This is a genomic window from Pseudoxanthomonas mexicana, assembly GCF_046736355.1.
Classification (GTDB): domain Bacteria; phylum Pseudomonadota; class Gammaproteobacteria; order Xanthomonadales; family Xanthomonadaceae; genus Pseudoxanthomonas_A; species Pseudoxanthomonas_A mexicana_B.
This window is the reverse complement of the sequence record NZ_CP157201.1, coordinates 343709-399739: the sequence shown is the minus strand read 5'-3', so window position 1 is coordinate 399739 and position 56031 is coordinate 343709. Positions and strand designations below refer to the sequence as shown.

Below are 56031 nucleotides of genomic sequence, written 5' to 3'. Positions count from 1 at the left end.
TCAAGCGCACCTGCGAGAAGGCCGGCGTGCTGGCCGAAACCCGCAAGCGCGAGTTCTACGAGAAGCCGACCCAGGAACGCAAGCGCAAGGCCGCCGCCGCGGTGAAGCGCCAGCTGCGTCGCTCCTCGCGCGACGTCACCAAGCGCCAGCGCCTGTACTGAGCACGACGCGGGTCGCCTCCCGCCGCCGGTCCGTCCGGTGGTGGCGAGACCCCACGAAGCCGGCCCGCATCCGCGTCGCCGGCTTTTTGTGTTTTTGACCCCCGCCGACCCGGCCCGCGCCGGTTCGGCCCGCCCGAGGAACCGGACATGTCCCTGAAAGAACAGCTCACCGCCGACATGAAGGCCGCGATGAAGGCCGGCGACAAGGACACGCTGGGCGTGGTCCGCCTGATCAACGCCGCGATCAAGCAGCGCGAAGTGGACGAGCGCGTCGAGCTGGACGACGCCGCCGTGCTGGCGGTGCTGGAAAAGATGGTCAAGCAGCGCAAGGACTCGGTGAGCCAGTACGAGGGCGCCGGCCGCGAGGATCTGGCCGCCGTCGAGCGCGCCGAGATCACCGTCATCGAGCGCTACCTGCCGGAGAAGCTCGGCGAGGCCGAGATCCAGGCCGCCATCGATGCCGCCGTCGCCCAGACCGGCGCCACCGGCCCGGCCGACCTCGGCAAGCTGATGGGCGTGCTGAAGCCGCAACTGGCCGGCAAGGCCGACATGGGCCAGGTCTCGGCGCTGCTGAAGAAGAAGCTGGCTGGCTGATACGGCGTTCTCTTCTCCCGTCGCTGTAGAGCGGAGCTTACTCCGCTGCCCTCGACACAGGTTCCAAAGCAGCCGAGCAAGCTCGGCTCTACATGAGGCGCGCGCCTGCGTCGCATCGGGCGACTCGCCCGTCTCCCGCCGGCCGGGCACCGCAGCGCTGACCCGCCCGTCACGCCGCCGCTGCTGCAATGGTCCTTCCCTTCTGCGCGGATGCGACCGACATGGCGACGATCTCCTCTTCCGGGACACGCAAGCTCGCGGCCTTCCCCGCGATCGCGGCACTGGCGCTGGCGCTGGCCGGCTGCATGAGCAGCGGCGATCCGCCGGTGGACGACGACACCCAGGTCGCGCAGGCCGGGGCCGATGACAGCGCCGCCGCACCGGCCGGGGAATACCCGATCGGCACCGGCCCCAACCCGGTGCTGCCCGAGCCGGATTCGTCGACGGTACCGGTGGTCGAGATCGCCCCGGCGGTGGGCTGGCCGGAGAACGGCCAGCCGACGCCGGCCGCCGGCTTCACGGTCACCGCCTTCGTGCGCGGCCTGGACCATCCGCGCCAGGTGCTGGTGCTGCCCAACGGCGACGTGCTGGTCGCCGAGGCCAACAAGCCGGAGACCGAAACCACGCCCGGCCCCAAGCGGATGGCGATGAACGCGGTGCAGAAGCGCGCCGGCGCCGGCGTGCCCAGCGCCGATCGCATCAGCCTGCTGCGCGACGCCGACGGCGACGGCGTGGCGGAAGTGCGCGAGACCTTCCTGGACGGGCTGACCTCGCCGTACGGCATGGCGCTGGTCGGCGACACCCTGTACATCGCCAACGCCGACGCGCTGGTCAAGGTGCCCTACGTCGCCGGCGCGACGACCAGCGCCGCCAGGCCGCAGAAGGTCGCCGACCTGCCGGCCGGACGCAACCACCACTGGACCAAGGCGCTGGTCGCCAGCGCGGACGGCAGCCGGCTGTACGTCGGGGTCGGCTCCAACAGCAACATCGCCGAGAACGGCATGGAGGAGGAGGTCAACCGCGCCGCCGTGCTGGAGATCGATCCGGCCACCGGCGCTGTGCGCAACTACGCCTCCGGCCTGCGCAACCCGACCGCGCTAGCGATCAACCCGCACGATCGCAGCCTGTGGGCGGTGGTCAACGAGCGCGACGAGATCGGCAACGACCTGGTGCCTGACTACCTGACCTCGGTGCGCGAGGGCGCGTTCTACGGCTGGCCGTACAGCTATTTCGGCCAGCACGTCGACACCCGGGTCGAACCGCAGGATCCGGACCTGGTCGCGAAGGCCGTCGCGCCCGACTACAGCCTGGGCTCGCATGTCGCCCCGCTGGGCCTGGCCTTCTACCGTGGCGACGCGCTGCCGGCGCGCTATGCCGGCGGCGCCTTCATCGGCCTGCACGGTTCGTGGAACCGCAAACCGAAGGTCGGCTACTCGGTGGTGTTCGTGCCGTTCTCCGGCGGCCGCCCTTCCGGTCCGATCGAGACGGTGCTCGGCGGTTTCGTCAACGACGACGGCGATGCGCAGGGCCGTCCGGTCGGCGTGGCGATCGACGCGCGCGGCGGCGTGCTGGTGGCCGACGACGTCGGCAACGTGATCTGGCGCATCGGCGCGCCGGGCAACGCGGCGGCCGCGCCGGCCACGGGCCGCTAGCCGGTGTCCGCGACGGCTGGCGGCACGCCTGCCGCGCCCGCATCCGACGGCCGCGCGGTGGCGCCAGCGGCGCCCTCGCGCACGCAGGCAGCCGCGGCCGGCCGCATCGAATCCATCGACCTGGCGCGCGGCATCGCCGTGTGCCTGATGATCCTCAGCCACGGCACCAACGGGCTGATGCCGTTCGACGACTTCCCCGACTGGGGACAGGTGCCGGTCCACGCGATCACCAAGTTCTCCTCGTCGCTGTTCTTCATCGTGTTCGGCATCGCGCTGGCGGTGGCGTTCGTGCCGAAGACGGCCTCGCCGGACTGGCCGCGGCGGCGCAACCGGCTGCTGTGGCGCGGCGTGGTGGTGCTGTTCTGGTACAAGGTGCTGACCGTGGTCGAGCTGTGGGACCGCGGCCGCGGCGAGATCGTCGATCACCTGCTGTACCGGGATTTCCCCTCGTTCGTCGAGATCCTGGGCTTCTACGCCATCGCCCTGCTGTGGATCCCGTGGCTGCTGCCGCTGTGGGCGAAGGCGCCGGCGTGGCTGCGCTGGCTCAGCCCGCTGCCGGTGATCTACGCGTCGTGGTGGCTGCTGGAGAACTTCGGCTTCTGGGGCGTGCCGCAGCTGCAGGCGCTGCTGGTCGAGCACCCCGACTACTACACCTGGGGCCAGCTGGCGCGGCTGCCTTTGGTGATGATCGGCCTGCTGGTCGGCGGCCTGCTGCTGCGCTGGAACGGCCGCATCGGCACGCGCTGGCTGCTGGCCGGCGGCATCGCGCTGGCGGGCATGGTGCTGCTGGCGTGGTTCGCGCTGAGCGCCGACGAGATGCGGCCGCTGCTGGTCGCCATCGCGCGCAACGTCGGCAAGCATCCGCCGGACATGATGTTCACGCTGTACAGCGTCGGCGGCGCGTTGCTGCTGCTGGCGCTGTCGATCGCCGGCGGCGCGCTGCTGGCCAGGGCGATCAAGCCCGTCACGATCGTCGGCAGCGACGCGCTGATGGCGTTCATCGTCCACATCAGCGTGATCTTCATCCTGTTCCGGAACGTGCTCGGCTACTACCAGGCGGTGTCGTACGAGCGCGCACTGGTATTGACCGCGATCCTGATCGTCGCGACCGCGGCGTGGATCTGGCTGTGGCAGCGGCTGACCGCCACGCTGGCGCGGCGCGGGCGCGAAGCGACGCCGCAACGGGATTGAGGTGTTCAGCCGCGATGCGGCGCCTTCACGCCACAATCCGGCGGCGATGAACAGGGTGCTCTCCACCGCCATCGCCACCGCCGCGCTGCTGGTCGCGCCGAGCCGTCTTTCCGCCGCACCGCCCGTGCCGCCGACGCAGGCGGTGCCGGTGCCGGCCTGGACGCTGTCGCTGCACAAGCGCCTGGAGGCGGCCGATGCGCGCTTCGCCGGCGACATCGGCGTCTACGTGCATCACCTGGACCGCGACGAGTCGTTCTCCTACCGCGCCGAGGAACCCTGGTATCTCGCCTCGGGGGTGAAGGTGCCGGTGGCGATCGCGGTGATGCGCGCGATCGAGCGCGGCGAGCTGTCGCTGGCGACCCGGCTGACGCTGCGCGAGACCGACTTCGTCGATGGCGCCGGCGGCACCAACGCGCACCCGCCCGGCACGCGGCTGACGGTGTCCTACCTGCTCGAGCAGATGATCGTGCACAGCGACAACACCGCCAGCGACATGCTGATCCGCGCCGTCGGCATCGCCCGCGTCAACGCGGTGGCGGCCGAGCTGATCGCCGCGCGCGGCGTGGAGATCACCTCGCTGGCCGACGTGCGCCGGCGCGCCTACGGCATGCTGCACCCGGCCGCGGCCGGCTTGCGTTCGAGCGATCTGCTGGCGCTGCAACGCAGCGGCGCCGGCCAGGCGCGGGTGCGCAAGCTGGCGCAATTGCTGGCGGTGGAACCGGCCGATTTCCTGCTGCCGGACCTGGACAGCGCGTTCGAAGCCTACTACGCCACCCACGCCAACAGCGCCACGCTGGTCGACTACGGCCGCATGCTGGCGTCGCTGGCCGACGGCCTGGCGCTGGGGCCGGACGCCACCCGCTACCTGCTGGACCTGATGGCGCGCGTGCAGACCGGCGATCGCCGCATCCGCGCCGGGCTGCCGGCGCGGGTGCGGTTCGCGCACAAGACCGGCACGCAGTACCGGCGCACCTGCGATCTCGGCATCGCGACGGTGCCGCCGCCTGCGCCACGCACGCGCGGCGCCTTGCCGGCGCTGCCCGCCCGGGTGGTGATTGCCGCCTGCGCGCGTGGCGCCGGCACCGCGGCGGCCGAGCGCGCGCTGCGCGACGTTGGCGCCGCCGTCACCGCTTCGGGCGTATTCGTGGAAGCTCCCGCGGTCCCGACCGTGTCGCCGCCGATCGTCCCGCCATGAACGCCTCGCGCCGTCGTCCTTCCTTCCTGCATGTCGCTGTCGTGTTGGCCGCAGTGGCCGGGCTGGCCGCTTGCCGCGGCGAACCCGAGTCGCCGGTCGAGCAGCAGGCCGCGGCCGCCGCTCCGCCTTGGGTCGCGCCGCTGGCCGAGGCCGTCGATGCGATCGACGCGGCGATGCCCGGCGACTTCGGCGCCTACGTCGCGCGCTTCGGCGAGGCGGCCGGCACGCTGGATCGCGGCGACGGCCGGCGCTGGTACCTGTCCTCGACCATCAAGGTGCCGGTGGCGATCGCGGTGCTGGAGGAGGTCGACGCCGGCCGGCTGTCCCTGGACGAGGAACTGGTGCTGGCGCGGACCGATTTCGTCGACGGCGCCGGCGACCTGCTGCAGCACGATCCGGGCGCGCGCTTCAGCATCGCCCAACTGCTGCGGAAGTCGCTGCGCGACAGCGACAGCACCGCCACCGACATGCTGATCCGGAAGGTCGGCGAGGATCACCTCAATGCGCGCATCACCGACTGGGTCGGCGACGGCTTCGGCCCGATCACCACGATCCTGCAGGTGCGCTACGACGCCTACGGCGCGCTGCATCCCGGCGTGGCCAAGCTGGACAACATGCAGCTGGTCGCGCTGCGCAACGCCGAGGCCGGCGAACCGCGGCTGCGCGCGCTGGCCGACGCGCTCGGCGTGCCGCGCGAGGATCTGCGCGCCGACTCGTTGCAGGCGGTGTTCGACGACTACTACCGCAGCGGCAGGAACGCCGCCACGCTGCCGGCGTTCGCGCGCCTGCTCGAACGCGTGGCCGCCGGCGAACTGCTCTCGCCCGCCGGCACCGGGCTGCTGCTCGATCACATGCGCGGCATCAGCACCGGCGATCGCCGCATCGCCGCCGGCCTGCCGGACGGGACCGACTTCGCGCAGAAGACCGGCACCCAGCAGGGCCGCGCCTGCAACGTCGGCATCATCGACGCGGCGCGCGGGCAGGAAGGCGCCACCGTGGTGGTCGCCTGCGCCGAAGGTTTCGAGGATCTGGCGCAGGCCGAGCAGGCGTTCCGGTCGCTCGGGCGCGCGCTGGGCGCGATGCCGGGAAGCGGCGGCGCATCCTGAAAGCCCGATGCGCGTTCGCATCGCCGCATCGGTATCGGCATGGCCCCGGGTGCGGGCACAATGCCGGCGGCTTTCCGTGATTCCTCCGCCATGTCCACCACTGACGCCTCCACCCGCATCTACCTGCGCGCGGCCACCGCCGCCGATGCGCCGCTGATCCTGGCGCTGATCGGCGAGCTGGCCGATTACGAACGGCTGCGCCACGAAGCGGTGGCGACAGAAGCCGATTTGCTCGGACACCTGTTCGGCCCGCGGCCGGCTGCGGAAGTGGTGATCGCCGAATACGACGGCGAAGCGTCCGGCTTCGCGCTGTTCTTCCGCAGTTTCTCCACCTTCCTCGGCAAGCCCGGCCTATACCTGGAGGATCTGTTCGTGCGTCCGGCGCTGCGCGGCCACGGCATCGGCAAGGCGCTGATGGTCCACCTGGCGCGGCTGGCGGTGGCGCGCGGCTGCGGTCGCTTCGAGTGGTCGGTGCTGGACTGGAACGCACCGGCGATAGGCTTCTACCGCCGCCTCGGCGCGATCGGCATGGACGGCTGGACGGTGCAGCGGCTCGATGGCCAGGCGCTGCGGGCGCTGGCCGAATCAACCTGAGCGGTTGGCCGGCTTGTCCGCGCCGGCTGCGTATACGCACCGCCGACACGGTCCGCGCGATGCTGGTGCCGTCCCCCGACGAGACGCCTCCCGCCGATGTCCCGCCTGTCGCCCGCCAAGCTGCGTCGTCACCTGCAACGCCTGCAGCAGAGCCTGCCGGCGGCGATGGTGAACCGCTTCATCGAGATCGACCTGATGACCCAGGCCGCCTCGCTGGCGTTCTACGCGCTGCTGTCGCTGGCGCCGCTGCTGGTGCTGCTGCTGTGGCTGACCGCCTCGCTGTACCCGCCGGCGCAGCAGTCGCTGATCGACCAGATCGGCGCGCTGGCCGGGCCCAGCGCGGCCACCGTCGCCGATACCGTCATCGCCAACGCGACCGACCAGCCCAGCGTCGGCTCGCTGGCCGGGCTGTGGAGCACGCTGCTGCTGTTCGTCGGCTCGACCATCGTGTTCGCGCAGTTGCAGGGCGCGCTGAACCTGATCTTCCGCACCGACGCGCAGCGCCTGAACGGCGCGCTGGCCTGGCTGAAGAAGCGGGTGTTCTCGATGGGAGTGGTGCTGGCGCTGGGCTTTTTGCTGATCGTGTCGATGATCGCCACCACCGCCTTGCAGGTGGTGTTCGCGCGGATGCCGTCGGTGCTGCCGGCCATCGGCTACGCCACCACGCTGGTGCTGTACGCGCTGGCGTTCGCCTTCCTCTACCACTACCTGCCGGACCGGCGGGTGGAATGGCGGCAGGCGTTCCTGGGCGGGGCGATCACCGCGGTGCTGTTCGCGCTCGGCCGCTACCTCATCGGCCTGTACCTGGCGCAGGCGGCGCCGGGCAGCGCCTACGGCTCGATGGGCGCGCTGGCGCTGCTGCTGATCTGGCTGTACTACGCGGCGGTGGTGTTCTTCGCCGGCGCGCTGCTGACCGCGGTCATCGACGAGCGGCTGCGCTCGCGGCACAGGCTGGAGGACGCCGGGATGAAGGCGCCTCCGTCCCGCTGAACGCGTGATCCCGCCGCCCGCCGGCCGGCTCGCCCGGCCACGGCGGGATTGACAGGCGTCGCCGCGACCGCCCGACCGGCCACGACGCCGCGGCGTGGCATCCTATGCGGGCATGGCCCGCATCCCCGACGCCTTCATCGACGAACTACTCGCCCGGACGGACATCGTCGAGGTGGTCGGCGCGCGCGTGCCGCTGAAGCGGCAGGGCAAGGAATACTCGGCCTGCTGCCCGTTCCACGACGAGCGCTCGCCGTCATTCACGGTCTCGCCGGTCAAGCAGTTCTACCACTGCTTCGGCTGCGGCGCGCACGGCACCGCGCTGTCGTTCCTGATGAACTACGACCGGCTGGAGTTCCTCGACGCGGTCGAGGAACTGGCGCGGCGCAACGGCATGGAAGTGCCGAAGGAAACCCAGCGGCGCAACCAGGACGACGACAGCCGCGAGCTCTACACCGCGCTGGAGGCGGCCTCGCGCTTCTTCCAGAAGCAGCTGGCCGGCAGCGACAAGGCGCGCACCTACCTGGACGGGCGCGGCGTGGACGAGGCCGTCCGCGCGCAGTTCTCCATCGGCTACGCGCCGGACGGCTTCTCGGCGCTGCGCGATGCGCTGGGCACCGACGAGCGCAGGATGAAGCTGCTGGATCGCGCCGGGCTGTTCTCGAAGAACGATCGCGGCCACGTCTACGACAAGTTCCGCGACCGGGTGATGTTCCCGATCTTCGATCGGCGCGGCCGGGTGATCGCCTTCGGCGGGCGCGTGCTGAACAAGGACGATGGCCCCAAATACCTCAACTCGCCCGAGACCGCGCTGTTCCACAAGGGCCGCGAGCTGTACGGGCTGTGGCAGGTGCGCCAGGCGCACCAGAAGATCGCCCGGCTGATCGTGGTCGAAGGCTACATGGACGTGGTCTCGCTGTTCCAGTACGGCGTCACCGAGGCGGTGGCCACGCTCGGCACCGCGACCACGCCGGACCACGCCGAGCTGCTGTTCCGCAACGCGCCGGACGTGTACTTCTGCTTCGACGGCGACGCCGCCGGGCAGCGCGCGGCCTGGCGCGCGCTGGAATCGGTGCTGCCGCGGATGAAGGACGGGCGCCAGGCGATGTTCCTGTTCCTGCCGCAGGGCGAGGATCCGGACAGCATCGTGCGCAAGGAGGGCGCGGCCGGCTTCGATGCGCGCCTGCAGCAGGCCACGCCGCTGTCGCAGTTCTTCTTCGACGAACTGGGCAAGGACATCCGCCTGTCCACGCTGGACGGCAAGGCGCGGCTGGCCGAACGGGCCAGGCCGCTGCTGGCGCAGATCCCCGACGGCGCCTTCGCCGACCTGATGCGCCAGCGATTGACCGAACTCACCGGCGTGGGCGCGGCGAACGCGAACGCGCCCACCGCGGTCGCCATGCCCGCGCGCGCGCGCCGCCCCGCGCAGGGATCGCCGGCGCACAAGCCCAGCCTGGTGCGCAGCGCGATCGTGCGCCTGCTGCACAAGCCGGCGCTGGCGCTGGCGCTGCCGGCGCCCTACGGCTTCGCCGGCCTGCGCCAGCCCGGCGTGGACCTGCTGATCGAACTGCTGGACACCGTGCACGCGCGCCCGGACATCAGCACCGGCGCGCTGCTGGAGCACTACGCCGAGCGCGAGGAAGGCGCGGCGCTGCAGAAGCTGGCGATGCAGGACATCCCCGGCGACGAGGAAAGCTGGCGGGTCGAGCTGCTCGATGCCGCCCACCAGCTCGAAAAGCAGCTGCTGCAGCAGCGCATCGACGAACTGCAGGCCAAGCAGCGCGAGAGCGGCCTGGACGAGGCCGACAAGTACGAACTGCGCGCCCTGCTGCAGGCGCGCGTGGCGCGTCACTGAATCCCGCCTCCATTCCCGCCCTTTGCATGAAGGCTGTAGAGCCGAGCTTGCCCGGCTCTACAGCGTGGTGGATGCCGCGCCACGCGCGGGGGTATTCCCCGGCCCGCGCCGGGCCTAGACTGGCGTCGTCCTTCACTTCCCGGAGCCGTCATGCGCCTGGCGAAACTGCCCGTCCTCCTGCTCGCCCTGTCCTGCACCCTGCCCGCGCTGGCGCAGACCGCGCCGGTCGAACGCCTCCATGTCGGCAACCGCGTCAGCGAGAACGTGCCGGAGATCCCGACCGAACTGCTCGAGCGCCTGAACCGCTACCAGAACACCCGCGGCGCCGGCGTCAGCGGCTGGACCCCGGACGGCTGCCTGCTGATCGGCACGCGCTTCGCCGAGACCAGCCAGGTGCACCGCGTCTGCCAGCCGCTGGGCATGCGCGAGCAGCTGACCTTCCACCCCGAGCCGGTCGCCGGCGTGGTGCCGTCGCCGCCGGGCGCGTGGCGGGAAGGCTTCGTGTTCGCCAAGGACAAGGGCGGCGACGAGTTCTCGCAGCTGTACTGGTTCGACGTGCAGACCCGCAGCACCACGCTGCTGACCGACGGCAAGCGCAGCCAGAACGGCGGCACCGTGCTCAACCGCGACGGCTCGCTGATGGCCTATTCCAGCACCGCGCGCAACGGCACCGACCGCGACGTCTGGCTGCGCGACACCCGCGCCGGCACCTCGCGGCTGCTGCTGTCGGCGGGCGGATCGTGGACGCCGCTGGATTTCTCGCCAGACGGCAAGTCGCTGCTGGTGTCGCGCTACGTCTCGGCGGCCGAGTCGCATCCGGGCGTGGTCGACGTGGCCACCGGCAAGCTGCGGCTGTTCCCGGTCGAGGGCGGCAAGGCCGCGTTCGGCCGCTTCGCCTACGCGCCCGACGGCAAGGGCGTGTACTTCGTCTCCGACGAGCCGGTGGACGGCAGGCCGGCCGAGTTCCGCAGCCTGCGCTTCCACGACCTGGCCAGTGGCAGGCTGGAAGTGCTGAGCCTGGCACATCCCGTGGGACGTCGAGGATTTCACCCTCGCCCACGACGGCCGCCACCTGGCCTACCTGAGCAACGAGGACGGCATCGGCAAGGTGCACGTGCTGACCCTGCCCGATCACGCGCCGGTCGCGCTGCCGGAACTGCCGATCGGCGTGATCGGCGGCGGCCATTTCTCGCCCGACGGCAAGCGCCTGGCGATCGCGCTGAACACCGCCACCTCGCCCAGCGACGCCTACGTGATCGACCTGGCCGGCGGCACGTTGGAACGCTGGACGCGCAGCGAGGTCGGCGGCCTGGACACGGCCAGGTTCGTCGCGCCGACCCTGATCCGCTATCCCACCTTCGACGAAGCGGACGGGCAGCCGCGCACCATCCCCGCGTTCTACTACCGGCCCGCCAAGGCGGCGGCCGGCGGCAAGCATCCGGTCGTCATCAGCATCCACGGCGGCCCGGAGGGCCAGTCGCTGCCGTCGTTCAACGCCAGCACGCAGTTCCTGCTCAACGAACTGGGCGTGGCGGTGCTGCTGCCCAACGTGCGCGGCTCGTCCGGCTACGGCAGGACCTGGCTGTCGCTGGACAACGCGGAGAAGCGCGAGGACTCGGTCAAGGACATCGGCGCGCTGCTGGACTGGATCGCGCGGCAGCCGGAACTGGACGCCAGCCGCGTCGGCGTGGTCGGCGGCAGCTACGGCGGCTACATGGTGCTGGCCTCGCTGATGCACTACAGCGATCGCATCCGCGCCGGCATCGACGTGGTCGGCATCTCCGACTTCAGCACCTTCCTCACCAACACCGAGAGCTATCGCCGCGACCTGCGCCGCGCCGAGTACGGCGACGAGCGCGACCCGGCGATGAAGGCGGTGTTCGACCGCATCTCGCCGCTGAGGAACGCCTCGCGCATTCGCGCGCCGTTGTTCGTCGCGCAGGGGCGCAACGATCCGCGCGTGCCGTACACCGAGGCCGAGCAGATCGCCGCGGCGGTGCGCGGCAACGGCCAGCCAGTGTGGTTCCTGATGTTCGACGACGAGGGCCACGGCTTCCGCAAGAAGGCCAACAGCGACTACTTCGGCGCGGCCAGCGTGCTGTTCTGGCAGCGGCACCTGCTGGATTGACGATCCGCAAGACAGATCCATGCGAGGTTCACCATGAAGACCGTTTCCGTCCTTTGCCTGGCCCTGCTGCTCGCCGCCTCCGGCGCGCATGCCGGCGAGTTCGCCCAGCCGCGCCCGGGACTGCACACCGGCGGCCAGCCGACCGCGCAGGATCTGGCCGATCTGCGCGCGCAGGGCGTGGCCACGATCATCGACCTGCGCGGCGCGGACGAGGATCGCGGCTACGCCGCCGCCGCCGAAGCGCAGCGCCTGGGCCTGCGCTATGTGGCCTTGCCGATCGCCGGCAAGGACGACATCACCCCCGCCAACGCCGCGCGCCTACAGGCGCTGCTGGACGCCAGCGGTGACGGCGTGCTGCTGCACTGCGCCTCCGGCAACCGGGTCGGCGCGCTACTCGCGCTGGCCGCGCAGCAGCAGGGCAAACCGGTGGAGGAAGCGCTGCAAATCGGCCGCGACGCCGGACTGAAGTCGCTGGAACCGGTGGTGGCGGAAAGGCTGCAGGCGCAACACGCCTGCACGGCCCGCGACGGGCAGCAGGTCGCGCAGGCCGGCAACCTCCCACAGGACTGCGCGCCCTGACGGGCGCGCCGCTTCGGCCAGGGCTGCCGAGTAAGCTCGGCTCTACAAGGCCGGCCGTTCAAGCGGCCGGTACGAATTCCATCAGCGCCGGCGCGGCCGGTTGCAGCCACGGCATCAGCCAGTGGTCCACCAGCAGGAACGCGAACAGCGCCATCAGGTAGACGATGGAGTAGTTGAACACGCGCATCGCGAAGAATTCGTCCGGCGGGTTGAGCAGCTTCCACGCGTACCACAGGAACACCGAGCCCAGCACCAGCGCGCCGCCCAGGTAGAACAGCCCGCTCATGCCGAACACCACCGGCAGCACCGTCACCTCGACCAGCAGCACCGTGTAGAACAGGATCTGCCAGCGCGTGTAGGTCACCCCGTGGGTCACCGGCAGCATCGGCACCAGCGCGCGCGCGTAATCCTCGCGGCGGAAGATCGCCAGCGCCCAGAAGTGCGGCGGCGTCCACACGAAGATGATCAGCACCAGCAGCAGCGCATGCGGCCAGTCCCACTCGCCCTGCATGCCGGTCATCGTCGCCCAGCCCAGCAGCGGCGGCGCCGCGCCGGCGATGCCGCCGATGACGATGTTCTGCGGCGTGGCGCGCTTGAGGAACACCGTGTAGACCACCGCGTAGCCGATCAGCGAGGCGAAGGTCAGCAGCGCGGTGATCGCGTTGACCCAGATCACCAAGATGGCCATCGACAGCGCCGCCAGCGCCAGCGCGAACACCAGCGCCTGCCACGGCTTGACCTGGCCCTGCACCAGCGGCCGCCACGAGGTGCGCGCCATCTTCGCGTCGATGCGCGAATCCAGCAGCTGGTTGATCGCCGCCGCGCTGGACGCGGCCAGCCAGATGCCGGCGAAGCCCAGCGCGCCGCGCAGCAGCTGCGCGCCGTCGGGCGCGCCGTCCACCGCCAGCAACATGCCGACCAGCGCGGTGAACACGATCAGCGCGACCACGCGCGGCTTGGTCAGGTCCCAGTATTGGCGGATCGATGCGGACATGTCAGTGCGGCCTGCGCACGCGCGCGATCAGCGACACCAGCGCGAACAGCAGCAGCGCGGCGCCGCCGTTGTGCGCCACCGCCACCGGCAGCGGCAGGTTGAGCTTGACGTTGACGACGCCCAGCGTCACCTGCGCCACCGTCAGCAGCGCCAGCGCCGCCGCCCAGCCGCGCATGCCCGGCGTGCGCAGCAGCCGCCACGCCAGCGCCAGCAGGTACAGCGCCGCCACCACCGCCATCAGCCGGTGCGCCATCTGGATGGCGATGCGCGAGGCGCCGTCGAGCACGCCGCCCTCGTAGTCCACGCCGATGCCGCGCCACAGCACGAAGCCCTCGCGGAAGTCCGCCGGCGGCCACCAGCGACCCGCGCAGGTGGGGAAGTCCAGTCCGCAGGCCAGCGCCGCGTAGTTGGCGCTGACCCAGCCGCCCAGCGCGATCTGCACGCCCAGCAGGGCCAGCCCGGCCAGCAGCCAGCGCCGCAGCGCCGGCGCGTCGGCCAGCCGGATCGGCAGGTCGGTGGCGCGCCAGGCCATCCAGATCAGCAGCGAGAAGGTGGTCAGCCCGCCCAGCAGGTGCCCCATCACCACGATGGGTTTCAGCAGCCAGGTCACCGTCCACATGCCCAGCAAGGCCTGGAAGATGATCACCGCCAGGGTCAGCGCGCCGGCGCGCGCCAGATCGACGTTGCTCCAGCGCAGCGCGGCCAGCAGCAGGATCGCCTCGCCGGCGATCGCCAGCGCCGAGGCGGCGACGTGATCGCCGCGCATGTACAACGGGATGGCGATGGCGACCAGCGCCGAGGCCGCCAGCACCTGCGCGATGCCGTGGCGGCGGCGGCGCGCGGCCAGCAGCGCCAGCGCCAGCACGAGCACGCCGAGGGTGGCGGCGAGGTGGCGGTGGACCTGCTCGCGCCAGGCCTTGCTGTCCTCGAACGGGCGGATCGCGCTGGCGGCGTGGTCGCTGACCTCGTGGGCGGCCTGCGGCCAGGCCGCGCGGCCGTAGCAGGTCGGCCAGTCCGGGCAGCTCAGGCCGGCGTCGGACAGGCGCACGAACGCGCCGAACACCACCACGCACAGGGTCAGCGCCACCGCCAGCCAGGCGATGCGGTGGAAATGGCGGTACAGCACCGGACGCGGCGCCGCGGTAGGGGTCGGATTCATCGGCCGTGGCTCACATCAGCTTCAGCAGCTTGGACACGTCGGTGCGCAATCCGGCCGGATCGAAGCCCGGCGCGTAGCGCAGCACCACGAAGCCGTGCGGATCGATCACGTACACCGGCACGCCGGCCGGGTCGTCCAGGCCCGGCAGCAATGCCTCCAGCCCGCTGCCCGGCCGCAGCACGCGCAGCGAGGCCGGGCGCGGCGCGCCGGCCGGCGGCTCGCCGATCCACAGGATCTCGACGTCGTCGGCGTTGTGCCCGAACAGCTGCCACACCTTGTCCAGGTCCTCGCCCAGCTTCACGCAAGGCTGCGCGCACGCCGCCGGCGGCGCCAGCGCGATGCGCCAGGTGCGCTCGCCCGGATTCCATTCGTACGCCGCGCCGTCGGCCAGCCGCGGCACGATCGCGCGCGCGTCGACCGGCGGCTGCAGCATCTGCCCGTGGTTGCGGTGGGTGGCCGGCTGCCAGCCGCTGAAACGCAGCGCACCTGCGCCGAGCACGGTGCCGAAGAACAGCGCGAACAGGCCGACCAGCATCCAGCGCCCGCGGCGGGTCTGGGCGGGATCGTAGGCGGGAACATTCATGCCGCGCATTTTCTCACGGGTGGCGGATCATTGCCGCCTGCACCGCCGCAGGCCGAGCACGGCGGCGGTCGCCAGCACCGCCAGCGCCAGCCCGAACCACTGCACCGCATAGCCGACGTGGCGCTCGGGCGGCAGCGTGTTGGGCAGGATGTCGAGATCGCGCGGATAGCCCAGCGGCAGTTGCGGATCCAGCTTCAGCACGCGCGGAGCCAGCGACGGCACGCCCAGCGCGTCGGCCAGACGATGGGTGTCCAGTGCCGCGACCAGCAGTTCGCCGCCGGGCTGGCGCGCCGGTTCGGCGCTGACGAAGCCGGCCGCAGGCGGTGGCGCCAGCAGCCCGCGCAGGCCCACGCTGCCGCCAGGCAGCGCGATCGCCGGCATGCGCCGGTCGGCGGCCACCGGCAGCCAGCCCAGTTCGACCAGCAGCGGCGCGCCGCCGGCCGCCGGCGCGTAGGCGCGATAGACCCGCACGCCCGGCAGGCCCTGCCGGCCCTGGTTGTCGAGTAGCACCGCCGGCGCCTCGATGAACCGTCCTTCGCCCGCCGCCCAGCCGTAGTCGCCGCGCAGGCGCTCGTCGCCGGCGGCCGACAGCGGCGCGGCATCATCGCGCCGGTCCACCGCCTGCCGGACCTCGGCCAGCATCGCGCGCTTGTGATCCGCGCGTCCCCATTGCCATGTGCCGAGGCTGGCGAACAACCCCGCCAGGATCAGCGCCAGCAGCCAGCCCAGCGCCGGCGGCATGCGCCGGCTCACCCGCTGTTTCCCCGGCGCTGCGATAATGCGCGCTCGCCGCGGGATTCCCCGCCCATCGAGGCCGGCATGAACGATTCGCTGAAAACGCTGCTGATCATCGCGTTCCTGATCATGATCCTGTGGAACCTCGGCGCCGGGCTGTACTACCTGCTGGTCGACAAGGGCCAGAGCAAGCGTACCGTCAATGCACTGACCCGTCGCATCGGCCTGTCCGTGCTGCTGGTCCTGATCATCATCGTCTCGGCGAAGATGGGGTGGATCCAGTTCCACGGTGTCGGCCGCTGAGCGGCCGACGGGAATAGGGAATGGAGAATCGGGAATAGGAAAAAGCGCGGGCGCCACGAAGGCGCCCGACACCAAATCCGCGGGGAGGGATTGGCTTCTAACCATTCCCCATTCCCCATTCCCCATTCCCGATTCCCCATTCCCTGCCTCAAAGCACGTAGACGAACAGGAACAGCCCCAGCCACACCACGTCGACGAAGTGCCAGTACCACGCGGCCGCCTCGAAGGCGAAGTGGTTGTCGGCGCTGAAATGGCCCTTGGCCACGCGCAGCCACATGATCGCCAGCATCAGCGTGCCGAGGAACACGTGCGCGCCGTGGAAGCCGGTCAGCATGAAGAAGGTGGAGCCGTAGATGCCCGAGCCCAGGGTCAGGTTCAGCTCCTTGTAGGCATGGATGTATTCCTCGACCTGGAAGAACAGGAACAGCGCGCCCAGCAGCACGGTGATGCCCAACCAGGTCAGCACCTGCACGCGGTGGCCCGCCTTCAGCGCATGGTGGGCGATGGTCAGGGTGATGCCCGAGGTCAGCAGGATCAGGGTGTTGAGCAGCGGCAGTCCCCACGCCGGGATGGTCTGGAATTCGCCGCCGACCTGGCCCGGCCCGGCGCTCGGCCAAGCCGCGCTGAAGCCTTCCCACAGCAGGCTGTGGGTCAGCACGCCGTCGCCCTCGCCGCCCAGCCACGGCAACGCGTACTGACGGGCGTAGAACAGCGCGCCGAAGAACGCGCCGAAGAACATCACCTCGGAGAAGATGAACCACACCATGCCCATGCGGAAGGACACGTCCACCTGGCGGTTGTACTGGCCGGACACCGACTCGCGGATGACGTCGCCGAACCACATGAACAGCGTCGCGCACATCAGCGCCACGCCGACGAAGAAGGTCCACTTGCCCCAGCCGATGTCGTTGAGCCAGGTGGCCACGCCGAGCATGGTCACGAACATGGCGACCGAGCCGAACAGCGGCCACTTGCTGTGGTGGGGGACGAAGTAGACGTTGGCGTCCGGCGAATGCGTTTGGGCCATGGCGGAGTCTTCCGGTGAATGCTCGAATCAGGGCGCCGCGAGCGGCGAGGGCGACGCGTTGGCCGTGCCGATCTGCGCGGTCATGGCGTCGTTCTTGAAGAAAGTGTAGGACAAGGTGATCTTGTTGACGTCGGCCGGCAGGTCCGGATCGACGATGAAGCGCACCGGCATGTCGCGCACCTCGCCGGCCTGCAGCGTCTGCGCGGTGAAGCAGAAGCACTCGGTCTTGGTGAAGTAGCCCGACGCGCGCGCCGGCGCCACCGACGGCACCGCGCTGCCGACGATCGGCCGCTGGCCGTCGTTGCGGGCGAAGTACCTGGCCTCGTACAGCTCGCCCGGCACCACGTCCATCGTCAGCTGCTCCGGGTGGAACGCCCACGGCAGCCTGGAATTGACCCCGCCGTCGAACTCAACGGTGATCGTGCGCGCCTTCTTCGCCGCCAGCTGCGCCTGCATGCTGCCCGGCCCCTGCTCCAGGCGGATGCCGAACACCTTCTCGCAGGCGATGCGGTACAGCGGCACCAGCGAGAAGGTCAGCACGAACACCGCCAGCGCCACCCCGACCAGCTTGAACAGCCCCGCGCTGCTGGACGGCGCGCTCATGCGTTGAGCACGCCGGACAGGATGAACAGCACGTAGATCGCCAGCGCGATGCCGCCGACGATCAGCGCCGTGCGCACCACCGCCTTGCGGCGGCGGGCGGCCTGTTCGGGCGTGATCGGCGGGGCGTCCATCTCAGCTACCTGGCCGCGTCAGTGGGTCACGTCGCCGTGCGCCAGATCGCCGTCCTTGATGACCGGCGGCACGGTGAAGGTGTGGTGCGGCGCCGGCGACGGCACGGTCCATTCCAGGCCCTTGGCGTTCTCCCAGGCGCGCGCGTCGGCCTTGGCGCCGCTGCGCAGCGACGACCACAGGATCGCGGCCATCATGAACGGCGTGACGAACATGCCGAACGCGCCGATCGAGCTGACCAGGTTCCAGTCGGCGAACACCGGGTTGTAGTCCGGGATGCGGCGCGGCATGCCGGCCAGGCCGAGGAAGTGCTGCGGGAAGAACAGCAGGTTGACGAACACGATCGTCCACCAGAAATGGAACTTGCCCCAGAACTCGTTGTACATGCGGCCGGTCCACTTCGGCCACCAGTAGTAGGTCGCGGCGATGATCGAGAACAGCGCGCCGGTCACCAACACGTAGTGGAAGTGCGCGACCACGAAGTAGGTGTCGTGGTACTGGAAGTCGGCCGGCACGATGGCCAGCATCAGGCCGGAGAAGCCGCCGATGGTGAACAGGATGACGAAGCCGACCGCCCACAGCATCGGCGTCTCGAACGTCAGCGAGCCCTGCCACATCGTCGACACCCAGTTGAACACCTTCACGCCGGTCGGGATGGCGATCAGCATGGTGGCGAACATGAAGTAGATCTCGCCGCCCAGCGGCATGCCCACCGTGAACATGTGGTGCGCCCACACGATGAACGACAGGAAGGCGATCGAGGCGGTCGCGTACACCATCGCCTGGTAGCCGAACAGCGGCTTGCGGCTGAAGGTCGGGATGATCTCCGAGACCACGCCGAACGCCGGCAGGATCATGATGTAGACCTCGGGATGGCCGAAGAACCAGAAGATGTGCTGGTACATCACCGGGTCGCCGCCGCCGGCGGCGTTGAAGAAGCTGGTGCCGAAGAACTTGTCGGTCAGCAGCATGGTGACCGCGCCGGCCAGCACCGGCATCACCGCGATCAGCAGGAACGCGGTGATGAGCCAGGTCCAGCAGAAGATCGGCATCTTCAGCAGGTCGATGCCGGGCGCGCGCATGTTCAGCACGGTGGCGATGATGTTGATCGCGCCCATGATCGAGCTGACGCCCATCATGTGGATCGCGAAGATGGTGAAGGCGACGTTGTAGCCGCCCTGCAGCGACAGCGGCGGGTACAGCGTCCAGCCGCCGGCCGGCGCGCCGCCCGGCAGGAACAGCGTCATCAGCAGCAGGGTGAAGGCGAACGGCATGATCCAGAAGGACCAGTTGTTCATGCGCGGCAGCGCCATGTCCGGCGCGCCGATCTGCAGCGGGATCATCCAGTTGGCCAGGCCGACGAAGGCCGGCATCACGCCGCCGAAGATCATCACCAGCGCGTGCACGGTGGTCATCTGGTTGAAGAACATCGGGCTGACGATCTGCAGGCCCGGGGTCATCAGCTCGGCGCGGATGACCACGCTCATGCCGGCGCCGATGATGAACATCACGAAGGAAAACAGCAGGTACAGCGTGCCGATGTCCTTGTGGTTGGTCGAGAAGAACCAGCGCTCGATGAAGCCCTGCCGGTGGCCGTGGTGATCGTCGTGGTGATCCGCTGCGGTGTGTGCCATGTTCTTGATCTCTTGCAATGCGGTGACGATCAGGCCTGCGCCGCGTCAGCGGCGGCCGGTTCGCTGGAAGGAGCGGCCTCGCCCTCGCCCTCGGCCGGGGCGGCCTCGGTGGCCGGGGCCGGGGCCGGCTCGGCGGCGGCCGGCGCCGGCTTGCGCGCGGCCAGCCACTGCTCGAACTCGGCCTTGGGCACGGCGCGCACGACGATCGGCATGAAGCCGTGGTCCTTGCCGCACAGCTCGGCGCACTGGCCGCGGTACACGCCCGGCACCTTGATGTCGGTCCAGGCCTCGTTGATGATTCCGGGGATGGCGTCCTGCTTCCAGCCCAGCGCCGGCACCCACCAGGCGTGGATGACGTCGTCGGCGGTGATCACGAAGCGGATCTTGGTGTCGATCGGCAGCACCAGCTCGTTGTCCACGTCGAGCAGGTAGTTGGGATGGGACTTGTAGTCCGGCACCTGGCCGCTCTGGCGGATGCGGTCGGACTCGCGGTCCAGGCGGCTGGTGAAGGACACGCCCTCGCCCAGGTACTCGTACTTCCACATCCACTGGTAGCCGGTGATCTTGACCGTCATCTGCGAATCGCGGGTGTCGTACATGGCGATCAGCTTGGCGGTGGCCGGCCAGGCCATCACGATCAGGATCAGCACCGGGATCACCGTCCAGATGATCTCGGCGGTGGTGTTGTGGCTGAACTGGGCGGCGACCGCGCCCCTGGACTTGCGGAACTTGAACATCGCATAGCCCATCGCGGCGAACACGATGATGCCGATGACGATGCAGACCCACAGCGCGATCATGTGCGCGTCGTAGGCGTGCTGCGAGGAGGCGGTGACGCCGCGTCCCATGTTGAGCTGCCACGGCTTCGGGTCCGCCGACTGCGCCCATGCCAGCGCCGGCGCCGCCAGCAGCGCGCACGCCGCCATCAAACGCTTCCAGTACCCATTTGCTTGCGTCATTGCCTAGACCCCAATGCGTCATCGGTTGCGGCCGCACGCGACCGCCAGTAGTTCCTGCAACCTGCCCGCCAGCTCGCGGCGCTCGCCTGGACCGAGGAAGCTGCCCACCTCGACCCGCCGACCGCCGCTCGCCAGCGAAATCCTTTCGCCTTCCGCCTCCACCTGCAGCCGTACCCAGTACGGATGCGCGTGGAACACCACGCCTGCCGCGCGCTGGACCTCCACCACCTCGGGATCGACGGTGATGTCCTCGCCGCGCTCGCCGCTGCGCCAGAGCCAGCGCAGCGCCGCAGCCGCCAGCGCGCTGTGCAGCAGCGCGAAGGCCGGTGCGTAGGCGTTGCCGGCCAGCCAGCCCAGCCCGGCCACCAGCCACATCAGGCCGGCCAGCGCCGCGAACAGCCCCACGAACTGGCTTGCCGTCAGCGCCCGGGGCGGCCGCAGCCTCAACTGCGTCCCTTCCGACCCGGTCGATGGCGGAAGCACCTGGATCATGTCGCCAGCCGCGCGGCACAGGCCGCGGAAACCCCACAGATGGTAGCCCTCAGCACAGACAGCGGCAAGTTGCATTGATCCAGCGCAATCGCTCCATCGCCGTCGGCGACGACGCCGGCGGCGGTCCACCCAGGGCGAAAAGCCGCCTGCATGCCCGCGGCGGGACGCTGCCCTAGAATGGCGGCCTCCTTTCCGTCGCGCCCGCGCCCGCCAATGTCCACGCCTCTGTCCCAGCCTGTCCCGCCGCCACCGGCGGACGCTCCGATCATCGCCACGGAGCTGCCGCCGGCCCCGCCGCCGCTGCGCGCGGCCATCACCGCCGCCTGGCTGAAGGACGAGACCGCGCACGTGCGCGAGCTGCTCGAACAGGCCCGGCTGCCGGCCGACGAGCAGGCCCGCGCGCAGGCGCTGGCCGCCGATCTGGTGCGGCGGGTGCGCGCCCGCGCCAAGGACCAGGGCGCGATCGAGGCCTTCATGCGCCAGTACGACCTGGGCAGCGAGGAAGGCGTGCTGCTGATGTGCGTGGCCGAGGCGCTGCTGCGCATCCCCGACCAGGCCACCGCCGACGCGCTGATCCGCGACAAGCTGGGCGAGGCCGACTGGAGGAAGCACCTGGGCGGCAGCGACTCGGTGCTGGTCAACGCCTCGACCTGGGGCCTGATGCTGACCGGCAAGCTGGTCCAGCTCAACGACCTGACCCGCGCCGACGTGCCCGGCGCGTTCAAGCGCCTGATCGGCCGGGTCGGCGAGCCGGTGATCCGGCTGGCGGTGCGCCAGGCCATGCGCATCATGGGCCACCAGTTCGTGATGGGCCGGACCATCGACGAGGCGCTGGCGCGCAGCCGCAAGGGCGACAACGCCGGCTACCGCTACTCGTTCGACATGCTCGGCGAGGGCGCGCTGACGACCAGGGACGCGGCGCGCTACCTGGAGGCCTACCGCAAGGCCATCCACGCGATCGGCCGCACCGGCCCGTTCGGCGACGTATTCGCCGCGCCCAGCATCTCGATCAAGCTCTCGGCGCTGCACCCGCGCTACGAGCACGCCAAGCGCGCGCGGGTGATGAAGGAGCTGGCCCCGGCCATCCTGGAGCTGGCGCAGCTGGCCAGGTCCCACGGCATCGGCTTCACCATCGACGCCGAGGAGGCCGACCGGCTGGAGCTGTCGCTGGACCTGATCGAGGCGACCTTCTCCGACCCGTCGCTGGACGGCTGGGAAGGCTACGGCCTGGCCGTGCAGGCCTACCAGAAGCGCACCCCGTACGTGATCGACTTCCTCGCCGACCTGGCGCGCCGGGTCGGCCGGCGCATGCCGGTGCGGCTGGTCAAGGGCGCCTACTGGGACGCGGAGATCAAGCGCGCGCAGATCGACGGCCACCCGGGCTACCCGGTGTTCACCCGCAAGCCGAACACCGACGTGTCCTACCTGGCCAACGCGCGGCGGATGTTCGGGCACGACGACGCGCTGTACCCGATGTTCGCCACCCACAACGCGCAGACCATCGCCGCGATCCGCTCGATCGCGCAGGGCCGTCCCTACGAGCACCAGAAGCTGCACGGCATGGGCGACGACCTCTACGCCGAGGTGGTGCCCGCCGATCGCCTGGGCGTGCCGTGCCGCGTCTACGCGCCGGTCGGCAGCCACGAGGACCTGCTGCCCTACCTGGTGCGCCGCCTGCTCGAGAACGGCGCCAACTCCAGCTTCGTCAACCGCATCACCGACGAGGACGTGGCGATCGAGGACCTGATCCGCGACCCGGTGCGGACGGTGTCGGACTTCGACGTCATCCCGCATCCGCGCATCCCGCTGCCGGTGGATCTGTTCCGCCAGCCGACCGCCAACATACCCGCTTCAGACAGGAAGAACTCCATGGGCGCCAACCTCGCCAACGACCAGGATCTGCACCGGCTCGCCGAACGCGTCAACGCCGCCATCAAGCCCTGGCGCGCCGCGCCGCTGGTGCCCGGCGCGGTCGTCGCCACGCCGGCGGCCAACGTCGCCAACCCGGCCGATCGCCGCCAGGTCGTCGGCGAGTGGCAGCCGGCCGACGCGGCGGTGGTGGAGAAGGCGCTGGCCAACGCGGTGGCCGCGCAGCCGGGCTGGGACCGCACCCCGGCCGCCAGCCGCGCGGCGATCCTCGAGCACGCCGCCGACCTGCTGGAGCAGCGCCTGCCCGAGTACATCGCGCTGTGCGTCAAGGAAGCCGGCAAGACCATCCCCGACAGCGTGGCCGAAGTGCGCGAGGCGGTGGATTTCCTGCGCTACTACGCCGCGCAGGCGCGCGCGCAGTTCGGCGCGCCCGAGCGCCTGCCCGGCCCGACCGGCGAGTCCAACGAACTGCAGCTGCAGGGCCGCGGCGTGTTCGTCTGCATCAGCCCGTGGAACTTCCCGCTGGCGATCTTCCTCGGCCAGGTGTCGGCGGCGCTGGCCGCCGGCAACAGCGTGATCGCCAAGCCGGCCGAGCAGACCAACCTCATCGGCCATGCGGCGGTGAAGCTGCTGCACGAGGCCGGCGTGCCGGAAGCGGTGCTGCAGTTCGTGCCGGGCGACGGCGCGATCGTCGGCGCCGCGCTGACCCAGGATCCGCGCGTGGCCGGCGTGGCCTTCACCGGCTCGACCGAGACCGCGCGCGCGATCAACCGCGCGCTGGCCGCGCGCGACGCCGCCATCGGCGTGCTGATCGCCGAGACCGGCGGCCAGAACGCCTTCATCGCCGACTCCTCGGCGCTGCCCGAGCAACTGGTCAAGGACGCCATCGGCAGCGCGTTCACCTCGGCCGGCCAGCGCTGCTCGGCCGCGCGCGTACTGTTCGTGCAGGACGACATCGCCGACAAGGTGATGACGATGCTGGCCGGCGCGATGGACGAGCTGAACGTCGGCGACCCCGGCCTGCTGTCCACCGACGTCGGCCCGGTGATCGACGACGACGCGCTGAAGATCCTCGAGGACCACGCCGCGCGCATGGCCGGCGAGGCGCGCCTGATCAGGCAGGCGCCGCTGGGCGAGCAGGCGCGCCACGGCTGCTTCTTCGCCCCGCGCGCGTGGGAGCTGAATTCGCTGGAGCAGCTGCACCGCGAGATCTTCGGCCCGGCGCTGCACGTGATCCGCTGGAAGGCCGACCAGCTCGACGCGGTGATCGACCAGATCAACGCGACCGGCTACGGCCTGACCCTGGGCGTGCACTCGCGCATCGACGAGACCATCGAGCGCATCGCCGCGCGGGTGAAGGTGGGCAACGTCTACGTCAACCGCAACCAGATCGGCGCGGTGGTCGGCGTGCAGCCGTTCGGCGGCCAGGGCCTGTCCGGCACCGGCCCCAAGGCCGGCGGCCCGCACTACCTGCCGCGCTTCGCCACCGAGAAGACCATCACCGTCAACACCACCGCCGCCGGCGGCAACGCCTCGCTGCTGACGCTGGGCGAATGACGCGATTGACGGTGGACGGCCATCGCTGCCGTCCACCGTCCTCCGCCGCGCGGTTCCGGCGCGGCCCGGTGCCATGATGACGTCGGGCCCGATGGTCAGCGTCCCTCTGTGGGAGCGACGTCAGTCGCGACGGTTCATCGGCAAGGCTTCATCGCGACTGACGTCGCTCCCACGGATTGCTCCACGCGATCGCCGCCATGCCCGACTGCCGGCGGCGCTGGACGGATGCGGCTGCGTCCTTCATGGTCGCGACTGGCCGCGGCGCCGGGCCATGCCGGATTCCCCGGCTTACTGCGTTGTAGGTCGGACGCGCCCCCGAGCGATTGCCCATTGCGATGACTACCGATTTCTACAACCTGCTGATCAGCGACTGCATCCTGGCGTTCCTGCTGCTGGGGCTGTTCTGGTACGTGGGCAACGTCTCGCGCGGCGTGCGCGGCATCGCCACCTGGGGCGTGGCGCACTTCGTCTACTCGCTGGGCGCGGCGATGCTGGACGGCACCTCGCAGCAGATGCTGCGCGGCGGGCAGACCGACACCGCGCAGGCGATCGCCGGACTCGGCGGGCTGCTGGCCTGCGCCGGACTGGCGGGCTTGGCGTGGTCGATCACCGGGTTCGTGCAGCAGCGCCGGATCAACCGCCGCGAGTTCATGCTGATGCCGCTGTCGGTGGGCCTGTCGCTGGCCGGGTGGATCTTCTGGAACACCACCGACGCGCAGGGCGCGGCGATGAGCGCGGTGGAGGTGGTGGTGATGGCGGTGATGATCTGGCGCCTGCGCGAGCTGCGCAGCCGGCCCGACCGGGTGCCGGCGCAGCTGATGATCCTCGGCTGCGCCGGCCTGATGTGGCTATACGCGAGCGACCTGTACAACGCCGTAGGCGGCGAATACGGCCCCAACCAGTTGTGGGTCAACGCCGACCTGTCGATCTGGTTCCTGCTCAACTTCTGCATGCTGATGCTGACCAGCTTCCACGCCGCCGAATCGCTGCGCCAGAGCGCGCTGTTCGATCCGCTGACCGGTGCGCTGAACCGCCGTGGCCTGACCAGCGAGCTGCGCCACCACGGCGAGCGCGGCGATGCCCACGGCGTGGCGGTGATCGCGCTGGACTTGGATCACTTCAAGGCGGTCAACGACCGCCACGGACACGAGACCGGCGACATGGTGCTGCAGCGCTTCTCCGACGTGGTGCGCGGCTGCATCCGCAACCAGGATCTGTTCGTGCGCGTCGGCGGCGAGGAATTCGTGCTGGTGCTGCGCGACACCCGCCTCGACGACGCGCGGCAGACCGCCGAGCGCATCCGCAGCCAGGTCAGGGCGCTGGAACTGGACAAGGGCGGGGTGGCGTTCCAGGTGACGGTGAGCCTGGGCGTGGCCTACAGCGATCGCCGGCTGACCCCGTTCAAGCAACTGATGCGGCTGGCCGACGAGGCGCTGTACGAGGCCAAGCACAACGGCCGCAACCGCACCGAGCTGCGGATGCAGCCGGGGTGACGGGAAGTTGGCTGCGGTCCGCACGGCTTGTGTGGGAGCGGCGTCAGTCGCGACGCAATGCTGATAAAGCCCCATCGCGACTGACGTCGCTCCCACAGTGGGACGGCTGGGCGAGATTTCCATGCCAGTGCTTCGCACGATTATCCGCGCCGACTTCCGCCAGCCATAAAGAAACCCCGCCGAAGCGGGGTTTCTTGCGACACAGGGTGATGCGGTCTCAGAAGCGGTACTGCGCCGAGATGCCGTACAGGTTGGCGTAGCCGTCGAAGCCGCCGGCCACGCGCGAGCCGCCGCTGGTGGTGTCGATGCGCGGATCGCGCGGCTCGATGCGGGTCAGCGCGAAGTTGACCTCCAGCGCCTCGCTGAGCTGCCAGCTCGCGCCGACCGAGTAGAAGATGCGGTTGGCGTCGGGCAGGCGCGGGGTGCGGTGCGCCAGGCTGGTCGGGGTCTCGTCGTAGGCCACGCCGCCGCGCAGCGTCCAGGCGTCGTTGAGCTTGTACTCGGCGCCCAGCGCGGCGAAGAAGGTGTCGCGCCACTGGAACGGCTCGACCGAGTCCGGATCCGGATTGGCGAAGTCGATGCGCACCTCGCGCAGCGACGACCAGCCGGTCTCGGCGTAGGTGGCGTTCAGCGCGAACGCGTCGCTGACCTGCCAGCTGGCGGCGACCTGCAGGATCGACGGGGTGGTCAGCTTGGCCAGTGCGTCGCCGTCGCGGAACAGCGGCGCGGTCGCCGGGTTGCTGCCGAACACGGCCTGCACGTTGGCCGGCACGGTCCAGTCGGCGGTGCCGCTCAGTTCGTAGTCGATCTCGGAGCGGTAGCTGACGCCGATGGACAGGGTGTCGGTCGGGCGGAAGTGCGCGCCGACCAGCCAGCCGAAGCCGTTGTCGTCGCCCTGCACCTCGGCCATGCCGTCGGCGGCCTGCGGGCGCGCGAACGGCAGCGGGCGGGTCGCCGGGTTGGCGAACAGCAGGCTGCCGAAATCCACCGCCTTGGACAGGGTGACGTCGGCGCGCGAGGCGATCACGCCCACGCCCACCGAGAAGCGATCGGTGATGTCGATCGCGCCGGACAGGGTCAGGTCGACGATCTTCACGTCCGAGGTCAGCGCGGCGTAGCGGCCGGCCCAGCCGGGCTCGTATTCGGTCTTCAGGCCGAACGGGGCACTGACCATCGCGCCCAGCGCGACGCCATTGTCGAGCTTGTGCACCACCGACAGCGCCGGCACCGGGGTGACGTCGCCGGCGTTGCCGCCGTTGCCGCCGGTCAGCGGCTGGCCGAGCGCGTCGCGGCCGCTGCCCTGGAATTCGTAGTTGAGATCGATGACGGTGAGGTCGGCCTGCACCGTGGTGCCCTCGAACCGGGTCATCGCGGCCGGGTTGTTGACCACCACCGAGGCGTCGCCCTTCTTGGCGGCGGTGCCGGCGAAGGAACTGCCCATCGACTTGACGCTGTTTTCCTTCAACTGGAAACCGGCGGCCTGGACCTGGCCGGCGGCCAGGGCGCCGGCGATGCCGAGCGCGAGGACGGAAAAGCGGGTGATGCGGGTTGCTGACATGGGATCATTCTCCGGAAGACGTGAGGGAGGTGTTTGTGCCTGCATCGTGCATGGATCGGCGATGTTTCCGCCTTGCTCCATCCGCCGGAAACCCCTCCCGACATACGACGCCGTTTGCAAGTATAGCGGGCAACGTAACGTTAACAATCGCCATCGGTCACCCTTCCCCTGTTCAGTTTGAAGGAAGCGTCCAAGGGGCCGGACCCGGTAGAGTGCGCGCGATGTTCATCCCGCTGCCCTCCCGCCGCAAACCCTCGCTGCGCTGGGCCACGCCGGCGCTGTTCGCGCTGCTGTGGCTGGCGTTCCTGTGGGCCAAGACCCGGCACGGGGCGATGCAGGACGACCTGCTGCGCGAATGGGGCGCGCTGACCGGCATGGCCGGCGTGCTCGACGGGCATGCCGCGCTGCGGCTGGTGACCGCGCTGTTCCTGCACGCGGACTGGGCGCACCTGCTGGGCAACCTGGTGTTCCTGCTGATCTTCGGCCTGCCGGCCGAGCAGGCGATGGGACCGTGGCGCTTCCTGTTGCTGTTCCTGTTCGGCGGCGCGGCGTCCAACCTGGCCGCGGCGCTGGCCATCCCGGCGCCGGACAACGTGATCATCGGCGCCAGCGGCGCGGTGTCGGCGGTGATCGGCGCCTACCTGGCGCTGTTCCCCACCGCCAAGCTCGGGGTGGTGCTGCCGCTGGGGCTGTTCCTGGAGTTCGTCAAGGCGCCGGCCTCGCTGCTGATCGGCATCTGGGCGCTGCTGCAGGTGGTGTTCGCCTACATCGGCCCGGCCTTCGGCGCGGTGGCCTGGTCGGCGCACATCGCCGGCTTCCTGTTCGGGGTGGTGTTCGCGCTGTTCGTGCGCGCGGCGATCGCCCGGCGGATGCGCAAGCGGATGGGCTATTGAGGGCCGGGATTGGGGACGCCCAATCCCCAATCTCCAATCCCCGCTCCCTATAATCCGCCTCATGAAGAACACGCTCCACAAGGTCACCTTCCTCAACCACGGCAGGATCTACGAGCTGTACGCGCAGCACGTGGCCAGCAGCGCGCTGTGGGGCTTCACCGAGGTCGGCGAACTGGTGTTCGACGTGCACGACGGGCTGGTGGTCGATCCGACCGAGGAACGCCTGCGCGACGAGTTCGGCGGCACGCGCGTGCTGCACCTGCCGATGCAGAGCATCGTGCGGATCGAGGAAGTCGAGCGAAAGGGCCAGTCGGCCATCCGCGACGCGGCCACCGGCGAGAAGGTGGTCACGCCGTTCCCGATGCCGGCCAAGCCGCGCTGAGCGGCGCCCGGCGATGTCGCCGGGTCAGCGCGCCCTGGGCCTGGCGGCCGGTGCCGGCGCGCCGGCGGTGGTGATCTTCTTCAGCTCGGCCAGCGCCTCGGCGATCGGCGCGTCGCCTTCCAGCACGTCGCCGGCGGCATAGCCTTCCAGGCCTTCCTCGTCGCCGCGCAGGTGGCCCGGCAGCGCCGCTTCGCTGTAGTCGGGCAGGTTGCCGGCCGGTTCGGCGTCGGCGGGCTTGATCACCACGTCCGGGACGATGCCGCTGGCCTGGATCGACTTGCCGCTGGGCGTGTAGTAGCGCGCGGTGGTCAGCTTGACCGAGTCGCCGTTGCCCAGCGGCAGCACGGTCTGCACCGAGCCCTTGCCGAAGGTGCGGCTGCCGGCGATGCGCGCGCGGCCGTTGTCGCGCAGCGCGCCGGCCAGCACCTCCGAGGCGCTGGCCGAACCGGCGTCCACCAGCACCACCACCGGCGCGCCGCGCAGGCGATCGCCCGGGCCGGCGTCGAAGCTGGAATCGCTGGCCGCGGTGCGTCCGCGCGTGCTGACGATGTTGCCCTTGTCGAGCAGGTCGTCGGCCACCTGCACCGCCGCCAGCAGCAGCCCGCCGGGATTGCTGCGCAGGTCGATCACCAGCCCGCGCAACTCGCCCGCCGCCTTCAGCGCATCGACCTGGCGCTGGAAATCGGCGGCGGTGTCGGTCTGGAAGGCGCTGATGCGGACGTAGCCGTAGCCGGGTTCAAGCATCCGGCTGCGCACGCTGGCGATGCGGATCCTCTCGCGCACGACGGTCACCTCGAACGGCCTGGGCGTGCCCTCGCGGGAGATGCTCAGGGTGATCCTGCTGCCCGGCTCGCCGCGCAGCGGCTCCATCCCGGTCTCGGCGCTGATCGGCTTGCCGTCGATGGCGATGATGAGATCGCCGGAGCGCAGGCCGGCGCGTGCCGCCGGGGTGCCGTCGATCGGCGCGATCACGCGCAGGGTGTTGTCGGGCTGCTGCATCAGCTCCACGCCGATGCCGTCGTAGGCGCCGGTGGACTGCTCGTTGAAGTTGTCCGCGTCCTCCTTGTCGAGGTAGGCGCTGTGCGGATCCAGATCCAGCAGCAGGCCGCGGATCGCCGACTGCATCAGCTTGCGGTCCTCGACCGGCTCGACGTAGGCGTCCTTGACCGCGTTGAACACCGCCACGTAGCGGCGGATCTCCTCCAGCGGCACGCGCGCCGGCGCGGTCTCGGCGGCGTCCGGATCGTCGCTGGAGGCGACCTTCTCTTCCTGCGACTGGGCCCAGGCCGGCATGGCGGCCAGGGCGATCAGGGCGGCGAGGGAAAGGCGCAGACGCATGCAGGACTCCGTGGGGGGCGATGGCAGCGGCCCGGCGGGACGATGCGGCATGGGCGCAGATTATGCTTGAGGGCTGCGTAAAAGCATCGTTGCGCGCGGGCCCGCGCGTTCAGCGCCGCTGCAGCCAACTGGCCGGATCCACCGGGCGGCCGTCGCGGCGCAGTTCGAAGTAAAGCGCCGGCGTGCCCTGCGCGCCGGAGCTGCCGACCCGGGCGATGGCGTCGCCGCGGGCGACGCGATCGCCGGTGTCGCGCAGCAGGCTGTCGTTGTGCGCGTACAGGCTCATGTAGCCGTTGCCGTGATCGAGGATCAGGATCAGGCCGTAGCCGGTCATCCATTCGGAGAACACCACCGTGCCGTCGGCCACCGCGGTGACGGTGCTGCCGACCGGCGCGCCGATCAGCACGCCCGGACTGGTGCGCCCGTCCGGCAGCCGGCCGCCGTAGCGGGTGAGCAGGTTGCCCGACAGCGGCCAGCCCAGGCCGCCGACCCGCGGCGCCGGCGCGCTGGCCACCGCCGGTCGCGCCGGCGCGCGCGTGGCCGGCGCCTTGTCGCGTCCGGCCTGCGCCTGCGCGGCACGGCGCGCGGCCGCCTGGCGCTGCGCCTCGGCGCGGGCGGCGGCGGCGCGCAGGCTGGACAGCAGTTGCTCCAGCGCGCGCGCGTCCTGCCCCAGCGCCTTCTCGCGCGCGCTGCGGTCTTGGTAGCGGCGTTCGAGATCGGCGACCAGGTCGGCGCGCGTCCTGCGATCCAGGCGCAGGTCGGCCACCTGCGCCTGCTGGGCGCGGCGGGCGGCGTCGAGCTGTTCGCGGCGCTGCACGATCTGCGCTTCCAGCGACTGCAGTTCGTCCAGCTGGCCGGACAGCGCGGCGATGCGGCTGGCGCGATCCCGGTGCAGGTAGCCGTGGTAGGTCAGCGCGCGGCGCGCGCCGGCGACGCTTTCCTGCGCCAGCAGCACCTTCAGCGGCGCGTCGCCGCCGACCGTGTAGGAGGCGCGCAGCAGCGCGGCCAGCTCGGCGCGATCGCGTTGCTGGCGCTGCTGCAGTTCGGCGCGGCGCTGCTGCAGGCCGGCCAGCGCGGCTTCCTCGCGGCGCAGCGCGGCCTCGGTGTCGGCCAGCGTGCGGCTGGAGCGGCCGACCTGCTCGTCGGCCTCGCGCAGCTTGCGCGAGGCGTCGCCGCGCTCGCCTTCCAGCTTGCGGCGCTCGCGCGCGATGCTGCCCAGCTCGCCGCGCACGCGCTCCAGGCGGCGCTCGGTCTCGCGCGGGTTCTGCGCCGGCGCCAGCAGCGCCGGCGCAATCGCCAGCGCCAGCACCCAGGCGAGCGTGCGCGCGGCGCGGATCATCCCGCGGCGGCGAGCAGGCTGCGGCCGCTCATTTCCTGCGGCTGCGGCAGCCCGAGCAGATCCAGCAGGGTCGGCGCCACGTCGCGCAAGGCGCCTCCTTCGCGCAGGGCGGCCGCGCGCGTGCCGACGTAGACGCACGGCACCGGGCCGACGGTGTGGGCGGTATGCGGCTGGCCGGTGGCCGGGTCGCGCATCATCTCCAGGTTGCCGTGGTCGGCGGTGATCAGCAGCGCGCCGCCGGCCGCGCGCACCGCCGCCTCGACCGCGCCGATCGCCTGGTCCACCGCCTGCGCGGCGAGGATGGCGGCCTGCAGGTCGCCGCTGTGGCCGACCATGTCCGGGTTGGCGATGTTGCAGACGATGGCGTCGAAGCGGCCCGAGCCGATCGCCTCGACCAGCCGCGCGGTCAGTTCCGGGCAGCTCATCTCCGGCTGCAGGTCGTAGGTGGCGACCTGCGGGCTGGGGATGAGGATGCGCTCCTCGCCTTCGAACAGGTCCTCGCGGCCGCCGCTGAAGAAGAACGTCACGTGCGCGTACTTCTCGGTCTCGGCGATGCGCAGCTGGGTCAGGCCATGCCGCGCCAGCAGCTCGCCGAAGGTGTTGCGCAGGTCGTCCGGGCCGAACGCCACCGGCGCCGGCAACCGGGCGTCGTACTCGGTCAGGCAGACGTAGCGCGACAGCCGCGGGCGGCGCGCGATGAAGCCTTCGAAGTCCGGCGACACGAACGCGGCGCTGAGCTGGCGCGCGCGATCGGCGCGGAAGTTCATGAACACCACCGCGTCGCCGTCGGCCATCGGCTGCGCGCCGTCGATGACGGTGGGCAGCACGAACTCGTCGTTCTCGCCGCGCGCGTAGGCATCGGCCAGCGCGGCCAGCGCGTCGGGCGCGTGGTGCACGGCCTGCGCCTCGACGATGGCGTCCCAGGCCTTGCGCAGGCGGTCCCAGCGCTTGTCGCGGTCCATCGCGTAGTAGCGGCCGCTGACCGAGGCCACGTGCGCGTTGCCCAGCGCCGTGCAACGCTCCTGCAAGGCGCGCAGGCTGGCTTGCGCCGACTGCGGCGGGGTGTCGCGGCCGTCGAGGAAGGCGTGCACCGCCACCCGCGGCACGCCCAGCCGATGGGCCAGGTCCAGCATCGCGAAGACATGCAGCTCGTGGCTGTGCACGCCGCCGGGCGAGAGCAGGCCCATCACGTGCAGGGTGCCGCCGGTGGCGAAGGCGTCGGCGCAGGCGCCGGCCAGCTGCGGGTTGGCGAAGAAGCTGCCGTCCTCGATGGCCGCGTCGATGCGGGTCAGGTCCTGGTAGACGATGCGGCCGGCGCCCAGGTTCATGTGCCCCACTTCCGAATTGCCCATCTGCCCGTCCGGCAGGCCGACGTGGCGGCCCTCGGTGTGGATCAGCGTGTGCGGGCAGGTCGCCAGCAGGCGCCGCCAGTGGGGCAGGTCCGCCTGCGCCAGCGCGTTGTCCTCCGGCTCCTCGCGATGGCCCCAGCCATCGAGGATCAGCAGGACGACGGGCTTGGGACGCGCGGACGTGGCGGGGGATGCGGACACGGTGGGGTTCCAGTGACTTCAGGCAGGTGCCGATTGTAGCCAAGCATGTTGCGATAGGACCGGCAGGCGGGATTCAAACCCTTTCCGCACCCGGTGCATCCCACCGGTTACCCCCAAGGAGGAAACCATGATCAAGACCCCATCCCGCGCCGCGCTGCTGCTGGCCCTGACCCTGCTGGCGCCGGCCGCGCTGGCCCAGCAGAAGATTTCCAAGGTCAACGGCGGCATCAGCGTCGAGGCCGGCCAGGCCTACGGCGACGTCGAGACCGTCAACGGCGGCATCACCCTGGGCGACAACGCCACCGTCGAGGACGCCGAAACCGTCAATGGCGGCATCAAGGGCGGCAACAACGTGCGCGCCAGTTCGCTGAGCACGGTCAACGGCGGCATCCGCCTGGGCACGCAGGCGGTGATCGGCGGCGACGTCGAGACCGTCAACGGCGGCATCTTCCTCGATCGCGGCAGCCAGGTCGGCGGCGACGTCGAGACGGTCAACGGCGCGATCGGGCTGGTCGGCACGCGGCTGGCCGGTGGCATCGAGACGGTCAACGGCGACATCACCGTCGGCATCGATTCGCACGTCAAGGGCGGCATCCGGGTCATCAAGCCCAAGCGCAACGTCAGCCTGCAGAAGCGCGACCCGCGCGTGGTGATCGGCCCCAACGCGGTGGTCGAGGGCGCGCTGGTGTTCGAGCGCCCGGTGACCCTGTACGTGCACCGGACCGCCCGCACCGGTGCGGTGACCGGCGCTACCGCGCAGTCGTTCGACACCCCCACCGCGCCGGTCGACTGATCCGGCCCGCCTTCCGGCACGGGCCGCCGCCGCCCGGCTGCGGCTAGAATCGGGATTCCTTATCCGCAAGGAATCCCGATGTCCCGCAAGTTGATGCTGGTGCTTGCCACCGCCGCCGCGCTGGCGGCGTGCAAGCGCGAAAACACCGATGCCCCGGCCGCCGCCGCGCCCGCGCCCGAAACGCCGGCCGGGTATGCGTTCGTCCCCGAGATCACCGAGGGCGACTTCGCCGAACTGGTCAAGACGCTGGCCTCCGACGAGTTCGAGGGCCGCGCGCCCGGCTCGCTGGGCGAGGAGAAGACCGTCGCCTACCTGGAAGCGCAGATGAAGCGCATCGGCCTGCAGCCGGGCAACGGCGACAGCTACTTCCAGGACGTGCCGATGATCGAGAGCACCGCCGCGCCGGAATCGACGCTGACGCTGGCCACCGCCGGCCAGCCGCGCGACCTGAAGTTCGGCACCGACTACGTCATCGGCACGCGCACCGGCAAGACCGAGGTCAAGCTCGACGCCAGCGAGGTGGTCTTCGTCGGCTATGGCGTCGACGCGCCTGAGCGCAAGTGGAACGACTACGCCGGGCAGGACTGGACCGGCAAGACGGTGGTGATCCTGGTCAACGATCCCGGCTTCCACAGCAACGACGAGACCTTGTTCGACGGCAAGCGGATGACCTACTACGGCCGCTGGACGTACAAGTTCGAGGAGGCCGCGCGCAAGGGCGCCGCCGCCGCGCTGATCGTCCACGACACCCCGGGCGCCAGCTACGGCTGGGACGTGGTCAGGAACTCCTGGTCCGGCCCGCAGTACGACCTGCCCGCCGCCGACGATCCGGAACCGCGCCTGCCGGTGCAGGGCTGGCTCAGCGCCGACGCCGCGCGCCAGCTGTTCGCCGACGCCGGCCTGGATCTGGACGCCGCCTACAAGAGCGCCAGCCGCCCGGGCTTCAAGCCGGTGCCGCTGAAGGCGAAGCTGTCGGTCGACCTGAAGAGCACCATCGCCGAGAAGAAGTCGCGCAACGTGATCGGCGTGCTACCCGGCACCACGCGCGCCGACGAGGCGGTGATCTACATGGCGCACTGGGATCACCTCGGCAAGCACGAGGGCCAGCATTCCGATGACGGCGCGGGCGACAACATCTACAACGGCGCCATCGACAACGCCACCGGCGTGGCCGGCATCCTGGAGATCGCCGAGGCCTTCGTCGCCCAGAACCCCAAGCCGGAACGTTCGGTGGCCTTCATCGCGGTGACGCTGGAAGAGTCGGGCCTGCTGGGCTCCAAGTACTACGTCGCCCACCCGACCTTCGCGCTGGACAAGATCGCCGGCGTGGTCAACCTGGACGCGATGTCGGTGGCCGGGCGCTCGCGCGACATGGTGGTGACCGGCTTCGGCGCCTCGGAGCTGGAGGACATCCTCAAGCCGATCGCCGCCGAGCAGGGCCGCACGCTGCGCGGCGAGACCTCGGTGCAGAGCGGCTTCTACTTCCGCTCGGATCACTTCAACTTCGCCAAGGCCGGCGTGCCGGCGCTGTACGCCAAGGGCGGCGACGACCTGGTCGAGGGCGGCACCGAGGCCGGCAAGCGCGCGGCCGACGACTACGCCCGCCACTACCACGGCCCGGGCGACCAGTACTACCCGGAGACCTGGAAGATCGACGGCACCGTGCAGGATCTGGAAGCGCTGTACGGCGTCGGCAAGGAACTGGCCGGCGGCGACCGCTGGCCCAACTGGTACCCGGGCAGCGAGTTCAAGGCGGCCCGCGACCGGATGATGAAGCCGGCCGAGTAGGCAACCCTCCTCGCCGCAAGGCGGGACGGGATTCGGGGAACGGCGCCTGCGGGCGCCGTTCTTCGTCCTTTCCGCCCCTGCCGGCCAGATGCGGAAACTGACGCCGGACGGCGCCGGGCATTCCCTCTTTCGGTTCCGCCGCAACTTTCCGACCCGCTGGCGAGCGGGGCGACTGTACGGTACGCTACCGTACAAGGAGACCTGACATGACCGCGACCGCCGACCGCCTCGACCTGCGCCTGAGTAGCGACGACAAGAACCGCCTGCGCCGTGCCGCCGAACTGCACGGGCTTCCGGTGGCCACCTTTGTACGCGAAGCGGCCTTGCGCGAGGCCGAGTCCACCATCGCCCACCCTCCGAAAGCACGCCGGGGCAGCCTGGCCGCCCGCATGCGCGGCCGGGCCACCGCCCGCATGGGCACCGACGAAATCATGCAACTGACCCGCGGCGAATGAGGCCTGCGCCGTGAGCCGCGTGCTGGTGGACGCCAACGTCCTGCTGGACGTGCTGACCGACGACCCGCAGTGGTACGGCTGGTCGGCCGGCCAGCTCGATGCCTGTGCCGGGAAGGCCGAACTGTGCATCAACCCCATCGTGTACGCCGAGGTCTCGGTGGGCTTCGAGCGCATCGAGGAGCTGGACGACGCCCTCCCGGTCGATGCCTTCACCCGGTTGGAGCTGCCGTGGGAAGCGGGCTTCCTGGCCGGCAAGGCGTTCCTGCAGTACCGCCGCGCCAAGGGTACACGCACGTCGCCACTGCCGGACTTCTACATTGGCGCCCATGCCGCAATCGAAAGCATGGTGCTGCTGACGCGGGACGCCAGGCGTTACCGCACTTACTATCCGAAGCTTGAGTTGATCTGCCCGTAGCGTGGGCTCGATCGCGCTGCCACCGGCAGCCTTGCAAACCAGGTTGTTGAGGATCTTTCCCCAAGACCATGTCCGGGCCATTGCACTGTCCGCATGAAACGAGGGCATGGCCCGAAAGCGGGCCACCTCGAATCATGCCGGCGGTGGACACTGTACGAAGCCGAAGCCTACTCTAGGCGGCCCAACCCGGAAGAAAATCCGCATGGCCATCGCCTACGGGTGCATCCTCATCACCGCCCTGCTGCCCTACCTGTGGATCGCCGTCGCCAAGACCGGCGCGCCGGGCTACAACAACCGCAATCCGCGCGCATGGGTGGCCAAGCAGGAAGGCAATTACCGCGTGCAGCGCGCCAACGCCGCCCACCTCAACGGGTTCGAGGCCTTCCCGGCCTTCGTCGCCGGCGTGCTGATGGCGCAGCTGGCCGGCGTGCCGGTGGCGACGATCACCGCGCTGGCCGTCACCTTCACCCTCGCGCGCTTCCTGCATGGCCTGTTCTACCTGGCCGACCTGTCCCTGCTGCGCAGCCTGGTGTGGTTCGTCGGCTTCGGCAGCGCGCTGGCGCTGATGGTGCTGGCGGCGCTGCGGGTGGGCTGACCCGCGTCGCTCCCGCCGGATCGCGCCTATCGCAGGTCTTCTTCCCAGCCGAACAACGCGAACGCCTTGCGGAACCTGGCATCCAGCGGCGCCACCGTCTCGATGCGCTCGCCGCTGGCCGGGTGCAGGAACGACAGCCGTACCGCGTGCAGCAGCATGCGGTGCACGCCGAGCATGCGGAAGATGCGGTTGTGGCGGCCGTCGCCGTGGCTGGTGTCGCCAATCAGGTGGTGCGAAGCGTGCTTGAGGTGGCGGCGGATCTGGCGGAAGCGCCCGGTCTCGGGCTCGCAGCGCAGCAGTGCGTAGCGCGAGGTCGCGAACTCGCCGGACGGTTCCGGCAGCTCGCCGGTGGCCAGGCGCACGTAGCGCGTCAGCGCCGGCTTCTTCGCCGGCTTGCCGGGCCCGCCGTCGAGCGGGTGATCGATCACGCCCTCCGGCCCGGGCCAGCCCCGGCACACCGCCAGGTAGTGCTTCTGGACCTGGCGCGCCATGAACTCGCGGCCGAGCGCGCCGGCGGTGTCGTGGTCGAAGGCCAGCAGCAGGCAGCCGCTGGTGGCGCGATCGAGCCGGTGGATCAAGAAGACCGGGCGGCCGAACTGCACGCGCAAGGCGTCGATCAGGAATTCGTTCTCGCCGCGCGCCAGGCTGCTGTCGTGCAGCAGCGCGCCGGCCGGCTTGTCGATCACCGCCAGGTGCTGGTCCACATGCAGCACGTCCGCCACGGCAGCCGACGCGCTCACCGGCATGCCCCGCGGCGCCGGCAATCTGCGAAACTGCCGGGCGCGCAACAGGACCCGTGCCCCCGCGCCTGCGCATCCTTCAACATGGAGAACCCGATGAATTGCAACCGCCGTATTCTGGCATTGTGCGCGGCCCTCGCGCTGACCCTGGGAAGCGCGCCGGCCCTGTGGGCCGATGCGCCGACCGCCCCGGCCATCGTCCTGCCCAAGGGCACCAGCGCCGGTCCCAGCGTCGAGGGCATCAGCGAATACACCCTGCCCAACGGGCTGCGCGTGCTGCTGTTCCCCGATCCCAGCAAGCCCACCGTCACCGTCAACGTGGTCTACGGGGTCGGCTCGGCGCACGAGAACTACGGCGAGACCGGCATGGCCCACCTGCTCGAGCACCTGGTGTTCAAGGGCACGCCGTCGGTGGCCAACATCCCCGAGGAATTCAAGAAGCGCGGCATCAGCTACAACGGCACCACCTGGCTGGATCGCACCAACTACTTCGGCTCGTTCCCGGCCAACGACCAGACCCTGGACTGGCTGCTGGCGCTGGAAGCCGATCGCATGGTCAATTCGCACATCGCCAGGCGCGACCTGGACAGCGAGATGACCGTGGTCCGCAACGAGATGGAAATCGGCGAGAACAACCCCGGCCGGGTGTTCCAGCAGCGCCTGCGCTCGCAGGCCTACCTGTGGCACAACTACGGCAAGAGCACCATCGGCAACCGCGCCGACGTGGAGAACGTGCCGATCGAGCGCCTGCAGGCGTTCTACCGCACCTGGTACCAGCCGGACAACGCCACCGTGATCGTGGCCGGGCGCTTCGACCCGCAGCGCGTGCTGGCCACGGTGAACAAGCATTTCGGCAAGCTCAAGCGGCCGGCGCGGCAGCTGCCGCCCAAGTACACCGTCGAGCCCACCCAGGATGGCGAGCGCGAGGTCAACGTGCGCCGCGTCGGCGACATGCACCTGGTCGGCCTGGCCTACCACGTGCCGTCGGTGGCGCATCCGGACAACGCGCCGCTGCAGGTGCTGGCCAGCATCCTCGGCCACACCCCCAGCGGCCGCCTGCACAAGGCGCTGGTGGAGACCAAGCTGGCCGCCGGCAGCGGCAGCGGCGCCGACGCCTTCGTCGATCCCGGCCTGCTGGTGTTCATGGCGGTGCCGGCCAAGGACGGCGACCCGGCGCAGGTCGAGAAGGCGCTGCTGGAACAGGTCGAGGCGCTGGCCGCCCGGCCGTTCACCGAGGAGGAAGTGGCCGCGGCCAGGCAGCGCCTGGGCAACAACTTCGAGCTGTCGTTCAACGACGTCAACCGCATCGCCACCGCGCTGTCCGAATACATCGCCACCGGCGACTGGCGGCTGATGTTCCTGCAGCGCGACGCGGTGGAGAAGGTCGGCGTTGACGACGTCAACCGGGTTGCGCGCACCTACCTGGTGCCGAGCAACCGCACCCTGGCCCGCTTCATCCCCACCCAGCAGCCGGTGCGCGCCGAGATCGCCGCCGCGCCCAGCGCCGCCAGCCTGGTCGCCGGCTACACCGGCCGCGCGGCGGTGGCCGCCGGCGAGGCCTTCGACCCGACCCCGCAGAACATCCTGGCGCGCACCCGCACCGTGACCGTCGGCGACGGCCTGAAGGTGTCGCTGCTGCCCAAGAAGACCCGTGGCGGCATGGTCACCGCCACCCTGGTGTTCCGCTTCGGCGACGAGGCCGCGATCACCGGCCGCACCGACGCGGCCGGCTATGCCGGCAACCTGCTGCTGCGCGGCAGCAAGAGCCTGACCCGCGAGCAGATCGACAAGCGCTTCGATGACCTCAAGGCCAACGTGTCGGTCGATGGCGGCGCGCAGAACGCCTACATCTCGGTCACCACCAAGCGCGAGAACCTGGCCGAGGCGCTCAGGCTGGCCGCCGACGTGCTGCGCAACCCGGCCTTCTCCGAAAGCGAGTTCGAGCAGCTGCGCACCCAGGCGATCACCTCGCTGGAGGCCAGCCGGCAGGAGCCGTCGCGCTTCGCCGGCGAGGCGATGCAGAAGCACTTCAACCACTGGCAGGCCGGCCATCCCTACGCCTTCCGCAGCCTGGACGAGCGGCTGGCCGCGGTCCGCGCGCTGAAGCTGGAGGACGTGCGCGCCTTCCACCGCGACTTCTACGGCACCGCCACCGGCGAGGTGGCGATCGTCGGCGACTTCGACGCCGATGCGCTGACCCAGGAGCTGCAGGCGCTGTTCGCAGGCTGGAAGAGCGCCAGGCCGTTCGCGCGCATCGCCGACGGCCACCGGCCGGTGGCCACGGTGCGCGAGTCTTTCGAGACGCCGGACAAGGCCAATGCGGTGCTGCTGGCGCGCGCCGGGTTCGCGCTCAACGCCGACGATCCGGATCACCCGGCGCTGGTCGTGGCCAACCGCGTGTTCGGCGGTGGCGGCATGGCCTCGCGGCTGGGCAACCGCATCCGCCAGCAGGAAGGCCTGAGCTACGGCGTCGGCAGCCAGATCGGCATCGACGACCAGGACGACGACAGCTCGCTGCTGATCCAGGCCAGCGCCGCGCCCGAGAACATGGCCAGGCTGGAAGCGGCCATGCGCGAGGAACTGGAGCACTTCGTGCGCGACGGCATCAGCGCGCAGGAACTGGACGACGCCCGCGACGGCCTGCTGACCGCCTACGCCAACGGCCGCGCCAACGACGGCAGCGTCGCCGGCCTGCTGCGCCGCGACCTGTACCTGGGCCGCACGCTGCAGTGGACCGCCGGGTTCGAGGAGGCGATCCGCAAGCTGACTCCGGAACAGGTCAATGCGGCGATCCGCAGGCACCTGCGCCCGGAGCAGCTGAGCGTGTTCGTGGCCGGCGACTTCGCCGGCGCCGGCAAGCGCGAAAAGCAGTAGCCTCGACCGGCCGCCGCGGTTGCAGCGTGGCGGCGGCAGGACGGCAATGGCCCGGCGACGGGCCGTTGCCGTATGCGGGAAGGAAAGGTGCCTTCGGCCATCCTCGCGCGTCTTCGCGCCGCAAGGAATTCAGCGCTTGCCTGCCTGGCGCCGCCGGGGTGGGCGCACTCCGCCGGCAGGTGATGCGCGAGGCGCGCTACGGCAGCCGCAGCGTGGCCACCAGCGGGAAATGATCGGAAGGGTAGCGGCCGCGCCAGCGCGTGGTCACCGACCTGGCCGACTCGACCTCGACGCCGCGCACCAGGATCCAGTCGATGCGACGGTCCGCCATGCCGCCGAAGCCATGGAACGTGGCCTCGCTGCCCTCCAGGCGCGGCGCGATCCGCCACGCGTCCTGCAGCCGTTCCGACAATACCGCATGGACCTCGCCGTCGGGCGTGGTGTTGAAGTCGCCGGTCAGCACTACCGGCACCGCCGCCGGCAGCGCCGCCAGTCGCCGCGCGATGGCGCGCGCGCCGCGCACGCGCGCCGGTTCGTCCTGCTCGCGATACGGCAAGTGGGTGTTGAACAAGTAGAAACGGCGGCCATCGGCGTCCCGCTCGAACAGCGCCCAGGTCACCATGCGCGGGTACAGGTGGCCCCAGCTGATGCTGCCCGGCACCTGCGGCGTGTCCGACAGCCAGAAGTCGCCCGAGGCCAGCACCCGCAGGCGGTCGCGCCGGTAGAACACGCCCATGCGCTCGCCGCCGCCGTCCGCCTCGCGACCGCGCCCCAGCCAGGCATACTGCGGCAACTCCCGCGCCAGGTAGTCGGCCTGCGCCGGCACCAGCTCCTGCACGCCAACGACGTCGGCATCCTCTTCGCGCAACATGCGCGCGACCAGCGGCTTGCGCGTCTCCCAGGCGTCCACGCCGTCGCTTTCCACCGGCAGGCGGATGTTGAAGCTCATCACCCGCAACATGGCCTCATCGGCGCAGGCGGGCGGCGCGCAGGCCAGCAGCAGCCAGGCGAGCAGGCGCAGCATGATCAGTCGTGGCATGGAAGATCCTCGTGCTTGCATGGAGGTGCCATTGTGGCGCCGCAAGCTCTCTCGCCGCCGACCGTGCGGTGCAATCCTCAGCGCCGCGGCCAGGCCGCCAGCAGCGCCCACAGCCCGCCGAGGCCGGCGATCCACGACGAAGCCGGGATCGACAGCAACCGCGGGCCGCCGGCCTCGAAGCCGTACAGCACCGCCGCCACGATCAGCAGGCCGACGCCGAGGATCGCGGCGACCACGCGCCGCTGCATGCCCTTCATCGTCTGCGTCAGTTCGGCCAGATCCTGCGATCGCATCGCCAGCTCGTGCCGGCCCTCGACCTGCTGGGTCAGCCAGGCGTGCACCAGCCGCGGCATGTCCGGCGCGTGGGTCATCAACTCGGGCAGGCGCTTGCGCAGTTCCTGCGCGGCGCGCCCGGGGCTGTAGCGTTCGAGCAGGATGCGCTCCAGCACCGGCTTGGCCACCGCCCAGATGTCCAGCCGCGGGTCCAGCAGGCGGCCGACGCCCTCGATGTTGAGCAGGGTCTTCTGCAGCAGGATCAACTGCGGCTGCAACGTCAGCTGGTACTTCTGCGCGGTGCGGAACAGCTTGAGCAGTACCTCGGCCAGCGAGATCTCCGACAGCGGGCGGGTGAAGTAGGGCTCGCAGACCGCGCGCGTGGCCGCCTCCAGCTCGTCGAGGCGCACGGTCGCCGGTATCCAGCCGGCCTCGACGTGCAGTTCGGCGATGCGCCGGTAGTCCCTGTTGAAGATGGCCATGAAGTTCTCGGCCAGGTAGTACTGGTCCTGCGGCGAGAGCTGGCCGGTGATGCCGAAGTCCAGCGCGATGAAGCGCGGATTGGCCTTGCGCGCCGGGTCGGTGTCGACCCAGATGTTGCCGGCGTGCGCGTCGGCGTGGAAGAAGTTGTCGCGGAACACCTGGGTGTAGAACACCCGCACGCCCTTGGCCGCCAGCGCGCCGCGATCGATGCCGGCCGCGTCCAATGCGGCGACGTCGTCGGAGGGGATGCCGTGCACGCGCTCGATGGTCAGCGCGCGCTCGGCGGTGTGGGTCCAGATGATCTCCGGCACGTACAGGTCGTCGGAGTCCTTCCAGAAGCGGCGCATCACGCTGGCGTTGGCGCCCTCGCGCTGCAGGTCCAGCTCGGCGGCCAGGGTGGACTCGATTTCGGCCACGATCGCGCGCGGGCGGATCTTGTCGGCGTTGGGATGGGTGCGCTCGACCAGCGCGGCGGCCGACCTGAGCAGGGAGATGTCGGCGGCGATCTGCCGCTCGATGTCCGGGCGCAGCACCTTGACCACCACCTCGCGCCCGTCCGGCAGGGTCGCCGCGTGCACCTGGGCGATGGAGGCCGAGGCCAGCGGCGCGGTGTCGAAACGGGCGAAGGCCTCGTCGATGGAGCGCCCCAGCGCGGCCTCGACGAGGCGCTGCGCGGCCTGCCCGTCGAACGGCTTGACCCGGTCCTGCAGCAGCGCCAGCTCCTCGGCCACGTCGGGCGGGATCAGGTCGCGGCGGGTGGACAGGATCTGGCCGAACTTGACGAAGATCGGCCCGAGTTCCTGCAGCGCCAGCCGCAGGCGCGCGCCGCGCGGCTGCGCGGCGATCTCGGCCGAGGCACGCGGCACGAATGGCCGGCCCAGCCGCAGCCAGCGTTCGGCCGGGGTGCCGTCGAGCAGATCGTCCAGGCGATAGCGCAGGAGCACGCGGCCGATGCGGCTGGCGCGCAGCGCCGCCTTCATGCGCCACCGCGCGCGCGCAGGCGCTCGACGCGCGCGGCCAAGCGCTCGGCGTCGTCGCGCAGCGCGTCCACGTCGTCGTGGAAGGCGTTGAGCTCGGCGCGGCCGACCACGTCGCGCGATTCCTCGGTCACGTACTCGGCGGCGCTGCCGGCCAGCTCGCCGGCCGCTTGCCGCAGCTGGCGCAGCGCGTTGCGCGCGCCGTTGGCGACCTGCACGCCGACGACCTCGCCGAACACCGCGGTGAACGGCCGCTGCCAGTCCGGATCGAAGCGCTGCGCCAGCGCCTGCAGCCGGCGCGCCAGCTCGGCGTCGCCGGAGACGCGCACGCGCCCGACCGGCGTGGCGTGATCGTTGCGCGGCTGCCCGAGCAGGCCGGGCAACTGGCCCAGCAACCCGGCCAGCGTGCTGCGCACGGCCAGGTCGGGCTCCTGCGCCGGGTCCACCGGGCCGACCCGCAGGCCGCCGCCGGCGACGCGGATTTCCAGGGCGACGGCGGGCGCGGCCAGCGCCAGCGCGATGCGGCGCCCTTCCAGCGCGGCCAGCGCCGCGCCGGTGTCGGGATCCAGCGTCAGCGCATGGTTGAGGGCGGTTTCCAGCGCGTGGCCGGCCAGCGGCTTGAAGGCATCGAAAGGGGAGGTCGGCATGCGCGCATTCTACCGTTCCACCCCTGCACGGACACGAAAACACCCGCCGGCGCAGGCAGGCGGGTGTCTTGGGCGTGGCGGGTGCGGCGCGGTGGAGAAGCGTCAGACCCGGCGGCCGCGCAGCAGCGAGACGATGGCCAGGATCACGAACACGACGAACAGGATCCAGGCGATGTTGCTGGCCGCGCCGGCGATGCCGGTGAAGCCGAGCACGGCGGCAATCAGGGCGATGACGAAGAAGACGACGGCGTAATGCAGCATGGTGCTCTCCCACGGAATGTCTGCCGGATTGGCATGGCCGCATCGTGGCCGCCGCGCTGTCGCGGCGGAGTGATGAATCAGGCGCGTTGCAGCGATTGCTTCAGCTTGATGATGCCCTCGTCAAAGGACACCATCGGCACGTAGCCGAAATCGCGCCGTGCCGGTCCCATGTCGTACCAGTGCGCGGTGCTGAGCTGCTCGGCCAGGAAGCGCGTCATCGGCGGATCGCCCTTCAGCGGCAGCACTTTCCACAGCACCTCGCAGGCCCGGCCGATGCGGTAGGCGGCCTTGAACGACAGCGTCTTCTCCACCCGCGGCGCGCCGGCGGTATCGAGCAGCGCGTTGAGCACCTCGCGCATCGGCCTGGGCTCGCCGTTGGAGATGAAATAGGCGCGGCCTGCGCAGGCCGCGCCCGGCCGCAGGTGCTCGAAGGCGTCGAAATGCGCCAGCGCGGCGTTGTCGATGAAGGTGGTGTCGACCAGGTTGTCGCCGCTGCCGACGATGCGCAGCCGCCCGCTGCGCGCGCGCTCGACCAGCCGCGGCAGGATCTGCGGGTCGCCCGGTCCCCAGATCAGGCGCGGGCGCAGCGCCACCGTCGCCAGGGTCGCGTCGTTGGCGGCCAGCACCGCCTTCTCGGCGATCGTCTTGGTGGCGGCGTACGGCGCCAGGAAGTCCTCGCCATACGGCACCTCGTGCGCGCCCAGTCCCTCGACCGGCTGGGTGGCGCGATGGGTGACGCTGGGCGTGGAGGTATGGATCAGCCTGCCGATGCCATGCGCGCGGCAGGCGGCCAGCACGTTCCCGGTGCCGACCACGTTGGCCTGGTGGTAGCTGCGGTAGCTGCCCCATGCGCCGGCCTTGGCGGCGTTGTGGAAGATCGCCTCGACGCCGTCGGCCGCGTGCATCACCGCGTGCGCATCGGCCAGATCGCCCTGCACCTGGCCCACGCCGAGTTTCTGCAACACCGGGTAGTGCCCGCGGTTGAAGCTGATGACGTGGTGGCCGCGCTCGACCAGCCCGCGGCACAGCGCCTGCCCGAGGAAGCCGCCGCCGCCGGTGACCAGGATCTTCATCGCGATGTTCCCATGCTCTTCGGAAAAGAAAATGTGCCCCGCCCCCGCTGACAGGTGGGCGGGGAACGGGGCAGGCCGCGCTCATCCACCCACGCGCTCCCGCGCCCAGGCCGCCAGTTTCTCGCGGCCGATCTTGGCGTTGTGGCGGATGTCCACCGGGAAGGCGGGATGCGGCAGGAAAGTGCCGATGCGCGCCGTATGCGGGTGGCTCGCGCCCAGCGCGCGCAGTTCGGCCTCGATGCGCGCGAACTCGCCGGCCGCGACGCCGGCCGCCAGTTCCACGCACAGCACTGGTGTCTGCGCGCCCGCCGCGCCGACGCCGACCAGCGCGGTGCGCCGCACCTGCGGATGGACGTTGAACACCGGCTCGACCTGCTCGGTATGGAGCGGGCCGTCGGTGGTTTCCACGCGCTGGGTCTTGCGCCCGCAGAACCACAGCCGGCCATCGGCGTCGAAGTAGCCGGCATCGCCCATCCGGTGGACGACGCGTTCGCCGCCGCCGGGCAGCGCCTCGCGGATCTTGGCCGTGCGCGTGGCCGCCTCGCGGTTGAAGTAGCTGTCGGTGGCGGTCGGGCCGGCCACCGTGATCTCGCCGACCTGCCCGGCCGGCAGTTCGCGCGCCTGCGACCAATCGGCGATGGCCGCATCGTCGATGGCGATGATGCGTACCTGGTTGGGCGGCACCGGACGGCCGACGCAGGTGCCGGCGCCGGCCTCGGTGGCCATGCGCGTGGCCTGCAGCTCGCGGCCCTCGATCACCGCCACCGGCAGGCATTCGGTGGCGCCGTACGGGGTCCAGAACTGCGCGTCGTCCGGCAGCAGCCCGCGCATCTTCGCCACTACCTCCGGCGGCACCGGCGCGCCGGCCGAGGTCACCCGGCGGACGGTGGGCAGCGGCTGGCCGTAGTCGGCCAGCACCTTCATCAGCGCCGGCGAGCCGAACAGCTGGGTCACGCCGAAGCGCGCGATGGCCGCGTGCAGCTTGCGCGGATCGGCGCTGGCCGGGCGGGTCGGATCCATGTCCGGGATGATGCTGGTCAGCCCCAGCGCCGGATCGAACAGCGCGAACGGCGGGAAGGTCGGCAGGTCCACGCCGCCGGCCTCCATCCCGAACGCCTCGCGCAGCAGCTCGATCTGGGCGACGAAATGGCGATGGCGGTAGACCACGCCCTTGGGCACGCCGGTCGAGCCGCTGGTGAACAGGATCGCGGCGACCTCGTCCGGCGCGGTGGCCGCCAGTTGCGGGCCGCTGCCGGCGCCGTCGCGTTCCACCTGCGCCAGCGTCGCCCCGCCCCAGCCCAGCCGCGGGCCGGCGGTGACGATGCGCCGCGCGCCGCGCGCCCAGCCCAGCAGCAGGCGCGCGAGCTGCGCCAGCGGGATGCCGATGAAGGCCTCCGGCTGCGCCTCGTCCAGGCATTGCCGCAGCGCGCGCCGGTCGATGCCGGGATCGACCAGCACCGGCACCGCGCCGGCCTTGAACAGGGCGAACATCAGCAGGAAGAATTCCGGCGAGGGCCGCACCATCACCACCGTGCGCACGCCGCGGCCGATGCCCTGGCGCGCCAGTCCGGCGGCGATGGCGTCGCTGCGCGCATCCAGTTGCGCATAGGTCAGGGCGGTGTCGTAGCGGCCGCCGCGACCGGGGCAGCGCAGCGCCACCTGGTCGGGCCGCTCGCGCGCCAGCCGCGGCAGGCTGGCGGCGATGTTGCAGGGCGAGGTCATGCGGCGATTATCGCCGATGCGCGGCGAAGACCGGCCGGCCGGTTCCGCCTGGCGGCATGGCACGCTGCATGCCGGCGCACGCTTCCGCCGCCCGCGCCTGAACCGGATGCGCTCCGGGGCTTGTCCGGCGATGCGATTCGGGCAGAATTCCGCACCTCTTTCCCGACCCTGCCGCGCAAGGCCCGGCCTGCCATGATGCATCCCTGCCTGACCTGCGGTGCCTGCTGCACGCAATACCGCGTCGCCTTCCACTGGATGGAATCGGATGCGTTCACCGAGGGAGGCGTTCCGTCCGCGCTGACCGAGCCGCTGGACGCGCACCGGCTGTGCATGCGCGGCACCTACTCCGAACCGGTCCGCTGCGCGGCCCTGGATGCCGAGATCGGCGTGCGCTCGCGCTGCAGCATCCATCCGAACCGGCCGAGCGCATGCCGTGAGGTGGATGCGTCATGGGAATACGGCCAGGCCAGCGCGCAGTGCGACAAGGCGCGCATCGCCCACGGCCTGGCGCCACTCACCCTGGCCGACTGGCGCTGGCGCGACGACGCCGCCAACGATGACGACGATCATCCCGACGACAGCGGCAACAGCCCGAACACGCCGACGCTGCCGCCGATCGCGGCCTGACGCCGGCGGCGATCGATCAGCCTTCCAGCGGATGCGCGTCCAGGAACGCGCGGATCGCCGGCACCAGCACGTCCGCCTTGTCCTCCAGCACGTAGTGGCCGGCGTCCTCGAAGGCCTGCACCTGCGCCCGCGGCAACGCCGCGCGGAAGCCTTCCAGGAAGTGGCGGTCGAACACGAAGTCCTTCAGGCCCCAGCCGATGAAGGCCGGACGATCGGCGAACGACGGCAACGCCCTGCCGGCCGCCTCCAGCAGCGGCCACGCCGCGTCCTTCGGCCCCAGCGGGATGTCCTGCATGAAGCGGATGGTGGAGATGCGGTTCTTCCACGAGTCGTAGGGCGCCACGTAGGCGCGGCGCACGTCGGCGGGCATCTTCTTCTCCACGCCCAGGTACGAGGCGCCGGCGGAAAACGCGTTGAAGCCGCGGATGACCAGTTCGCCGACGAAGTAGTCGCGTCCCAGCGCGATCTGCCACGGCATCGGCTTGGCCGCCGGCATCGGGAACGCTGCGGTGTTGGTGATCACCAGCTGCCTGACCTGCGCCGCGTGCGCCAGCGCCCAGCCGAAGCCGATCATCCCGCCCCAGTCGTGCACCGCCAGCGTCACCGGCGTGGCGTCGTCCACGCCGGCATGGCGCAGCAGCGCCTCCAGGTCGTCCACCCGCGAGCGCAGCGTGTAGTCGTAGCGCGGCGAAGCGCTGGGCCTGTCGTCCGGCTTGTCCGACAGCCCCATGCCGACGTGGTCCGGCACGATGCAGCGGTAGCGATCCGACAGCCCGGACACCAGCCTGCGCCAGTAGTAGCTCCACGACGGATTGCCGTGCAGCATCACCACCACCTCGCCGTCGCGCGGGCCCTCGTCGAGGTAGGACATCGAGATGCCGGGGCGCGCCTCGAAGCGGCGGGGAGTGAAGGGGTAACCGGGGAACTGCATCACGGGCACACGTATCGCGGAAACCGCGCATTGTAGGCCAGCGGCCACCGATGGCACCGTGGCCCGCCTGCGCAGTCCCGGCATGCGTCTGCATGCTCTGCCAGGCGCGCTACCACCCGCACCCGGGTTGCGACCCGACACTCGACCTGCCCGGGTTTGCGCACCCGCCTGGTTTGTCCTGCGGCGGCAGCGAGGTCAGCGCCTGGCGCTGGAACAGGAAAGCCACACGCTCGGCATCGGTGCCCAGTCCGGAGGCTTGCGGCCGGCGGCCTTCCCGGCGGCAATCTTCACGGCTCGCCCCGGCGTAGGAGATCGAACAGCGGACGGTTGACGTAGTAGTTGTTGCGGCCGACCCGGATCTTGTCGAGCACGCCGTCACCGGCCAGGGCATCGAGGTAGCGGGTCGCCGTCAGGCGAGAAACGCCCAGGTCGTTCTGCAGGAACTCCACCCGCGTATAGGGATGGTTGAACAGGTTGTTGATCAGATCCTGGCTGTAGAACCTGTAACCATCGCGCACGCGTTGCTTGGTCCGCTGCAGCAGGTCCTTGATGGCCTGGATGGTGCCAATGGTTTCGCCGGCGGTCGTGGCGACGGCATCGAGCATGTAGAGCACCCAGTCTTCCCAGGCATCGTTTTCGCGCACCGCCTGCAGCAGCCGGTAGTAGTCCGGCTTGGTGCGGACAATGTGGCGGCTGAGGTAGAGCACCGGGATGTCGATCAACCGTTCCTTGACCAGGTACAGCACGTTGAGGATCCGCCCGGTGCGGCCATTGCCGTCGTAGAAGGGATGGATGCTCTCGAACTGGTGGTGGATCAACGCCATCTTCACCAGCGGGTCGACCCCGAACGGCGGCTCGTCGTGGATGAAGCGCTCCAGTTCGCCCATCAGTCGCAGCACCTCGTTCGCGTCCTGTGGCGGCTCGTATACCAGGCGACCGGCACCGTCGCGCAAGGCGGTGCCGGGCAGCTTGCGGAAGCCGGCGCGGTTGCATTCGAGCTGCTGCTGGATCTCCAGGATCGTGTTGAGCGTGAGCAAGCCCGAATCACGGACCCGGGCAAAGCCGGTCTGCAGCCCTTGCCGGTAGCGCAGCACTTCCTTGACCGCCGTGCCGGCAGCCTCGCTGGCTTCTTCTTCCCGGTACAGATCGTCCTGGGTGGTGACGATGTTCTCTATGGCCGAACTGTCCCGCGCTTCCTGCAGGGTCAGCGTGCTGATCAGGATGTTCTGGTTGGGGATGCTGGCCGCAACGCCCTTGAGTTCGGCCAGGGCGCGACTGGCCACGTTCAGGCGCTTGAGGATGTCCGCGCGCTCGAAGCGCAACGGATCGAGCACCTGCAATGTGGGAAGCGACATAGCCCCTCGTCTTGTGTCGAGAGAAGGGACCAATCTTATACACGTTGTCGCTTACGTGTATATTTTTTTGCAAAAAATATACGCGTTGCGTGTCGTCCTACCACACCACCTCGGCCATCGAGCAGTTCAATCCCGAGCCGATGCCCAGCAGGGCGATGCGGTCGCCCTTCTTCAAGCGGCCCAGCTCCTTGAGCTTGCTCAGCACAATCGGCACGCTGGCCGGGCCGATGTTGCCGTGTTCGGCGAAGATGGTCAGCACCTTCTTCGGATCCACGCCCAGCGACTTGATGAAGGCCTGGGTGTGCGGGCGGCTGACCTGGTGGATCACGAACTGATCCAGTTCGTCCACCGCCCAGCCCAGGGCCTGCCGGGCCGCGGCGAAGGTCTTGGTGGCCAGCTTGATGCCCTCGATCAGCAGCAGCCGGGTGTCGGTGACCATGCGGTCCAGGTTGCCGCGGCACAGCTGGTTGAATTCGGTGGCCGAGCGGGTCACGCCGCCCTTGTAGCGGGGCGCGTCCGGGGCGAGATCGCTGCGGGCCAGGACCATCGCCGCGGCGCCGCAGCCCAGGGTCAGGGCGGCCATTTCGTCGCGGAACTGCTGCTCGGTCACGTCCGGCGCGCTCATCCGTTCCAGGGTCTTCTCGTAGACCAGGTTGGCGGTCTCGCCATCGACCACCAGCGCGTAATCGATCTCGCCGCGCTCGAGCATGCGCGCGGCGATGTCCATGCCGTTGATGAAGGCCAGGCAGGCATTGGCGACGTCGAAGTTCTGGCAGTGCTCGCCCAGGCCCAGGTTGCCCGAGACGATGGAGGCGGTGGACGGCTCCAGGTAGTCGCGGCTGACCGAGGTGTTGACCAGCAGGCCGATCTTCTCGGCCGGTACGCCGGCGTCTTCCAGCGCCTTGCGCGCGGCGATCGTGGCCACGTCGGAAGCCTGCTGATCGTCGTCCCACATGCGGCGCTCGTGGATGCCGGCGATGTCGCCGAGCACGTCGGTGCGGATGCCCAGGCGTTGCAGCGTGGGCTTGAGCCGTTCGTTGATTTCCCGCGAGGTCAGCGTATGCGGCGCGTCGACGTGCGCCAGTCCCGCGATGGAGACGTTCTTGAAAAGCATCGAATTAGCGCCAGGGCTCAGGCGAAGGGGGCGACAAGGTTACCGGCTTCCGGTCTTCACCGCACCTTTACGATGCGGTGAGGTATTGCGCACGGGATGAGATGGCCGGATTTATGTGAAATCCATCACGATTTCATCGGACCGGACACCGGTAGGCGGCGAAGCGCTGCGCGCCGTTGGCCGGCTCGCCCAAGGGCTGCAGGGTGTTGGCGCTGATGCCCGGCGCCTCGTTGCGGGCCAGGGTTTCCAGTTCGTCGCGCACGCGCAGGGCGTTGCGCTCGTAGAAGGCCACGCTGTGCTTGACCGAGACCGACACCTCGCCCTGCTTGGCGCAGCCGGCCGGCGCGGCGCCGGCGGGGATCACCCGCACCGCCCTGGCGTCCGGGGCCAGCGAGACCCAGGTGCAGCCGGTCAGGGCGAGCAGGACAGCGGAAAGGACGATCAGGCGCATGGGAAGCATCCGGGGAAAGGCGTAAGGAATATGGAACAGCGGGAATGAACCTGCGGGTAAACAGGATGCCGGACCGGCGCGGAAGAAGGAACGCCGGCGATACCCGCGCCGCTCGCCGGCCCGGCCGTCGCGGGACGTCCCGCGACGGCCGGGCCGGCGAGCGGCGCTTACTTGCCCGCCACCGGCTTGCCGTCGGCGTCGAGCACGACGACCTCGCCGTAGTTCAGCGCGCGCACCTCCGGGCCGATCTTGGCCAAGTCGCCGACCACCACCCAGGTCAGCGAAGCCGGCGCCAGCGTGGCCGCGGCCCTGGCGACGTCGGCCGGACCGATCGCCTCGTTGCGGGCCTTGTACTGGACAATGTAGTCGTCCGGCCGGCTATAGCGCTGGTTGGAGACGATCTGGCCCAGCACCGCCGAGGCGGTCTCGTAGGCGCCAGGCAGCTCCAGCGTGTTGGCGGCGCGGATCTTGGCGATCTCCTCGGCGCTGGCCGGGGCCTGGCCGGTCGCGAAGCGGCCGATCTCGCTTTGCAGTTCCTTCATCGAGTCGGCGGTGCGATCGCTCTGCACGGCCGCCGACGCCCACCACGGGCGCTGGCCCTTGGCGTTGCGCGCGCTGCTGTAGGAGCCATAGGCCCAGTGCTTCTGCTCGCGCAGGTTCATGTTCAGGCGCGAGCTGAACTGGCCGCCGAGCACGCCGTTGGCGAAGTCGAAGTCGATCGTGCCGGCGTCGCCGGTCGGCGGCGCCAGCTGGGCGACGTAGAGGTTGGACTGGATCGCGCCGGGCTGGTCGATCAGGAACACGCGCTGCGCCGCGGGCAGGGCCACGTTGGAGACCGCCGGCAGCTTCGGCGCGCCGGCATGCGCCTTCCAGTCGCCGAGGCGGGCCTCCAGCAGCGGCACGATCTCGGCCAGGGTGGTGGCGCCGACGACGGTGATGCGCGCCTTGTCCGGTTGCAGCCAGTCGCGGTGGAAGGCGACCAGATCGTCGCGGGTCAGCGAGGCGATCGAGGCCTCGGTGCCCGAGCCGGTGAACGGGATGGCGTACGGATGCCCTTCGCCGTACAGCAGCGGCGGCAGGATGCGCAGCGCGGCGGTCTGCGGACGCGCCTTCTCCTGCTTGATGCCGGCCAGCCAGGTCGCGCGCACGCGCTCGATCTCGGCCGGGTCGAAGGTCGGGCGGCGCAGCACGTCGGCCAGCAGGTCCAGCGACGGCGCCAGCTTGTCGCTCAGCGCCGACACCGACACCGTGGCCTGGTCCAGGCCCGCGCCGGTGTTCAGCTCCAGGCCCAGCGCCTCCTTGCGCGCGCCCAGCGCCAGCGCGCCGTACTGGCCTGCGCCCTCGTCCAGCATCTGCATGGCGAAGCTGGCGGTGCCGAGCTTGCGGCCCACGTCGGCCGAATAGCCGCCGGGGAACTCGATGTTGATCTGCACCACCGGCGTTTCGTGGCGCTCGGCCAGCGCCACCTCCATGCCGTTGGACAGGGTCGCGCGCTGCACGGCCGGGAACTTCAGGTCCGGGAACCGGGTGGTCTTCGGCACGCCCTGGCTGCGGTCCACGTCGGTCCTGACCGTCCTGAACTTCGGGTCGACCTTCGGCAGCGCCGCAGGCGCGGTGGCCGGCGCGGCGAACACCGTCTCGGGCAGCGCCGAGGCCGGGGTCTGGCTGGGCTGGACCAGGATGGTGTGCGAACCGACGCCCAGCCACTTCTTCGCCGCCGCCTGTACCTGCGCCGGCGTGGCGTTGACCAGCACCTCGAGCTCGTCCTTGTAGCAGTCCGGCTTGCCCTGGTAGACGGCGCACGAGGCCAGCACGTCCGACTTGCCGCCGAAGCCGCCGATGCGCTCGATGCCGCGCACGAAGCCGGCGCGCGCGCTGACCTTGGCGCGCTCCAGTTCCTCGGCGGTCGGGCCCTCGGCGATCAGGCGGCGCAGTTCCTCGTCCATTGCCTGCTCGACCTTGGCCGGATCCACGCCTTCCTTGGCCGTGGCGACCAGGAAGAAGGTGCCGCTGATCTCGCTGCTCCAGCCGTAGGCGCTGGCCTGGTCGGCGATCTTGTCGCCGTGCACCAGGCGGGTGTCGAAGCGCGAGGCGGCGCTGCCGCCCAGCACTTGCGCGAACAGGTCCAGCAGGGTGGCGTCGTCGGTGCCCATCTCGGCCACCGGCCAGGCGCGGTAGACGCGCACCTGCGGCACGCGGTCGGGGATGATCTCGCGGGTGTCCTGGGTGCGCCTGGGGATGTTGGTCTTCATGTCCGCCAGCGTGGCGCTGGCGGGAATGTCGCCGAAGTAGCGGGTGACCTTCTCCTTGGCGGTCTTCAGGTCGATGTCGCCGGCCAGCACCAGCACCGCGTTGTTGGGGCCGTACCAGCTGCGGAACCAGGTCTTGACGTCGTCCAGCGTGGCCGCGTCCAGATCGGCCATCGAGCCGATGGTCTGCCAGCTGTACGGATGCCCGGCCGGGTACAGCGCCTCGAACATGCGCGCGGTGATGCGGCGGCCGTAGGGCTGGTTCTCGCCCTGGCGCTTCTCGTTCTGCACCACGCCGCGCTGCTCGTCCAGCGCCTTCTGGTCGATCGCGCCGAGCAGGTGACCCATGCGGTCGGACTCCATCCACAGCGCCATGTCCAGCGCGGTGGTCGGCACGTTCTGGAAGTAGTTGGTGCGGTCCTGGTTGGTGGTGCCGTTCTGGTCGGTGACGCCGACCAGCTCGAACGGGGCGAAGAACTCGCCGTCGTGGTTCTCGCTGCCCTGGAACATCAGGTGCTCGAACAGGTGGGCGAAGCCGGTGCGCCCCGGCGTCTCGTTCTTGCTGCCGACGTGGTACCACAGGTTGACCGCGACGATCGGCGCCTTGCGATCGGTGTGCACGATCACGCGCAGGCCGTTGGGCAGGGTGAACTCCTGGTACGGGATCTCGATGTCCGCGGCCGCCGGCGCCTGCGCCAGCAGCGGCTGCGGCCAACTGGAGAAGCCGCCGAGGGCGGCGGACAGCGCGACGGCGAGCAGCGCGGCGCGGGGGCGGAATACGGTCATCCGGAGGACTCCTTGTATATGGGATGGCGACGGGCCAGCGCCCGATGCTAACCGCGCCCCGGGGTCATTACACTAGGCCACAAGGCACGGGCGCGGCCCGGCGCAGCGGGAGAGCGCGATGGAATACCGGCACTGCCTGGTCACCGGGGCCAACCGCGGCCTCGGCCTGGCCTTCACCGAAGCGCTGCTGGCCGAAGGCCGCCGCGTCGTCGCCGCCTGCCGCCAGCCCGGCAAGGCCCACGCGCTGAACACCCTGGCCGCCGAACACCCCGGCCGGCTGCACGTGCTGCCGCTGGACCTGGCCGAGCCGCGCAGCCACCACGAACTGGCGCGCGAACTGGCGCTGGTCGGCGATGCCCCGCTGGACCTGCTGATCAACAACGCCGGCGTGCTGCGCGGCGGCGAGCGCTTCGGCCAGGTCCAGCCGGCGGATCTGGAAACCAGCCTGCGCACCAACGCGATGGGACCGTTCCTGCTGACCCAGGCGCTGGCACCGCGGCTGGCCGACGGCGCGACGGTCGCCAACATCTCCTCGGAGATCGGCTCGATCGCCGGCGTGCGCGAGTTCCGCACGCCCAGCTACGCCATCGGCAAGGCCGCGCAGAACATGGCCACCGCGCTGCTGGCGCGGGCCTTGGCCGAACGCGGCATCGTCGTGGTGGCGCTGCACCCGGGCTGGGTGCGCACCGACATGGGCGGCGAGAAAGCACCGTTGAGCGCGCGGGAATCGGCGCACTCGCTGCTGGCGGTGATCGCCGGCCTGCAGCCGCAGGACAGCGGTTGCTTCCTCGACCGGCAGGGCCAGCCGCTGCCCTGGTAGGCGACTTGGAAATCTGCGGACGGCATGGGACGCCTGCGGCCGGATCTCCTTCTCCCGCCGTGTCGGAAGCGCGCCGCAGGCGCGGAGCGCCCTCATCCGGCGCTGCGCGCCACCTTCTCCCGCAAGCGGGAGAAGGGACCCGTGAATCCTTGCAGGGACGGCACCGCATCGACATCCGAAAACCCATCAAAAGATCCTGCCGCCCCGTGTCTTTTTGAACGGCCTATCCGGCAGTGAACCACCCCGCTGCGGCACCCCGGCAATTTCCGCCAGGAGGTTGCAACCAGAATGCCCCCGGTCACATCCATACAGGAACAGGCGTCCTGTAATCCGTGCATGGCCGCAATGCACACCCGGCCGGATCCAGCCGGACGGCAGGGCAGCGGAGGGTCCGCCCGGTGGACATCCGTCCGGACTGCGGACACCAAGGCTCACCCATAAAGCCCATGAAAATCATTCGCTTGCTGTTGGCACGCCTTATGCGTCAGTGAACCGAAAGCAGAACCCGCCCGCCAAAAGCTGACTGAAGCCTGAACAAAAGACCCGGAACGAAAGGTTCTGCTTGATCCTTCTGATTAGGTGTACTACCTTACTACCACACCACACAACAACATCACTACAGAGGCATGACAATGAACACCCAGACCCTGCTCCCGCTGTCCGCCGCCGCCCTGTTCGCGCTGTGCGCCGGTGCCATGTTCGTCTCTGCCAGCCAGTCCAGCGACAACATCGCCCCGGCCACCCCCGCCGCCACGGTCGCCGCCGACCGCATCGTCACCCTGCCCACGGTCAGCGTGCGGCCCGACGCCGACGATCTGGCCCACTACCTGGCCTATCGCGACGTCAAGACGGTCGACCTGGCCACGGTGACCGTGCACCCGGAATCCGACGACCTGGCCGCCTACCTGTCGCGCCACACCGCCC

General features: G+C 70.5%; 51 protein-coding genes and 1 pseudogene (2 of these 52 only partly in view). 25 read left to right on the top strand and 27 right to left on the bottom strand.

Annotated elements, in window-relative coordinates; genetic code table 11:
* The 9 genes from rpsU to dnaG all read left to right on the top strand — a co-directional run.
* On the top strand, positions 1-161 hold the 3' portion of the coding sequence (rpsU, locus tag AAG688_RS01715) for a 30S ribosomal protein S21 (protein WP_002808376.1). It extends 55 nt beyond the left edge of the window; 161 of the gene's 216 nt are visible here — the last part of the coding sequence; its start codon lies off the left edge, out of view; its stop codon occupies positions 159-161.
* A 147-nt stretch (positions 162-308) separates the two neighbouring features.
* The gene (locus tag AAG688_RS01710) at positions 309-755 is read left to right on the top strand and encodes a GatB/YqeY domain-containing protein (RefSeq protein WP_411833647.1); all 447 of its coding nucleotides are present in this window, start codon (positions 309-311) and stop codon (positions 753-755) included.
* 221 nt (positions 756-976) lie between these two features.
* A complete protein-coding gene (locus AAG688_RS01705; protein ID WP_411833646.1) occupies positions 977-2407 on the top strand; it encodes a PQQ-dependent sugar dehydrogenase in 1431 nt (476 codons plus the stop codon).
* A 3-nt stretch (positions 2408-2410) separates the two neighbouring features.
* Complete coding sequence (locus AAG688_RS01700) at positions 2411-3598, top strand: acyltransferase family protein (protein ID WP_411833645.1); 1188 nt, start codon at positions 2411-2413, stop codon at positions 3596-3598.
* A gap of 46 nt (positions 3599-3644) precedes the next feature.
* The gene (locus AAG688_RS01695; protein WP_411833644.1) at positions 3645-4793 is read left to right on the top strand and encodes a serine hydrolase; all 1149 of its coding nucleotides are present in this window, start codon (positions 3645-3647) and stop codon (positions 4791-4793) included.
* A complete protein-coding gene (locus AAG688_RS01690) occupies positions 4790-5899 on the top strand; it encodes a serine hydrolase (protein ID WP_411833643.1) in 1110 nt (369 codons plus the stop codon). The genes AAG688_RS01695 and AAG688_RS01690 overlap by 4 nt, the downstream gene beginning before the upstream one ends.
* Positions 5900-5989: 90 nt before the next feature.
* A complete protein-coding gene (locus AAG688_RS01685; protein WP_411833642.1) occupies positions 5990-6493 on the top strand; it encodes an N-acetyltransferase family protein in 504 nt (167 codons plus the stop codon).
* 96 nt (positions 6494-6589) lie between these two features.
* The gene (locus tag AAG688_RS01680) at positions 6590-7483 is read left to right on the top strand and encodes a YihY/virulence factor BrkB family protein (RefSeq protein WP_411833641.1); all 894 of its coding nucleotides are present in this window, start codon (positions 6590-6592) and stop codon (positions 7481-7483) included.
* Between the two features lie 112 nt (positions 7484-7595).
* Complete coding sequence (dnaG, locus tag AAG688_RS01675; RefSeq protein WP_411833640.1) at positions 7596-9335, top strand: DNA primase; 1740 nt, start codon at positions 7596-7598, stop codon at positions 9333-9335.
* 132 nt (positions 9336-9467) lie between these two features.
* Here the strand turns inward: dnaG and AAG688_RS01670 are convergent, their stop codons facing one another.
* The gene (locus AAG688_RS01670) at positions 9468-10319 is read right to left on the bottom strand and encodes a hypothetical protein (protein WP_411833639.1); all 852 of its coding nucleotides are present in this window, start codon (positions 10317-10319) and stop codon (positions 9468-9470) included.
* Positions 10320-10449: 130 nt separating this feature from the next.
* Here AAG688_RS01670 and AAG688_RS01665 point away from each other — a divergent pair, with 130 nt between their 5' ends.
* Both AAG688_RS01665 and AAG688_RS01660 read left to right on the top strand, forming a co-directional pair.
* Complete coding sequence (locus tag AAG688_RS01665) at positions 10450-11463, top strand: alpha/beta fold hydrolase (protein ID WP_411833638.1); 1014 nt, start codon at positions 10450-10452, stop codon at positions 11461-11463.
* Between the two features lie 33 nt (positions 11464-11496).
* Positions 11497-12042, top strand: coding sequence for a fused DSP-PTPase phosphatase/NAD kinase-like protein (locus AAG688_RS01660; RefSeq protein ID WP_411833637.1), 546 nt, complete (start codon positions 11497-11499; stop codon positions 12040-12042).
* Between the two features lie 58 nt (positions 12043-12100).
* On the opposite strand, the gene cyoE is transcribed toward AAG688_RS01660, so the two are convergent.
* Genes cyoE through AAG688_RS01640 form a run of 4 tightly spaced genes read right to left on the bottom strand, consistent with a single transcriptional unit; the run spans position 12101 to position 15531 of the window.
* Positions 12101-13036 (bottom strand): heme o synthase, encoded by a 936-nt coding sequence (gene cyoE / locus AAG688_RS01655; RefSeq protein WP_411833635.1) that lies wholly within the window; start codon positions 13034-13036, stop codon positions 12101-12103.
* Position 13037: 1 nt separating this feature from the next.
* The gene (locus tag AAG688_RS01650; protein WP_411833634.1) at positions 13038-14195 is read right to left on the bottom strand and encodes a COX15/CtaA family protein; all 1158 of its coding nucleotides are present in this window, start codon (positions 14193-14195) and stop codon (positions 13038-13040) included.
* A 10-nt stretch (positions 14196-14205) separates the two neighbouring features.
* Positions 14206-14778 (bottom strand): hypothetical protein, encoded by a 573-nt coding sequence (locus AAG688_RS01645; protein WP_411833633.1) that lies wholly within the window; start codon positions 14776-14778, stop codon positions 14206-14208.
* A 27-nt stretch (positions 14779-14805) separates the two neighbouring features.
* Positions 14806-15531 (bottom strand): SURF1 family protein, encoded by a 726-nt coding sequence (locus AAG688_RS01640; protein WP_411833632.1) that lies wholly within the window; start codon positions 15529-15531, stop codon positions 14806-14808.
* 66 nt (positions 15532-15597) lie between these two features.
* Between AAG688_RS01640 and AAG688_RS01635 the strand changes: the two genes are divergently transcribed.
* Positions 15598-15816 (top strand): twin transmembrane helix small protein, encoded by a 219-nt coding sequence (locus AAG688_RS01635; protein WP_411833631.1) that lies wholly within the window; start codon positions 15598-15600, stop codon positions 15814-15816.
* Positions 15817-15964: 148 nt separating this feature from the next.
* Here the strand turns inward: AAG688_RS01635 and AAG688_RS01630 are convergent, their stop codons facing one another.
* From AAG688_RS01630 to AAG688_RS01605, 6 genes are read right to left on the bottom strand one after another with little or no spacing between them, the layout of a single operon-like run.
* Complete coding sequence (locus AAG688_RS01630) at positions 15965-16843, bottom strand: cytochrome c oxidase subunit 3 (RefSeq protein ID WP_411833630.1); 879 nt, start codon at positions 16841-16843, stop codon at positions 15965-15967.
* A 27-nt stretch (positions 16844-16870) separates the two neighbouring features.
* Positions 16871-17446 (bottom strand): cytochrome c oxidase assembly protein, encoded by a 576-nt coding sequence (locus AAG688_RS01625; RefSeq protein WP_411833629.1) that lies wholly within the window; start codon positions 17444-17446, stop codon positions 16871-16873.
* Entirely contained in the window at positions 17443-17577 is a 135-nt protein-coding gene (locus AAG688_RS01620) for a hypothetical protein (protein WP_411833628.1), read from the bottom strand. Before AAG688_RS01620 ends, AAG688_RS01625 begins: the two co-directional genes overlap by 4 nt.
* A gap of 18 nt (positions 17578-17595) precedes the next feature.
* Entirely contained in the window at positions 17596-19209 is a 1614-nt protein-coding gene (gene ctaD / locus AAG688_RS01615; RefSeq protein ID WP_411833627.1) for a cytochrome c oxidase subunit I, read from the bottom strand.
* A gap of 29 nt (positions 19210-19238) precedes the next feature.
* Positions 19239-20168, bottom strand: coding sequence for a cytochrome c oxidase subunit II (coxB, locus tag AAG688_RS01610; protein ID WP_411833626.1), 930 nt, complete (start codon positions 20166-20168; stop codon positions 19239-19241).
* An 18-nt stretch (positions 20169-20186) separates the two neighbouring features.
* On the bottom strand, positions 20187-20660 hold the full coding sequence (locus AAG688_RS01605; RefSeq protein WP_411833625.1) for a DUF2244 domain-containing protein: 474 nt from the start codon (positions 20658-20660) through the stop codon (positions 20187-20189).
* A gap of 213 nt (positions 20661-20873) precedes the next feature.
* Here AAG688_RS01605 and putA point away from each other — a divergent pair, with 213 nt between their 5' ends.
* Together putA and AAG688_RS01595 are read left to right on the top strand one after the other, a co-directional pair.
* Positions 20874-24086 (top strand): bifunctional proline dehydrogenase/L-glutamate gamma-semialdehyde dehydrogenase PutA, encoded by a 3213-nt coding sequence (gene putA / locus AAG688_RS01600; RefSeq protein ID WP_411833624.1) that lies wholly within the window; start codon positions 20874-20876, stop codon positions 24084-24086.
* 335 nt (positions 24087-24421) lie between these two features.
* A complete protein-coding gene (locus tag AAG688_RS01595) occupies positions 24422-25579 on the top strand; it encodes a GGDEF domain-containing protein (protein ID WP_411833623.1) in 1158 nt (385 codons plus the stop codon).
* Between the two features lie 217 nt (positions 25580-25796).
* Here AAG688_RS01595 and AAG688_RS01590 read toward each other — a convergent pair whose 3' ends face one another.
* Positions 25797-27137 (bottom strand): OmpP1/FadL family transporter, encoded by a 1341-nt coding sequence (locus AAG688_RS01590; RefSeq protein ID WP_411833622.1) that lies wholly within the window; start codon positions 27135-27137, stop codon positions 25797-25799.
* A 221-nt stretch (positions 27138-27358) separates the two neighbouring features.
* Here AAG688_RS01590 and AAG688_RS01585 point away from each other — a divergent pair, with 221 nt between their 5' ends.
* Together AAG688_RS01585 and AAG688_RS01580 are read left to right on the top strand one after the other, a co-directional pair.
* Complete coding sequence (locus AAG688_RS01585) at positions 27359-28030, top strand: rhomboid family intramembrane serine protease (RefSeq protein ID WP_411833621.1); 672 nt, start codon at positions 27359-27361, stop codon at positions 28028-28030.
* Positions 28031-28091: 61 nt separating this feature from the next.
* Complete coding sequence (locus tag AAG688_RS01580) at positions 28092-28412, top strand: DUF1820 family protein (RefSeq protein ID WP_411833620.1); 321 nt, start codon at positions 28092-28094, stop codon at positions 28410-28412.
* A 39-nt stretch (positions 28413-28451) separates the two neighbouring features.
* Here the strand turns inward: AAG688_RS01580 and AAG688_RS01575 are convergent.
* From AAG688_RS01575 to gpmI, 3 genes and pseudogenes are all read right to left on the bottom strand, one after another.
* Positions 28452-29750 (bottom strand): annotated as a pseudogene (locus AAG688_RS01575) (S41 family peptidase); the annotation flags it as partial.
* Between the two features lie 109 nt (positions 29751-29859).
* Positions 29860-31089 (bottom strand): murein hydrolase activator EnvC family protein, encoded by a 1230-nt coding sequence (locus AAG688_RS01570; protein WP_411833619.1) that lies wholly within the window; start codon positions 31087-31089, stop codon positions 29860-29862.
* Positions 31086-32639, bottom strand: a complete 1554-nt coding sequence (gpmI, locus tag AAG688_RS01565; protein ID WP_411833618.1) for a 2,3-bisphosphoglycerate-independent phosphoglycerate mutase — start codon at positions 32637-32639, stop codon at positions 31086-31088. Before gpmI ends, AAG688_RS01570 begins: the two co-directional genes overlap by 4 nt.
* Positions 32640-32766: 127 nt before the next feature.
* Here gpmI and AAG688_RS01560 point away from each other — a divergent pair, with 127 nt between their 5' ends.
* The 5 genes from AAG688_RS01560 (at position 32767) to AAG688_RS01540 (ending at position 36685) form a co-directional block, all read left to right on the top strand.
* A complete protein-coding gene (locus AAG688_RS01560) occupies positions 32767-33432 on the top strand; it encodes a hypothetical protein (RefSeq protein ID WP_411833617.1) in 666 nt (221 codons plus the stop codon).
* A 78-nt stretch (positions 33433-33510) separates the two neighbouring features.
* Entirely contained in the window at positions 33511-35220 is a 1710-nt protein-coding gene (locus AAG688_RS01555; protein ID WP_411833616.1) for a M28 family metallopeptidase, read from the top strand.
* A 206-nt stretch (positions 35221-35426) separates the two neighbouring features.
* Positions 35427-35675 (top strand): DUF1778 domain-containing protein, encoded by a 249-nt coding sequence (locus AAG688_RS01550; RefSeq protein ID WP_411833615.1) that lies wholly within the window; start codon positions 35427-35429, stop codon positions 35673-35675.
* Between the two features lie 10 nt (positions 35676-35685).
* The gene (locus AAG688_RS01545; protein WP_411833614.1) at positions 35686-36090 is read left to right on the top strand and encodes a type II toxin-antitoxin system VapC family toxin; all 405 of its coding nucleotides are present in this window, start codon (positions 35686-35688) and stop codon (positions 36088-36090) included.
* A gap of 202 nt (positions 36091-36292) precedes the next feature.
* Complete coding sequence (locus AAG688_RS01540; RefSeq protein ID WP_411833613.1) at positions 36293-36685, top strand: MAPEG family protein; 393 nt, start codon at positions 36293-36295, stop codon at positions 36683-36685.
* A 26-nt stretch (positions 36686-36711) separates the two neighbouring features.
* Here AAG688_RS01540 and AAG688_RS01535 read toward each other — a convergent pair whose 3' ends face one another.
* Complete coding sequence (locus tag AAG688_RS01535) at positions 36712-37431, bottom strand: pseudouridine synthase (protein ID WP_411833612.1); 720 nt, start codon at positions 37429-37431, stop codon at positions 36712-36714.
* A 90-nt stretch (positions 37432-37521) separates the two neighbouring features.
* Between AAG688_RS01535 and AAG688_RS01530 the strand changes: the two genes are divergently transcribed.
* The gene (locus AAG688_RS01530) at positions 37522-40299 is read left to right on the top strand and encodes a M16 family metallopeptidase (protein WP_411833611.1); all 2778 of its coding nucleotides are present in this window, start codon (positions 37522-37524) and stop codon (positions 40297-40299) included.
* A gap of 196 nt (positions 40300-40495) precedes the next feature.
* Here AAG688_RS01530 and AAG688_RS01525 read toward each other — a convergent pair whose 3' ends face one another.
* From AAG688_RS01525 to oleC, 6 genes are all read right to left on the bottom strand, one after another.
* Complete coding sequence (locus AAG688_RS01525) at positions 40496-41338, bottom strand: endonuclease/exonuclease/phosphatase family protein (protein ID WP_411833610.1); 843 nt, start codon at positions 41336-41338, stop codon at positions 40496-40498.
* A 77-nt stretch (positions 41339-41415) separates the two neighbouring features.
* A complete protein-coding gene (gene ubiB, locus AAG688_RS01520) occupies positions 41416-43074 on the bottom strand; it encodes a ubiquinone biosynthesis regulatory protein kinase UbiB (protein WP_411833609.1) in 1659 nt (552 codons plus the stop codon).
* Complete coding sequence (locus tag AAG688_RS01515) at positions 43071-43718, bottom strand: SCP2 domain-containing protein (protein WP_411833608.1); 648 nt, start codon at positions 43716-43718, stop codon at positions 43071-43073. Before AAG688_RS01515 ends, ubiB begins: the two co-directional genes overlap by 4 nt.
* Positions 43719-43820: 102 nt before the next feature.
* The gene (locus AAG688_RS01510; RefSeq protein ID WP_411833607.1) at positions 43821-43979 is read right to left on the bottom strand and encodes a DUF1328 domain-containing protein; all 159 of its coding nucleotides are present in this window, start codon (positions 43977-43979) and stop codon (positions 43821-43823) included.
* 77 nt (positions 43980-44056) lie between these two features.
* Positions 44057-45052, bottom strand: a complete 996-nt coding sequence (oleD, locus tag AAG688_RS01505; protein ID WP_411833606.1) for a 2-alkyl-3-oxoalkanoate reductase — start codon at positions 45050-45052, stop codon at positions 44057-44059.
* A gap of 81 nt (positions 45053-45133) precedes the next feature.
* The gene (gene oleC / locus AAG688_RS01500; protein ID WP_411833605.1) at positions 45134-46774 is read right to left on the bottom strand and encodes an olefin beta-lactone synthetase; all 1641 of its coding nucleotides are present in this window, start codon (positions 46772-46774) and stop codon (positions 45134-45136) included.
* Positions 46775-46966: 192 nt separating this feature from the next.
* On the opposite strand from oleC, the gene AAG688_RS01495 reads away from it, so the two are divergent.
* A complete protein-coding gene (locus AAG688_RS01495) occupies positions 46967-47401 on the top strand; it encodes a YkgJ family cysteine cluster protein (RefSeq protein WP_411833604.1) in 435 nt (144 codons plus the stop codon).
* 16 nt (positions 47402-47417) lie between these two features.
* Here AAG688_RS01495 and AAG688_RS01490 read toward each other — a convergent pair whose 3' ends face one another.
* The 5 genes from AAG688_RS01490 to AAG688_RS01470 all read right to left on the bottom strand — a co-directional run bounded on the left by AAG688_RS01490 (position 47418) and on the right by AAG688_RS01470 (position 54287).
* Entirely contained in the window at positions 47418-48332 is a 915-nt protein-coding gene (locus tag AAG688_RS01490; protein ID WP_411834908.1) for an alpha/beta fold hydrolase, read from the bottom strand.
* Between the two features lie 287 nt (positions 48333-48619).
* Entirely contained in the window at positions 48620-49687 is a 1068-nt protein-coding gene (locus AAG688_RS01485) for a Fic family protein (protein WP_411833603.1), read from the bottom strand.
* A gap of 97 nt (positions 49688-49784) precedes the next feature.
* Positions 49785-50801 carry a 3-oxoacyl-ACP synthase III gene (locus tag AAG688_RS01480; protein ID WP_411833602.1) on the bottom strand — a complete coding sequence of 339 codons (1017 nt, stop codon included), beginning with the start codon at positions 50799-50801 and terminating at the stop codon, positions 49785-49787.
* A gap of 133 nt (positions 50802-50934) precedes the next feature.
* Positions 50935-51252, bottom strand: a complete 318-nt coding sequence (locus AAG688_RS01475; RefSeq protein WP_411833601.1) for a DUF4156 domain-containing protein — start codon at positions 51250-51252, stop codon at positions 50935-50937.
* 167 nt (positions 51253-51419) lie between these two features.
* The gene (locus tag AAG688_RS01470) at positions 51420-54287 is read right to left on the bottom strand and encodes a M16 family metallopeptidase (protein ID WP_411833600.1); all 2868 of its coding nucleotides are present in this window, start codon (positions 54285-54287) and stop codon (positions 51420-51422) included.
* 118 nt (positions 54288-54405) lie between these two features.
* Here AAG688_RS01470 and AAG688_RS01465 point away from each other — a divergent pair, with 118 nt between their 5' ends.
* Positions 54406-55107, top strand: coding sequence for an SDR family oxidoreductase (locus AAG688_RS01465; protein ID WP_411833599.1), 702 nt, complete (start codon positions 54406-54408; stop codon positions 55105-55107).
* 632 nt (positions 55108-55739) lie between these two features.
* Positions 55740-56031, top strand: the 5' portion of a protein-coding gene (locus AAG688_RS01460) for a hypothetical protein (protein WP_411833598.1). It continues 104 nt past the right edge of the window; 292 of the gene's 396 nt are visible here — the first part of the coding sequence; it begins with the start codon at positions 55740-55742; its stop codon lies off the right edge, out of view.

Bases quoted from the DNA above. Each gene is read 5' to 3' on its own strand.
- ctaD (WP_411833627.1), bottom strand. From the start codon at position 19,209: ATGGCACACACCGCAGCGGATCACCACGACGATCACCACGGCCACCGG.
- AAG688_RS01710 (WP_411833647.1), top strand. From the start codon at position 309: ATGTCCCTGAAAGAACAGCTCACCGCCGACATGAAGGCCGCGATGAAG.
- ubiB (WP_411833609.1), bottom strand. From the start codon at position 43,074: ATGAAGGCGGCGCTGCGCGCCAGCCGCATCGGCCGCGTGCTCCTGCGC.
- AAG688_RS01475 (WP_411833601.1), bottom strand. From the start codon at position 51,252: ATGCGCCTGATCGTCCTTTCCGCTGTCCTGCTCGCCCTGACCGGCTGC.
- AAG688_RS01515 (WP_411833608.1), bottom strand. From the start codon at position 43,718: ATGCCGACCTCCCCTTTCGATGCCTTCAAGCCGCTGGCCGGCCACGCG.
- AAG688_RS01540 (WP_411833613.1), top strand. From the start codon at position 36,293: ATGGCCATCGCCTACGGGTGCATCCTCATCACCGCCCTGCTGCCCTAC.
- AAG688_RS01605 (WP_411833625.1), bottom strand. From the start codon at position 20,660: ATGATCCAGGTGCTTCCGCCATCGACCGGGTCGGAAGGGACGCAGTTG.
- AAG688_RS01495 (WP_411833604.1), top strand. From the start codon at position 46,967: ATGATGCATCCCTGCCTGACCTGCGGTGCCTGCTGCACGCAATACCGC.
- AAG688_RS01645 (WP_411833633.1), bottom strand. From the start codon at position 14,778: ATGAATGTTCCCGCCTACGATCCCGCCCAGACCCGCCGCGGGCGCTGG.
- AAG688_RS01470 (WP_411833600.1), bottom strand. From the start codon at position 54,287: ATGACCGTATTCCGCCCCCGCGCCGCGCTGCTCGCCGTCGCGCTGTCC.
- oleD (WP_411833606.1), bottom strand. From the start codon at position 45,052: ATGAAGATCCTGGTCACCGGCGGCGGCGGCTTCCTCGGGCAGGCGCTG.
- AAG688_RS01530 (WP_411833611.1), top strand. From the start codon at position 37,522: ATGAATTGCAACCGCCGTATTCTGGCATTGTGCGCGGCCCTCGCGCTG.
- AAG688_RS01695 (WP_411833644.1), top strand. From the start codon at position 3,645: ATGAACAGGGTGCTCTCCACCGCCATCGCCACCGCCGCGCTGCTGGTC.
- AAG688_RS01585 (WP_411833621.1), top strand. From the start codon at position 27,359: ATGTTCATCCCGCTGCCCTCCCGCCGCAAACCCTCGCTGCGCTGGGCC.
- AAG688_RS01480 (WP_411833602.1), bottom strand. From the start codon at position 50,801: ATGCTTTTCAAGAACGTCTCCATCGCGGGACTGGCGCACGTCGACGCG.
- AAG688_RS01625 (WP_411833629.1), bottom strand. From the start codon at position 17,446: ATGAGCGCGCCGTCCAGCAGCGCGGGGCTGTTCAAGCTGGTCGGGGTG.
- AAG688_RS01560 (WP_411833617.1), top strand. From the start codon at position 32,767: ATGATCAAGACCCCATCCCGCGCCGCGCTGCTGCTGGCCCTGACCCTG.
- AAG688_RS01555 (WP_411833616.1), top strand. From the start codon at position 33,511: ATGTCCCGCAAGTTGATGCTGGTGCTTGCCACCGCCGCCGCGCTGGCG.
- AAG688_RS01635 (WP_411833631.1), top strand. From the start codon at position 15,598: ATGAACGATTCGCTGAAAACGCTGCTGATCATCGCGTTCCTGATCATG.
- AAG688_RS01490 (WP_411834908.1), bottom strand. From the start codon at position 48,332: ATGCAGTTCCCCGGTTACCCCTTCACTCCCCGCCGCTTCGAGGCGCGC.
- AAG688_RS01535 (WP_411833612.1), bottom strand. From the start codon at position 37,431: ATGCCGGTGAGCGCGTCGGCTGCCGTGGCGGACGTGCTGCATGTGGAC.
- AAG688_RS01690 (WP_411833643.1), top strand. From the start codon at position 4,790: ATGAACGCCTCGCGCCGTCGTCCTTCCTTCCTGCATGTCGCTGTCGTG.
- AAG688_RS01550 (WP_411833615.1), top strand. From the start codon at position 35,427: ATGACCGCGACCGCCGACCGCCTCGACCTGCGCCTGAGTAGCGACGAC.
- cyoE (WP_411833635.1), bottom strand. From the start codon at position 13,036: ATGTCCGCATCGATCCGCCAATACTGGGACCTGACCAAGCCGCGCGTG.
- AAG688_RS01660 (WP_411833637.1), top strand. From the start codon at position 11,497: ATGAAGACCGTTTCCGTCCTTTGCCTGGCCCTGCTGCTCGCCGCCTCC.
- AAG688_RS01525 (WP_411833610.1), bottom strand. From the start codon at position 41,338: ATGCCACGACTGATCATGCTGCGCCTGCTCGCCTGGCTGCTGCTGGCC.
- putA (WP_411833624.1), top strand. From the start codon at position 20,874: ATGTCCACGCCTCTGTCCCAGCCTGTCCCGCCGCCACCGGCGGACGCT.
- AAG688_RS01510 (WP_411833607.1), bottom strand. From the start codon at position 43,979: ATGCTGCATTACGCCGTCGTCTTCTTCGTCATCGCCCTGATTGCCGCC.
- AAG688_RS01685 (WP_411833642.1), top strand. From the start codon at position 5,990: ATGTCCACCACTGACGCCTCCACCCGCATCTACCTGCGCGCGGCCACC.
- AAG688_RS01465 (WP_411833599.1), top strand. From the start codon at position 54,406: ATGGAATACCGGCACTGCCTGGTCACCGGGGCCAACCGCGGCCTCGGC.
- AAG688_RS01580 (WP_411833620.1), top strand. From the start codon at position 28,092: ATGAAGAACACGCTCCACAAGGTCACCTTCCTCAACCACGGCAGGATC.
- AAG688_RS01590 (WP_411833622.1), bottom strand. From the start codon at position 27,137: ATGTCAGCAACCCGCATCACCCGCTTTTCCGTCCTCGCGCTCGGCATC.
- AAG688_RS01620 (WP_411833628.1), bottom strand. From the start codon at position 17,577: ATGGACGCCCCGCCGATCACGCCCGAACAGGCCGCCCGCCGCCGCAAG.
- AAG688_RS01680 (WP_411833641.1), top strand. From the start codon at position 6,590: ATGTCCCGCCTGTCGCCCGCCAAGCTGCGTCGTCACCTGCAACGCCTG.
- AAG688_RS01570 (WP_411833619.1), bottom strand. From the start codon at position 31,089: ATGATCCGCGCCGCGCGCACGCTCGCCTGGGTGCTGGCGCTGGCGATT.
- AAG688_RS01650 (WP_411833634.1), bottom strand. From the start codon at position 14,195: ATGAATCCGACCCCTACCGCGGCGCCGCGTCCGGTGCTGTACCGCCAT.
- dnaG (WP_411833640.1), top strand. From the start codon at position 7,596: ATGGCCCGCATCCCCGACGCCTTCATCGACGAACTACTCGCCCGGACG.
- AAG688_RS01595 (WP_411833623.1), top strand. From the start codon at position 24,422: ATGACTACCGATTTCTACAACCTGCTGATCAGCGACTGCATCCTGGCG.
- coxB (WP_411833626.1), bottom strand. From the start codon at position 20,168: ATGACGCAAGCAAATGGGTACTGGAAGCGTTTGATGGCGGCGTGCGCG.
- AAG688_RS01630 (WP_411833630.1), bottom strand. From the start codon at position 16,843: ATGGCCCAAACGCATTCGCCGGACGCCAACGTCTACTTCGTCCCCCAC.
- AAG688_RS01485 (WP_411833603.1), bottom strand. From the start codon at position 49,687: ATGTCGCTTCCCACATTGCAGGTGCTCGATCCGTTGCGCTTCGAGCGC.
- AAG688_RS01705 (WP_411833646.1), top strand. From the start codon at position 977: ATGGCGACGATCTCCTCTTCCGGGACACGCAAGCTCGCGGCCTTCCCC.
- oleC (WP_411833605.1), bottom strand. From the start codon at position 46,774: ATGACCTCGCCCTGCAACATCGCCGCCAGCCTGCCGCGGCTGGCGCGC.